Origin of the sequence: Brevibacterium sanguinis (assembly GCF_039528855.1) — a bacterium.
Lineage (GTDB): Bacteria > Actinomycetota > Actinomycetes > Actinomycetales > Brevibacteriaceae > Brevibacterium > Brevibacterium sanguinis.
In genome coordinates, this window is sequence record NZ_BAAAMB010000006.1 from 272,206 (window position 1) to 329,876 (window position 57,671).

General features: G+C 69.0%; 49 protein-coding genes and 1 pseudogene (1 of these 50 running past the window's edge). 31 read left to right on the forward strand and 19 right to left on the reverse strand.

Annotated features, from left to right (window positions below):
- Positions 1-13: 13 nt before the first annotated feature.
- From ABD154_RS07970 to ABD154_RS07995, 6 genes are all read left to right on the forward strand, one after another.
- On the forward strand, positions 14-970 hold the full coding sequence (locus ABD154_RS07970; protein ID WP_198500452.1) for a class C sortase: 957 nt from the start codon (positions 14-16) through the stop codon (positions 968-970).
- A 51-nt stretch (positions 971-1,021) separates the two neighbouring features.
- Positions 1,022-2,101, forward strand: a complete 1,080-nt coding sequence (locus ABD154_RS07975) for a glycosyltransferase family 2 protein (protein WP_198500453.1) — start codon at positions 1,022-1,024, stop codon at positions 2,099-2,101.
- Positions 2,098-3,018, forward strand: a complete 921-nt coding sequence (locus ABD154_RS07980) for a hypothetical protein (RefSeq protein WP_232623826.1) — start codon at positions 2,098-2,100, stop codon at positions 3,016-3,018. Before ABD154_RS07975 ends, ABD154_RS07980 begins: the two co-directional genes overlap by 4 nt.
- Before the next feature lie 103 nt (positions 3,019-3,121).
- Positions 3,122-3,583: a DUF3151 domain-containing protein gene (locus ABD154_RS07985; protein ID WP_198500454.1), complete on the forward strand. Its 462-nt coding sequence runs from the start codon at positions 3,122-3,124 to the stop codon at positions 3,581-3,583.
- Positions 3,584-3,872: 289 nt separating this feature from the next.
- On the forward strand, positions 3,873-4,544 hold the full coding sequence (locus ABD154_RS07990) for a DUF998 domain-containing protein (RefSeq protein ID WP_198500455.1): 672 nt from the start codon (positions 3,873-3,875) through the stop codon (positions 4,542-4,544).
- 66 nt (positions 4,545-4,610) lie between these two features.
- On the forward strand, positions 4,611-5,186 hold the full coding sequence (locus ABD154_RS07995; protein WP_198500456.1) for a MarR family winged helix-turn-helix transcriptional regulator: 576 nt from the start codon (positions 4,611-4,613) through the stop codon (positions 5,184-5,186).
- A gap of 71 nt (positions 5,187-5,257) precedes the next feature.
- Here ABD154_RS07995 and ABD154_RS08000 read toward each other — a convergent pair whose 3' ends face one another.
- The 6 genes from ABD154_RS08000 to ABD154_RS08025 form a co-directional block, all read right to left on the reverse strand.
- Positions 5,258-7,492 carry an MMPL family transporter gene (locus tag ABD154_RS08000; RefSeq protein ID WP_198500457.1) on the reverse strand — a complete coding sequence of 745 codons (2,235 nt, stop codon included), beginning with the start codon at positions 7,490-7,492 and terminating at the stop codon, positions 5,258-5,260.
- Positions 7,493-7,716: 224 nt separating this feature from the next.
- A complete protein-coding gene (locus ABD154_RS08005; RefSeq protein ID WP_198500458.1) occupies positions 7,717-9,198 on the reverse strand; it encodes a catalase in 1,482 nt (493 codons plus the stop codon).
- A 262-nt stretch (positions 9,199-9,460) separates the two neighbouring features.
- Positions 9,461-9,838 (reverse strand): fluoride efflux transporter CrcB, encoded by a 378-nt coding sequence (gene crcB, locus ABD154_RS08010; RefSeq protein ID WP_198500459.1) that lies wholly within the window; start codon positions 9,836-9,838, stop codon positions 9,461-9,463.
- On the reverse strand, positions 9,835-10,332 hold the full coding sequence (locus tag ABD154_RS08015; protein WP_198500460.1) for a fluoride efflux transporter FluC: 498 nt from the start codon (positions 10,330-10,332) through the stop codon (positions 9,835-9,837). Before ABD154_RS08015 ends, crcB begins: the two co-directional genes overlap by 4 nt.
- Positions 10,333-10,730: 398 nt before the next feature.
- Positions 10,731-11,060, reverse strand: a complete 330-nt coding sequence (locus ABD154_RS08020; protein ID WP_198500878.1) for a nuclear transport factor 2 family protein — start codon at positions 11,058-11,060, stop codon at positions 10,731-10,733.
- 138 nt (positions 11,061-11,198) lie between these two features.
- Positions 11,199-11,954: an SDR family oxidoreductase gene (locus ABD154_RS08025; RefSeq protein ID WP_198500461.1), complete on the reverse strand. Its 756-nt coding sequence runs from the start codon at positions 11,952-11,954 to the stop codon at positions 11,199-11,201.
- Positions 11,955-12,067: 113 nt separating this feature from the next.
- On the opposite strand from ABD154_RS08025, the gene ABD154_RS08030 reads away from it, so the two are divergent.
- The 5 genes from ABD154_RS08030 to crtI all read left to right on the forward strand — a co-directional run bounded on the left by ABD154_RS08030 (position 12,068) and on the right by crtI (position 18,206).
- Positions 12,068-12,769, forward strand: a complete 702-nt coding sequence (locus ABD154_RS08030; RefSeq protein WP_198500462.1) for a TetR/AcrR family transcriptional regulator — start codon at positions 12,068-12,070, stop codon at positions 12,767-12,769.
- A 207-nt stretch (positions 12,770-12,976) separates the two neighbouring features.
- The gene (locus tag ABD154_RS08035) at positions 12,977-14,500 is read left to right on the forward strand and encodes an SDR family oxidoreductase (protein WP_198500463.1); all 1,524 of its coding nucleotides are present in this window, start codon (positions 12,977-12,979) and stop codon (positions 14,498-14,500) included.
- Positions 14,501-14,537: 37 nt separating this feature from the next.
- Complete coding sequence (locus ABD154_RS08040; protein WP_198500464.1) at positions 14,538-15,662, forward strand: polyprenyl synthetase family protein; 1,125 nt, start codon at positions 14,538-14,540, stop codon at positions 15,660-15,662.
- Positions 15,659-16,546 carry a phytoene/squalene synthase family protein gene (locus ABD154_RS08045; RefSeq protein WP_198500465.1) on the forward strand — a complete coding sequence of 296 codons (888 nt, stop codon included), beginning with the start codon at positions 15,659-15,661 and terminating at the stop codon, positions 16,544-16,546. The genes ABD154_RS08040 and ABD154_RS08045 overlap by 4 nt, the downstream gene beginning before the upstream one ends.
- Before the next feature lie 70 nt (positions 16,547-16,616).
- Positions 16,617-18,206, forward strand: a complete 1,590-nt coding sequence (gene crtI / locus ABD154_RS08050) for a phytoene desaturase family protein (protein ID WP_198500466.1) — start codon at positions 16,617-16,619, stop codon at positions 18,204-18,206.
- A 190-nt stretch (positions 18,207-18,396) separates the two neighbouring features.
- On the opposite strand, the gene ABD154_RS08055 is transcribed toward crtI, so the two are convergent.
- From ABD154_RS08055 to idi, 6 genes are read right to left on the reverse strand one after another with little or no spacing between them, the layout of a single operon-like run.
- On the reverse strand, positions 18,397-19,887 hold the full coding sequence (locus ABD154_RS08055) for a cryptochrome/photolyase family protein (RefSeq protein ID WP_198500467.1): 1,491 nt from the start codon (positions 19,885-19,887) through the stop codon (positions 18,397-18,399).
- Positions 19,884-21,587, reverse strand: a complete 1,704-nt coding sequence (locus tag ABD154_RS08060) for an FAD-dependent oxidoreductase (RefSeq protein WP_198500468.1) — start codon at positions 21,585-21,587, stop codon at positions 19,884-19,886. Before ABD154_RS08060 ends, ABD154_RS08055 begins: the two co-directional genes overlap by 4 nt.
- Positions 21,584-21,922 (reverse strand): lycopene cyclase domain-containing protein, encoded by a 339-nt coding sequence (locus ABD154_RS08065; protein WP_198500469.1) that lies wholly within the window; start codon positions 21,920-21,922, stop codon positions 21,584-21,586. Before ABD154_RS08065 ends, ABD154_RS08060 begins: the two co-directional genes overlap by 4 nt.
- Positions 21,919-22,386: a lycopene cyclase domain-containing protein gene (locus tag ABD154_RS08070; protein ID WP_198500470.1), complete on the reverse strand. Its 468-nt coding sequence runs from the start codon at positions 22,384-22,386 to the stop codon at positions 21,919-21,921. Before ABD154_RS08070 ends, ABD154_RS08065 begins: the two co-directional genes overlap by 4 nt.
- Positions 22,386-23,612 (reverse strand): cytochrome P450, encoded by a 1,227-nt coding sequence (locus ABD154_RS08075; RefSeq protein WP_198500471.1) that lies wholly within the window; start codon positions 23,610-23,612, stop codon positions 22,386-22,388. The genes ABD154_RS08070 and ABD154_RS08075 overlap by 1 nt, the downstream gene beginning before the upstream one ends.
- Complete coding sequence (gene idi / locus ABD154_RS08080) at positions 23,609-24,154, reverse strand: isopentenyl-diphosphate Delta-isomerase (protein WP_198500472.1); 546 nt, start codon at positions 24,152-24,154, stop codon at positions 23,609-23,611. The genes ABD154_RS08075 and idi overlap by 4 nt, the downstream gene beginning before the upstream one ends.
- Positions 24,155-24,282: 128 nt before the next feature.
- On the opposite strand from idi, the gene ABD154_RS08085 reads away from it, so the two are divergent.
- The 11 genes and pseudogenes from ABD154_RS08085 to ABD154_RS08135 all read left to right on the forward strand — a co-directional run bounded on the left by ABD154_RS08085 (position 24,283) and on the right by ABD154_RS08135 (position 36,868).
- On the forward strand, positions 24,283-25,569 hold the full coding sequence (locus ABD154_RS08085) for an adenylosuccinate synthase (RefSeq protein ID WP_137824795.1): 1,287 nt from the start codon (positions 24,283-24,285) through the stop codon (positions 25,567-25,569).
- A 431-nt stretch (positions 25,570-26,000) separates the two neighbouring features.
- Positions 26,001-26,657, forward strand: coding sequence for a hydrolase (locus ABD154_RS08090; RefSeq protein WP_198500473.1), 657 nt, complete (start codon positions 26,001-26,003; stop codon positions 26,655-26,657).
- A 169-nt stretch (positions 26,658-26,826) separates the two neighbouring features.
- The gene (locus ABD154_RS08095) at positions 26,827-27,630 is read left to right on the forward strand and encodes an SDR family oxidoreductase (protein WP_137824797.1); all 804 of its coding nucleotides are present in this window, start codon (positions 26,827-26,829) and stop codon (positions 27,628-27,630) included.
- A 1-nt stretch (position 27,631) separates the two neighbouring features.
- Positions 27,632-28,012: pseudogene (locus ABD154_RS08100) on the forward strand (Na+/H+ antiporter NhaA); the annotation flags it as partial.
- Positions 27,910-29,547 (forward strand): Na+/H+ antiporter NhaA, encoded by a 1,638-nt coding sequence (locus ABD154_RS08105; protein ID WP_269780032.1) that lies wholly within the window; start codon positions 27,910-27,912, stop codon positions 29,545-29,547. The pseudogene ABD154_RS08100 and the gene ABD154_RS08105, both read left to right, overlap by 103 nt.
- Positions 29,544-30,263, forward strand: a complete 720-nt coding sequence (locus ABD154_RS08110) for an SDR family oxidoreductase (protein ID WP_198500474.1) — start codon at positions 29,544-29,546, stop codon at positions 30,261-30,263. Before ABD154_RS08105 ends, ABD154_RS08110 begins: the two co-directional genes overlap by 4 nt.
- Positions 30,264-30,291: 28 nt before the next feature.
- Complete coding sequence (locus ABD154_RS08115; RefSeq protein WP_198500475.1) at positions 30,292-31,776, forward strand: cytochrome ubiquinol oxidase subunit I; 1,485 nt, start codon at positions 30,292-30,294, stop codon at positions 31,774-31,776.
- Positions 31,773-32,891 carry a cytochrome d ubiquinol oxidase subunit II gene (locus tag ABD154_RS08120; protein ID WP_198500476.1) on the forward strand — a complete coding sequence of 373 codons (1,119 nt, stop codon included), beginning with the start codon at positions 31,773-31,775 and terminating at the stop codon, positions 32,889-32,891. The genes ABD154_RS08115 and ABD154_RS08120 overlap by 4 nt, the downstream gene beginning before the upstream one ends.
- A complete protein-coding gene (locus ABD154_RS08125; RefSeq protein ID WP_198500477.1) occupies positions 32,888-33,226 on the forward strand; it encodes a hypothetical protein in 339 nt (112 codons plus the stop codon). The genes ABD154_RS08120 and ABD154_RS08125 overlap by 4 nt, the downstream gene beginning before the upstream one ends.
- Positions 33,216-35,315: an ATP-binding cassette domain-containing protein gene (locus tag ABD154_RS08130; protein ID WP_198500478.1), complete on the forward strand. Its 2,100-nt coding sequence runs from the start codon at positions 33,216-33,218 to the stop codon at positions 35,313-35,315. Before ABD154_RS08125 ends, ABD154_RS08130 begins: the two co-directional genes overlap by 11 nt.
- A complete protein-coding gene (locus ABD154_RS08135) occupies positions 35,312-36,868 on the forward strand; it encodes an ATP-binding cassette domain-containing protein (RefSeq protein ID WP_198500479.1) in 1,557 nt (518 codons plus the stop codon). Before ABD154_RS08130 ends, ABD154_RS08135 begins: the two co-directional genes overlap by 4 nt.
- Before the next feature lie 53 nt (positions 36,869-36,921).
- On the opposite strand, the gene ABD154_RS08140 is transcribed toward ABD154_RS08135, so the two are convergent.
- Complete coding sequence (locus ABD154_RS08140) at positions 36,922-37,443, reverse strand: TetR/AcrR family transcriptional regulator (protein ID WP_198500480.1); 522 nt, start codon at positions 37,441-37,443, stop codon at positions 36,922-36,924.
- 106 nt (positions 37,444-37,549) lie between these two features.
- Between ABD154_RS08140 and ABD154_RS08145 the strand changes: the two genes are divergently transcribed.
- Positions 37,550-39,103, forward strand: coding sequence for an MFS transporter (locus tag ABD154_RS08145; protein ID WP_344251030.1), 1,554 nt, complete (start codon positions 37,550-37,552; stop codon positions 39,101-39,103).
- Positions 39,104-39,187: 84 nt separating this feature from the next.
- Here ABD154_RS08145 and ABD154_RS08150 read toward each other — a convergent pair whose 3' ends face one another.
- From ABD154_RS08150 to ABD154_RS08160, 3 genes are read right to left on the reverse strand one after another with little or no spacing between them, the layout of a single operon-like run.
- Positions 39,188-40,726: a tripartite tricarboxylate transporter permease gene (locus ABD154_RS08150; protein ID WP_344251031.1), complete on the reverse strand. Its 1,539-nt coding sequence runs from the start codon at positions 40,724-40,726 to the stop codon at positions 39,188-39,190.
- Position 40,727: 1 nt separating this feature from the next.
- A complete protein-coding gene (locus ABD154_RS08155; protein ID WP_198500483.1) occupies positions 40,728-41,414 on the reverse strand; it encodes a tripartite tricarboxylate transporter TctB family protein in 687 nt (228 codons plus the stop codon).
- A complete protein-coding gene (locus ABD154_RS08160; protein ID WP_232623828.1) occupies positions 41,411-42,493 on the reverse strand; it encodes a Bug family tripartite tricarboxylate transporter substrate binding protein in 1,083 nt (360 codons plus the stop codon). The genes ABD154_RS08155 and ABD154_RS08160 overlap by 4 nt, the downstream gene beginning before the upstream one ends.
- A 239-nt stretch (positions 42,494-42,732) precedes the next feature.
- Between ABD154_RS08160 and ABD154_RS08165 the strand changes: the two genes are divergently transcribed.
- From ABD154_RS08165 to ABD154_RS08185, 5 genes are all read left to right on the forward strand, one after another.
- Positions 42,733-45,039, forward strand: a complete 2,307-nt coding sequence (locus ABD154_RS08165; RefSeq protein ID WP_344251032.1) for a prolyl oligopeptidase family serine peptidase — start codon at positions 42,733-42,735, stop codon at positions 45,037-45,039.
- A gap of 257 nt (positions 45,040-45,296) precedes the next feature.
- The gene (locus ABD154_RS08170) at positions 45,297-46,280 is read left to right on the forward strand and encodes an ABC transporter substrate-binding protein (RefSeq protein ID WP_198500485.1); all 984 of its coding nucleotides are present in this window, start codon (positions 45,297-45,299) and stop codon (positions 46,278-46,280) included.
- A 168-nt stretch (positions 46,281-46,448) separates the two neighbouring features.
- Positions 46,449-47,444: an ABC transporter permease gene (locus ABD154_RS08175; protein WP_198500486.1), complete on the forward strand. Its 996-nt coding sequence runs from the start codon at positions 46,449-46,451 to the stop codon at positions 47,442-47,444.
- A 3-nt stretch (positions 47,445-47,447) separates the two neighbouring features.
- Positions 47,448-48,239: an ABC transporter ATP-binding protein gene (locus ABD154_RS08180; protein ID WP_198500487.1), complete on the forward strand. Its 792-nt coding sequence runs from the start codon at positions 47,448-47,450 to the stop codon at positions 48,237-48,239.
- 880 nt (positions 48,240-49,119) lie between these two features.
- The gene (locus tag ABD154_RS08185) at positions 49,120-51,219 is read left to right on the forward strand and encodes a BCCT family transporter (protein ID WP_344251049.1); all 2,100 of its coding nucleotides are present in this window, start codon (positions 49,120-49,122) and stop codon (positions 51,217-51,219) included.
- A 64-nt stretch (positions 51,220-51,283) separates the two neighbouring features.
- Here ABD154_RS08185 and ABD154_RS08190 read toward each other — a convergent pair whose 3' ends face one another.
- The 3 genes from ABD154_RS08190 to ABD154_RS08200 form a co-directional block, all read right to left on the reverse strand.
- On the reverse strand, positions 51,284-51,721 hold the full coding sequence (locus ABD154_RS08190; RefSeq protein WP_344251033.1) for a MarR family winged helix-turn-helix transcriptional regulator: 438 nt from the start codon (positions 51,719-51,721) through the stop codon (positions 51,284-51,286).
- Positions 51,718-52,143, reverse strand: coding sequence for a hypothetical protein (locus ABD154_RS08195; protein ID WP_344251034.1), 426 nt, complete (start codon positions 52,141-52,143; stop codon positions 51,718-51,720). Before ABD154_RS08195 ends, ABD154_RS08190 begins: the two co-directional genes overlap by 4 nt.
- Positions 52,144-52,262: 119 nt before the next feature.
- On the reverse strand, positions 52,263-53,294 hold the full coding sequence (locus tag ABD154_RS08200) for an SUMF1/EgtB/PvdO family nonheme iron enzyme (RefSeq protein ID WP_344251035.1): 1,032 nt from the start codon (positions 53,292-53,294) through the stop codon (positions 52,263-52,265).
- A gap of 164 nt (positions 53,295-53,458) precedes the next feature.
- Between ABD154_RS08200 and betC the strand changes: the two genes are divergently transcribed.
- The 3 genes from betC to ABD154_RS08215 all read left to right on the forward strand — a co-directional run.
- On the forward strand, positions 53,459-55,090 hold the full coding sequence (gene betC, locus ABD154_RS08205) for a choline-sulfatase (RefSeq protein ID WP_344251036.1): 1,632 nt from the start codon (positions 53,459-53,461) through the stop codon (positions 55,088-55,090).
- A gap of 136 nt (positions 55,091-55,226) precedes the next feature.
- Entirely contained in the window at positions 55,227-56,627 is a 1,401-nt protein-coding gene (locus ABD154_RS08210; RefSeq protein WP_344251037.1) for a TIGR01777 family oxidoreductase, read from the forward strand.
- 53 nt (positions 56,628-56,680) lie between these two features.
- Positions 56,681-57,671, forward strand: partial view of a hypothetical protein gene (locus tag ABD154_RS08215; RefSeq protein WP_344251038.1) — the 5' portion only. 353 nt of this gene lie beyond the right edge of the window; the window shows 991 of its 1,344 coding nt (coding positions 1-991); the start codon lies at positions 56,681-56,683; its stop codon lies off the right edge, out of view.

Below are 57,671 nucleotides of genomic sequence, written 5' to 3' on the forward strand. Positions count from 1 at the left end.
GATACGTGGAGCCATGACCGCAACCCTCACCGAACCCGCACCCTCGGGCCCTCCGCCGCAGAAGCAGAAGTGGAAGCTGTCCGTCCCGGCAGCGATCATCGCTGTGCTCGGCCTCCTCGGCGCGTGCGTGTGGACCTATCCGATGATGGCGGCATGGATCACCCAGCTCGACCAGTCCGAGGTCATTCAGAACGCGACGACGACCGAAGACCCCAACGCTCCGCACAACGCGAAGCAGCTCAAGCTCGCCGAGGAGTACAACGCGAAGCTCGAAGCCGGCGGCGCCTCCGTGCAGGCCAATGAGCGCATTCCTCAGTGGCAGGGTGATGACGGCATCACCGATCTCAACTACAACGAGATCCTCACGAGCCCGAAGACGGATGTGATGTCGCGCATCCAGATTCCCAAGATCGACCTCGACCTGCCGATCTACCACGGCACCTCCGATGAGACGCTGCTGCGCGGCATCGGCCACCTCGAGGGCACCGCACTGCCGGTGGGCGGAGTCGGCAACAACTCGGTCGTCACCGGGCACCGTGGGCTCGCAGAAGCGGAGATGTTCACGAACCTCAACAAGATCGACAAGGGCGACTACTTCACGTTCAACACCTTCGGTCGGATCATCACCTACAAGGTCATCGAGACCAAGATCGTCGATCCTGACCAGACGGAGACCCTCGACGCGATCCCCGGCAAGGACCTGGCCACCCTCGTCACCTGCACCCCGTTGGGCATCAATACGCAGCGGATCCTCGTCATCGGCGAACGTGTCATCCCGACACCACCCGACGCCCTCGAAGACGCCCAGAACCCGCCCGACATCCCCGGCTTCCCGTGGTGGGCGGTCATCATGGGCGGAGCGGCTGTCGCCGCCGGTGGCTACATCTGGTTCGCAGGACGCCCCGTCAAGCCGCGCAAGGGACCGACCGACACCGACGCCGAACCGGACTTCGCCGGCCCCAAGCACTGATCCTCAACCGTCTGAGCGCCGTTGGCACGCGCATATGGGAGGATTGAGGGCGTGGCAAAAGTTCTCCAGATCCTCACCCCCGACGGCCTTCCTCCCCTCGCAGACCAGCCCGGTGTCTCGTTCATCATGCCGGTGCTCAACGAGGCCGAACACATCGAACAGGCGATCACGACGATCCTCTCCCAGGACTACGACGGGCAGAAGGAGATCGTCCTGGCGCTTGGCCCCTCGACGGATGAGACGAACGCGATAATCACGCGCATGGCCGCCACCGACCCGCGCATCCAGACCGTCGACAACCCCGATGCCGCCACCCCCCTCGGTCTCAACCGGGCCTTCGCCCACACGCGGCACCCAGTGATCATCCGCGTCGACGCACATTCGGGACTCGAGCCCGATTACACGCGACAGGCGATCGAGACCCTGCGGGCGACACGCGCCGCGAACTGCGGCGGTCTCATGCGCGCCCGCGGGAAGACGGCCTTCCAGAAGGCCGTGGCCCGCGCCTACATGTCGCCCATCGGCCTCGGCGGACCGGCCTACCACTCCGGGGACGAGGCCGGTGAGGCGGAGTCGGCCTACCTCGGCGTCTATCGACGAGAGGTCTTCGAAGCACTCGGCGGCTTCGACGAGGACATCAAACGCGGACAGGACTGGGAGCTCAACCTCCGCATCCGCTCGGCCGGGGGCCGGATCTGGTTCAACCCCGATATGGAGGTCACGTACTGGCCGCGCGGATCGTGGTCGAAGATCGCCCGCCAGTTCTGGGCCACGGGCATCTGGCGGGCCGAACTCATCCGCCGCTACGGGTCGAAGAACTCGCTGCGCTACTTCGCGCCGCCGCTGCTCGTCCTCGGCATGACCGCGAGCGTCATCGAGGCCCTCCTGCAGCTGAGCGGCCGGACGAAGACGTGGCCGAAGTTCCTGCGCCGCTTCACCTCCCTCGTCCACGTCCCGAGCTTCACCTATGTCGCGGGCATCATCGCAGCCGCGGGTGCGGCGAAGGACTGCGGGATTCGGGAGCGCTTCTGGTTCGGCATCGTCCTGCCCACCATGCACCTGAGCTGGGGGGCGGGCTTCCTCCGCGGCCTCGTCACCGGTGCCGGAGCGACGAAGGACGGCAGCCGATGAGCCGTCGGAAGCGGAGCAACTCGGCCGATCACGGGAAGGACAAGGATAACCTCGCGGAGGGCCGCCTCGGCGAGGATGACATGAGCAACGATCGCATCCCGATGCCCGAGCGGCCGGAGCCGAGGACATTCAACGCTCCGCTGTGGGCCGGTGCCGTGGTCGTCATCGCTGTCGTCGCCGTTCTCCTCGTCAACGTCTTCGGACACAAGGAGACGCTCACCGTCGACGCCCTCAACCCGCCCGCGGTCGCCGCACTCGACGGCGGTTCCGAGGTCTACCCCGCGAACTCCGAGCTCGCATTCACGGAGAACGTCAAGTTCGGGTACCTGCCCGCGCCCACGCTCGCCGTCCTCGGTGACGGCACCGTCGTCGCCGCCGACCCGGAGACCGCGGCCGAGACGATGGGCCTGAGCAACGGACTCGAGGGGCTGACGTCCGCGCAGTTCCTCGACCGCACGATCACGCCGCCGCGAGAGGACACCGAACTGGGCATACCGGTGACGTGGGACAAGCTCGTCGGCGACGTCGCCGGCAGCACCGTCATCCTCCCGCTCATCTCCGACTCCGCCACCGCGGGTCCGGCGCTGGAGACGATCGCCGAGGCGGATATGGCGGCCTCGGCGATCGTGCGCACCGCCGATCCGACCGTGGCGCGCGCGGCCGCGGATGCCGGGATCGACGCGATGTTCGTCGGGGACACGTCGACGGCGAACCCGGAGGACCTCACCGCTGCGGGGTACACGATGATCGCTGTGCCGAGCGACGCCGTGGTGAGGTGGAACGAGTCCGACCTCACGGTGTGGGCCACCGACATCGCCGACAAGCAGCAGCTCGACGCGCTCGCCGACCAGGGGATCCTCGGGGCGCTGAGCACGAACCCGTATGCGATCCAACCTTCGGCGGTGAAGACGGACTGACCGACGACCAGACTGAGGACACACTGATCTGACCGCGCACCGATCCGACACCGCACTGATCTGACACTGACACCGACCATCCGATCGACGACCAGGAGAGACCATGACGCAGCCCATCGGCAACCCCTCGCACATCGGCAACCTCAACGCCGGACAGCTCGGCCCGCAGCCGACGTTCCTGCCCGATGACCACCCCGACGTCGAGGCGAAGCGCCGTCTCGACGCCGGTGAGGAGGCCCTCGACATCGTCGCCGACCTGCCCGCCTCGTCGCTGGCCTGGGCCGTGCTCGCCGACGAAGCTCGCGGCGAGGGCCGCATGGTCGACTCCTACGCCTACGCCCGCGTCGGCTACCACCGCGGACTCGACGCTCTGCGCTCCGCCGGCTGGCGCGGCGCCGGACCGATTCCGTGGTCGCACGAGGTCAACCGCGGATTCCTCCGCGCGCTCTACGCCCTCGGTCGCGCCTCGGCCGGCATCGGGGAGAGCGAAGAGGCCGCACGCATCGAGGAGTTCCTCCGCTCCTCCGACCCGACGGCGATCGACGCGATCACCGCGGGGAAGTGAGCTGGGGTTTCGCGCGAGGGTGGGGCGCGATCACTGCGGGAGTGAGGCGAGGCGTTCCCGCCGACGCCCGTGGCCGCCGAATCGTGGCCGCCGAGCATTGCCCGCGCCCCCACCTGCTCCATCCGCGCGGGGTCACCGTCGTCTGCCTCCTGCGCACCGTCATCCGGGGGGTGACCGGCTTCACGCTTGAGCGCTGTGGCGCCCGGTTGCGCGCGTCCCATGACCTCATCGGATCCAAGGGCTCGTTCATCGCTCACCCGACCTGGCACATCTTTCAGGTGCGGAAGCGGTGACCGGGGTCGACGAGAACCGAGGGTGGTCGCTGCTGCCGACAGGGGTCCTCTGGATCATCGCCCCTCTGTGGTACCTCCTGTGCGAGGCGATCACCGCACGTGCCTTCCCCGGATACAGCTACGCCACGTTCTACATCAGCGACCTCGGGGTTCCGGGCAGAGCGACTTTCCAAGGACGCGAACTCGCCTCGCAGATTCCGCAGGTGATGGACGCCGGGTTCATTGGCCAGGGTCTGCTCTTCTTCCTGGGCCTTGTTCTCGCGATGCCTGCGCTGAGACCCGGGATCGGGCGAATCGCCTTCGTCGTCGTCGGATGCCTCCATGCTGCGGGCATCGTGCTCGTCGGCCTCGTGCCGGGTTCGCCGGAGAACGTCGCGAACGGTCTCATCGTCGTCCACGTCCTCGGTGCGGTCGCTGCGATCCTCGGTGGCAACTGTGCAGCGATCCTTTCGGTCGGGCCGCTGCGGGATCTGGGGCGGGTGCGCTGGAGCGGTCCGGGGCTCGGGGCACTGGGCATCCTCAGCGGGCTTCTGCTCACGGCCCTTGTGCTCATGCCCGACGGAGTATGGGAGCGCGGGTCGGTGTATGCGTTCCTCGCCTGGGAGCTCATCATCGGGTCGGTGATCTGTCTGTCGTCGCCGCGCTTGCGCAGGGGCCGTGAGCGATGAGGCGATAGGATTGTCCGGTATACGCAGGGTTCGGCAGAGAGCCGAGGCAAGTGTGAGAGGCAGGCGATGGAAAGCGACGCCGTGGAGCGGTCGGCCGTCTACGACGTCGACGCGAGCGATCCGCAGGCCAGGCTCGTCGATCGAGCAGGGATGGAGCCGGTCGACATCGAGCAGATCACTGAACTCATGACCGCATTCGGCGAACTCCGCGACGCCGAACAGGCGCTCTCGGAAGCCTCGCGCCGCTACATGCACCTCAACGCTACGGACATGAGGGCCCTCCACTACCTCATCATCTGCCGACACCGTGATGTTCTCGGCACCCCGCGCGGCATCGCCGACCATCTGGCGATCACGCCGGCGGCAACGACAAAGCTGCTCGACCGGCTTGAGCGGGGAGGCCACATCACCCGCGCCCCGCATCCGCACGACCGCCGCGCCCAGGCGATCTCGATCACCCTGGAGACCTACACCTCGGCGATGGAGACCGTGGGCCGTGCCCAGTCGCAGCGATTCCACGCCGCCGCCCGGCTCTCCCGAGACGAACGAGAGACCGTCATCCGCTTCCTCCGCGACACGAAGGACGAGATCACCTCCGCCGGCGAGTCGTGGACTGCCGAGGCGGACGACTCCGCGACCTGAGATCGCCACGGCGAGAGCGACGGTATCCTGCGGCGGCCCGGGACGTCGCTGCCGGACAGCTGCGGCGAGTCTCAATGCTGTGTCAGCAGCCTCGTCGCTGACCTCTGCGAGACGCGGCGCGGACTGAAAGACGGGTCGTCGGTGTCGGAGGGCCGACCGCGATGGAACCGCCCGGCCAAGCGTGAGGGCCACCAGATGCAGTCGCCGATCCAGATCGCCAGGGCGGGAACAAGGAGCGTGCGCACGATGAGCGCATCGAGGAGCACGCCGAGGGAGACGATGATCGCCAGTTGCAGGAGGAACTGGATCGGGATGACGATGAGAGCGGCGAACGTCGCGGCCAGGACGACCCCGGCGCTCGTGATCACTCCGCCTGTCACCGACAGTCCTCGCAGCGTGCCCTGCCTGGTGCCGTGTTCCAGGGACTCCTCACGCACCCGGGTCATGAGGAAGATGGTGTAGTCGATGCCGAGCGCGACGAGGAAGACGAACGCGTAGAGCGGTACCGAGGGATCCGACTGCGGCTGCCCGATGAACTGGAAGATCACCGCGCTCAGCCCCAACGCCGTGCCGAAGCTGAGCACCGTGGTGGCCAGCAGCACGACCGGAGCGACGAGCGAGCGCAGCAGGAGTGCGAGCATGATCGTGATGACGACAAGGACGATCGGGATGATCACCGCCCGGTCGCGCACCGAGGTGTCGTTGGTGTCGAGGTCGACCGCGGTGCTGCCGCCGACGAGCGCATCTGAGGACTCGAGGCCCTCGCGCATATCGCGGATCGTCTGTTCGGCCTCGAGCGAGTCAGCGGGGTCGGACAGGGTGACGGAGAACATCAGCTGCCCGTCGATCTCGGTCGGCTCGGCGGCATCTGAACCGCGAGGGCCTTCGGCGGAGACCTCACCGGTCTCGTCGACGGGGATCGTCCCGGCCGGCGAGTCCTGGGCGACGAGGGCGAGACTGTCGACGCCCTCGGTGCCGGCGATGGCGGCGGCCACTTCGGCGCGCTCATCCGCCTCGGCGAGGACGTAGGCCGGGGTGCCCGACCCGCCGGAGAAGTGACGGTCGATGACCTCCTGGCCGTCGCGGGCCTGGGAGGATCCGAGGACGAACTCGTTCTGCGGAACCCCTTGTGCGTCGAGGAGGAGCAGACCCCCGCAGCCGAGGATGAGCACGACGGTGACCCCGGCGGCCATCCGTTTCGGAGCGCCCGCAACGGTGCGGCCCATGCGCGCCCAGATCCCGGTCGCCTCGGCGCCGGTGAGGATCGGATGAGCCGACCCGAACTTCGGGGCCCTGGGCCAGAACGCCACCCGGCCGGCGGCGATGAGGAGGGCGGGCAGGAACGTCAGCGAGGTCAGGACCGCGCAGACGATGCCGACGGCGGCGACGGGCCCGAGCGCCGAGTTCGATCCCAGGTCGGAGAGCAGCAGGCAGAGCAGGCCGACGATGACGGTGCCCCCGGAGGCCGCGATCGGCTCACACACTCCGCGCACGGCGCGGACGGCGGCGTGGAACGGCAGCCGATTGTCACTCAGCTCTTCGCGGTAGCGGGCGATGCAGAGCAGCGAGTAGTCCGTGGCGGCGCCGATGACGAGGATGAAGAGAATGCCCTGCACCTGCCCGTTGAGAGTGACGAGGTCGGCACGGGCGAGGGCGACGTTGATGAGCACCGCGGCGCACAGCGCCGTCATCGAACTGAGGAGCACGAGGATCGGCAGCAGGGGAGAGCGGTAGACGATGATGAGGATGACGAAGACGACGGCGAGAGCGACGAGGAGGAGGATCCCGTCGATCCCACCGAACGCCTCCTGCAGGTCGGCGGTGAACCCCGCCGGTCCGGACACCCACACGCCGAGGTCGTCGGGCAGGATGTCGGCGGACTCGGCTTCCAGTGCGGTCACGGCATCACCGATCTCCGCATCGGCGGGCACCGCGACGACGAGCTGGGCGGCGTCCCCGTCGTCGGCGGGAATGACGGGGGAGGTGGAGGCGCCGTCAATGACGTTCTCGGCACGCTCGCCGAGGCGCTCGAGGGCTGTCAGGTCATCGTCGGTGAGGCCGCCGGTGCGTTCGGCGATGACGATCGCGGGGATGGCGTCGGACCCGGTGAAGGTGGTGATTTCGGCCTGCACCCGGGTCGATTCGGCGCTGTCGGGGAGGAAGCTCGAACGTTCGTCGGAAGCGACGTCGCTGATGTCGCCGAAGCTCATGCCGCCGACACCGAAGACGGCGAGCCAGATGAGAATGAGGACGGTGGGGATGAGGATCCGGAGGGCCCGTGGCGGTCGCGCGGCAGGTTCGAACATGCCGCCAGTATTTCACTAAGTTAACTAAATTGCCAAGCGTTTGTCGTGTCCGATCCGCCGCCGGTGCGAGCTGACGCCCGCGCGAACCGCGCCCATGCTGAACCGGGGACGGGCGAAGCGCCCGGCCACCCGCTGCCCCTGTGTGGGGAGAGGGCGACCGGACGCTTGTCGTCGAGGCGTGGGCGACGCGGGTCGTCAGCGTGAGACCAGGACGCGGTCAGGTCTCACTGACCGCGGTACTTGGCCTCGATGGCCTGGCCGACCTCGTCGTCGATGTTCTTCCAGTAGGCGAACACGTTGGAGAGCACCGGCTCTTCGACGTCGGCTCGCAGCATGTCGACGACCGTGTCGACGAGGTCGGCACGCTCCTGCTCGGTGTAGACCTCGCGGACAAGGGTATGAGCCTGTCCGAAGTCATCGTCGTCGCGGTGGAGCGTGTAAGCGCTGCGGACGAGTTCGCCATCGGCCTCCCAGCCGTTGTCGACGACGCCCTGCGTGTCCTGATACGCGCGACCATACGAGTTGGGGGCGTACACGGGGGCAGCGCCGGTGTGGTGATACTGCATGTGCCCTTCCTTGTCGTAGTTGTTCGTCTTCACGACGGGTGCGTTGACCGGCAGCTGGTTGAAGTTCGTGCCGATCCGGTTGCGCTGGGCATCCGGATAGGAGAAGACGCGACTGAGCAGCATCTTGTCCGGTGAGACACCAGTGCCCGGCACCGAGTTCGACGGGCTGAAGGCCGCCTGCTCGATCTGCGCGAAGTGGTTGATCGGGTTCTGGTTGAGGGTGAAGCGACCGACCTCGTGGAGCGGGTAGTCCTTCTTCGACCAGATCTTCGTGAGATCGAACGGGTTGAAGCGGTAGTCCTTCGCCTCGGCGTAGGGCATGATCTGGACGGAGAGCGTCCACGACGGGAAGTCCCCGCGCTCGATGGATTCGAAGAGGTCGCGGCGGTGGATGTCGGCATCCTCGCCCGCGAGCTTCGCGGCTTCCTCGTTGCTCATGTTCTCCACGCCCTGGTCGGTGTGGAAGTGGTACTGGACCCAGAAGCGCTCGCCGGCCTCGTTGACCCACATGTACGTATGCGAGGAGTAGCCGTTCATGTTCCGCCAGGTCTTGGGCAGACCGCGCGGTCCCATGAGGTAGGCAACCTGGTGGGCCGACTCCGGGGAGAGCGACCAGAAGTCCCACTGCATGTTCGGGCTGCGCAGACCTGAATCGGGCAGGCGCTTCTGAGAGTGGATGAAGTCGGGGAACTTCATCGGGTCGCGGACGAAGAAGACCGGCGTGTTGTTGCCGACCATGTCGAAATTGCCGTCCTCGGTGTAGAACTTCAGGGAGAAGCCCCGGACGTCGCGCCACGAGTCGGGGGAACCGAGCTCACCGGCGACGGTGGAGAAGCGGGCGAGCATCGGAGTCGTCGTACCCGGCTGGAGGAACGCCGCCTTCGTGTACTGCGAGACATCCTGGGTGACGACGAACTCGCCGAAGGCACCGGAACCCTTCGCGTGCGGGCTGCGCTCGGGGACGCGTTCGCGGTCGAAGCGGGCGAGTTTCTCGACCAACGCCACGTCATGGAGCAGCAGGGGCCCGTCGGGCCCCACGCTCAGCGAGTGGGCATCCGACTGCCGCTCGGCACCCTCCTCCGTGGTGGACGGCTTCTTCGGATCGAACCAGGCATCGACTTGTTCTTCAGGCGTGGGCATATCTGCTCTCCATTCACATCGCTGTTGACGAGGACCGATCGACGCGTGAAGAGACTTCACGCAGCCACCTCTGACTCCACTCTAGGACCGGGTCGGCTCACCGGCCAACACGGATTGAGGGGACTCTCAGTCTGGGCAGCGAACCGGCACTGGCCGCGTGATACCTGGTCGACTGCGAGGATTTAGGCAACACGTGTCTTGTCGAAATGCGACGGTTTCGGCAGTGAGCGGGTTCGCCGCGTCGCAGACCCGGCCTCCGGCGTCAGGCGAGCCCGCCCAGCCACAGCCCCAATCCTGCCGCGGCGGTCGCGACCACGAGCGTGCCGAGGGCGCTGACGGCGCTGATCACCCACGTGCGCTCCTGGAGGAGGCGCACCGTTTCGAAGCTCGCCGTCGAGAAGGTCGTATACCCGCCGAGGAAGCCGGTGCCGATGACGAGGAACCATGCAGTGGGCAGGAGCTGCCCGGCCGCGAGCCCGGTGAGGTACCCGAGGACGAGTGACCCGGAGACATTGATCGCGATCGTCCCCCACGGCGTCGACCCGCGCAGACGCGCCTTGATCAGCCCGTCGAGAACCATCCGCGCCACCGCGCCGAGCCCACCGGCCACGGCGATCGTCGCGAACACGAGCGCCGTCATCGTGATCCTCCCTCGTCCCAGTTCGCCGAGGCGGTGCCGGGTCGTCCGGCGGAATCGTCGGCCGTCGTCTCCACCGCAGCAGGGTTGGGCCGGTGCGTGAGCGAGCCGATCGCGATGCCCGCCCACGTCGCAAGCCCGCCGAGGACCACCGTGCCCAGTCCGTAGGCGAGCCCGGTCCTCACCCCGCCGTCGCCGAGGAGGCCCGCGGTGTCCGCGGCCAGCGCGCTGTACGTCGTGAACCCGCCCATGAAGCCGGTGCCGAGAAGGATCCGCAGCATCCGGCGCCGCCCCTCATCGGGACCGCGGCGGGCGAGGGCATCGAGGAGCAGCCCGAGGAGGAACGCGCCGACGAGGTTGATTGCGACGATCGCGATCGGCATCCCGCCTGCTGCGGGGAGGAGCCGGCTGAGCCCCTCGCGGGCGGCGGTGCCGAGCGTACCGCCGATGAACGCAAGACCGAGGTGGGAGGCGCGGAGGTGCACGGGCCGGCTCATGCGCGCCCCGCGGTCCGCAGCGGCACGACGACGAGCGGGCGCTGCTGATGCTGGGCGAGCTGGATGGCGACCGAGTCTTCGAAGAACTCTTGGAGCGACCCTCGCAGCCCCGCCGACGACGATGCGCGCCCGCGGGGTACGGGAGTCGGGGGCTGGATGCGGGGTGGTGTCGGGTGCGGGACTCACGGATGTCCTACCTTTCGGGCATGCTGGTGCCGGTCAAGGTAGGGACTGTTGTCGGGCACCCCGGGTGAGGGTGCGGGTCCGAGGTTGGGTACGGCGAGCCCCACCGCCGTGACGCGCATGCGCCACTGCCATTGTGGCACACGCGCATGGGGCGGTGGGGCTCGGTTCGTGCGGCGGCTCGGACGGAAATGCCGTGGCCCGGGTTCCTGCGGTCAGCCCTCGCGGATCGTCATCGAGGTGATGAGGTGGCCATCGGTGATGAACGTGAAGGCGGAGCGACCGTTGGCGTGGTTCGAGCGCCAGTCGCCGATGACGGTGACGGCATTGCCGTCGACGCTGACCTCTTCGGGGGTGAGGGTGGGTTCGGAGCCGATGAACTCGGTGTCACTCCACGCTTTGATCTCGTCGCGGCCGGTGAAGGTCCGGCCCCAGTCGTCGACGGTGGCATCAGGGGCGAGAGCGTCGAGGAAGCCCTGGCCGTCGTGGGCATTGACGATCTCGATGAAGTCGGAGACGGGGTGGGGGATGGGCTGGTCGGTCATCATCTCTCCTCGGTTGTGTCGGTGCCGCGGTGTCGGTGTGCGGTCGGGATGCCTGTGATGGGTCGGTTCTCAGCGTAGGGGTGCGCAGGGTCGGTGGGAAAGGAACGCGCCCTTCGCTGTTCGCGCCGGTCTGCCGACTCAGCGGGTCGTGTAGCCGCCGTTGGCGAAGATCGTCTGCCCGGTGATCCACCAACCGTCGGTGGCGAGGAAGCGGACGATGGGGGCGATGTCCTCGATCTGCGTGAGCTGGCCGCCCATCGCCTGGGACTTGTGGAACTCGACGCGCTCGGGGGTCTCCTGCCCGTAGAAGAACGGGGTGTCCATCGGGCCGGGGGCGACCGCCGTGACCGAGATGCCGCGATCGGCAAACTCCTTCGCCGCGGCTCGAGTGAAGTGCTCGACAGGGCTCTTGCCGCCGGCGTAGGTCGAGTAGCCGTCGGTGAAGGCACCGAGCAACGCGGTGACAATCGTGATGATCGCACCGTCATCGACAAGGTGCCTGCCCGCCTCTTTGATGAAGAAGTATGCGGCCTTCGCGTTGATGTCGAACATGGAATCGTACTCGGCCTCGGTCGTCTCCACGATCGGCTTGCGCAGCACCTTCCCGACCGTGTTGACCGCGACGGCGATGGGACCCAGCGCCGAGGCGGCATCGGCGAACAGGGCCGCGACCGCCTCCGGGTGGGTGAGGTCACCGGTGAGGAGGACGCCCTTGGTGCCGGTGGCTTCGACGGCTGCGAGAGTCTCCTCGGCCTCGGGTCGGGAGGACTCGGAGTTGAAGTGGATGGCGACGTTGGCGCCCGCCTCGGCGGCCTGGCGGGCGATGAGTCCACCAAGATTCTTGCCGCCCCCGGCGATGAGGACGTTCCTGCCATTGAGGGTGCGTGCGGTCATGACTGCTCCTTGCATTTCGGTGATCGGTGTGGTGCTGCTCTTCGGTTGTGCAGTGCCGATTATGTACCATCGATACATAAAGCTATTGCAACAGTACACGATAAGATCGCGATGTGACAGAGGAGACTTCATCCGATACGCGGACCCGGCTGCTCAACGCCGCCGCGGACCTCATCGCGGCGGCGCCCGGCGAGGATTTCTCGCTGCGCGCGGTCTGTGACGCCGTCGGAGTGAAGATGCCGACGCTCTACCATTTCTTCGGCAGCAAACAGGGACTCATCGAGGCCGTCATCGACCGCGGCTTCGAGATGTATCTTGCGACGAAGTCCGCTTCCGAGCCCGCTGCCGCTGATCCCATTCAGGCGCTGCGGCAGGGCTGGGACGCCCATGTCGCCTTCGGTCTGGACAATCCCGGGTTCTACACCCTCATGTACGGCAAGGTCCGGCCCGGCTATTCACCCGAGGCACAGTCGAAGCCGAGTGAAATGCTCCGCGCGCTGGCGAAGCGGGCCGAGGACGAGGGTCGCCTCGTCGTCGGGTACGAGCAGGCCGCAGCACATGTCCTTGCGACGAACATCGGCGTGACCCTGCGTCTGATCATCCTCGGCCGCGACGACCCGAAGCTCTCCGCCGACGTGCGCGAAGGCGTGCTCGCGGCGATCACCGGTACGGGACCAGGTCCGCGCGACGACGAGACGGCTGATTGCCGACTCGGGCACACGGTCATCGAACGGGCGGCTGCACACCCCGAGATCCTCGGCGAGACCGAGACTCAGCTGCTCATCCAATGGATCGGCCGCCTCGGCGCGGGATGAGCACCGGGAATGCGGGATGATTCCCGGGGATCCGAAACGATTCCCGGGGTCCGAAAGTCAGGGCACCCTGTGCTCAGCGTCCTCGCGGCGAGTGTAATGTGGGTCACCAGGGCTGTTGCACGATCTCGCGGCGATGGCAGCACACCCTGCCGTGAGAGCAGGCCGCGGTGACGGTGACCGTCACGTCGAATCGATTGTGGGGGCCGTATGAACGACGCAGACGAGTCGGTCGAGACGATTCCGGTCGCCGAAGTGCCGCGCACCGTTCTCGTGCTCGGTGCCACCGGGTACATCGGCGGCCGCCTCGTCCCCCGCCTCCTCCAGGCCGGGCATTCGGTGCGCGTCGGGGTTCGTTCACCTCAGAAGCTCAAGGCCGTCCCATGGACCGATGACGTGGAGATCGTCACCGTCGATCTCGACGACGGAACCGGCCTCTCCGAGGCGGTCGCCGGGATCGATGTCATCGAATACCTCGTCCATTCGATGGGGTCCGGCCGGGACTTCGAGACGAAGGAAGCCGAAGCCGCCCGCCGCCTCGCCGATGCGGCTGCTGCGGCCCACGTCGACCGCATCGTCTACCTCGGCGGGCTTCATCCGGACTCCGACCACCTGTCCGTGCACATGCGCTCCCGGGCCAAGGTCGGTGAGATCTTCCTCGACTCCCCGACCGCCGCCATCGTCTTCCAGGCCGGGATCATCATCGGCTCCGGCTCGGCGTCGTTCGAGATGATCCGCCACCTCGCAGAGACGCTGCGGTGGATGCCTGCCCCGGACTGGGTGGCCAACAAGGTCGAACCGATCTCCGTGCGCGACGCCCTGTACTACCTCGTCGCCGCCGCCTCGGTGCCGGGGAACATCAACCGCACTCTCGACATCGGGTCCCGAGATGTCCTCACCTATGCCGAGGTGATGAAGGAGTTCGCCCGGATCGCAGGCCTGCCATCCCGCCACGTCATCGCCCTGCCGCTGCCGGCGGCGAAGCTCTCCGGGATCTGGGTGGGCCTGGTCACCCCGCTCCCCTTCAGCCTCACTCTCCCGCTCGTCCAATCCCTGCAGGAGGATGCGGTGACGGACGATCACGACATCGACGAGGTCATTCCACCCCCGACCTCGGGTCTGAAGACCTACGAAGAGGCGGTGCGCCTGGCCCTGCGTCGCGAGACCGAGGGCGCGGTCGATACCAACTGGGACGCGGATTCCGGGGTGCTCGAACAGGCCGCGAAACCTCTGCCCAACGATGCGCAGTGGGCGGGGCGGCGCCGGTTCGAAGACGACCGCACTCGACTCATGCCGGGCCTCGACGTCGCCGACGTGTGGGCGGTCATCGTCGGCATCGGCGGGGCCAATGGCTGGTACTCGTGGCCACTGGCGTGGAGGATCCGCGGAGTGTGGGACAAGGTGGTCGGCGGTGCCGGACTCAACCGGGGACGCCGGCTGCCCGACTCCCTGCGTCTGGGTGATCCGCTCGACTGGTGGCGGGTCGCGCTCATCGAACCCGAATCACGACTCGTCCTCTCCGCGGAGATGAAGGTGTCGGGCAACGCGTGGCTCGAATTCGCCGTCCGCCAGGAGGGAACGGCCACGCGCTACCGGCAGCGGGCGATCTTCATCCCCTCGGGTCTGCGCGGGCGCCTCTACTGGGTATTCGTCTCCCCCTTCCACCGGTTCATCTTCCCCGCCATGGCCAAGAACATCGAGAAGGCCGCCCGGGCCCGGCCGAAGTCGCACTGACTCCCGTCCCATCTCCCCTTTGCGAAAGGCCGCCTGTATGGACACGACGACGGCAACGGCTGACACCCGGGCGCGGGACCGGATCAGTGCGGCACTGAGCGAGTTCTTCACCGCCCGCACCGAGCGCGCCCGCCTCTACGGCGACGATTTCGCCTCTCTCTGGGAGGTCGCCCGCGACCGAGTGACCGGCGGCAAACTGGTCCGGCCCCTGCTCTTCCTCGACATGCTGGGCGCGTTCGCCCCGATGACCTGTGACCACCCGCAGATCGTCGAGGACCCCTTCACCCGTGTGGCCCTGGCAGAGACGGACGACCCCGTCACCGCCGAGGCGGCAACCGCGGTGGCGCTGGCCTGTGAGCTCCTCCACTACGCCCTGCTCCTCCACGACGACGTCATCGACGGCGACCGGCAGCGACGCGGCCGACCCAACCTCATCGGCGCTCTGCAGGCCGGCCGCGACGCCCCCGGCGCCGGGCACTGGGCGAGCACCGGGGCGATCCTCATGGGCGATATGCTTCTGGCCGCCGTCCACCACATCATCGGCACCCTCGAGGTGACCGGGGACAAGCGCTCAGCCCTGTTCTCCCTGCTCGACCATGCGCTCATCGAATCCTCGGCCGGGGAGTTCCTCGACGTCGGCCTCGCCGACGGGGTCATCCCCGCCGCCCCGGACACGGTGCTCGCGATGAGCTCGTTCAAGACCTCCGCCTACTCCTTCACCTTCCCCATCGTCGCCGCCGCCATCCTCACCGACCGTCCCCCGCTCCTCCAGACCCAGCTGCGCCCGATCGGCGCCCACCTGGGCTTGGGGTTCCAACTCCACGACGACCTGCTCTCGGCCTTCGGCACGCCTGAGTCCCACGGCAAGGACGCCTACTCCGACTTTCGGGAGGGCAAGATCACCGCGCTCGTCGCCCACGCCCAGGGCACCGAGGCGTGGGGGAGGGTTGCTGGGATCTTCGGGGACCCGCAGCTCACCCATGCCGGGGCCCGCGACATCCAACAGGCGCTCGCCGACTCCGGGGCCCTGGCCGAGGTCGAATCCCTCATCGCCGCCCAACGCCGCAGCTTCGCCGAGGCCATCGACTGCAGCGACCTGCCGGGCCACGCCACCGCCGTGCTCACTGACATCGCCGCCCGCCTGGACGGACGCACCGTATGACGGCGCTCGACACGTACACCCGTGCCTCCCAGCGGGCGGCGAAGGCCGTCATCGCCGGCTACTCGACGTCGTTCGGCACCGCGACGACCCTGCTCGGGCCCAGCCACCGCGCCCACATCCGCAACGTCTATGCGCTCGTTCGCATCGCCGATGAGATCGTCGACGGCCTGCCCGCCGAAGCGGGGCTGAGCCCCGAGGACGAGTCCGCGATGCTCGAGGGCTTCATCGCCGAGACCCACCGCGCCCTGGCCCGGGGGCTGAGCTCTGACCTCGTCATCCACGCCTTCGCCCACACCGCGCGGATCACCGGCATCGACCGCGACCTGGTCGACCCGTTCTTCGCCTCGATGCGCACGGATCTGCAGGCCAACGCGGACCGCTCGGTGCGGCGGTTCACCTGCCAGGAACATGCGGAGTACGTCTACGGATCCGCCGAGGTGGTCGGCCTGATGTGCCTGCGCGTCTTCCTCCACGACAACCCCCGCACCCCGGATCAGACGGTGCTGCTCGAACGCGGGGCCCGCAGCCTCGGTGCAGCGTTTCAGAACATCAACTTCCTCCGGGACCTCGCCGACGATCACGCCCGCTTGGGCCGCAGCTACCTGGCGTCCGACGGTGCACTCGACGCGGTCGGGCGCGATGAGTGGGTGGACACGATCCGCCGCCAACTCGCCGAGGCCAGGGAAGCGATCCCGCTCCTGCCGCTCGACGCCCGGGTGGCCGTCGACGCCGCCACCGCCCTGTTCACCGCGCTCAACGACGAGATCGCCGTGTCCCCGGTCGACCGACTCTACCGCGAGCGCGTGCGCATCTCCGACCCGGCCAAGGCCCGGCTGCTCGTCCGCTCGGCCCTGACAACCGTGGGCAAGGGGCGGCGACGATGAGGGTGAGCGCAGTGGCGCGCGGATCGCGTGTGCCCGCGGTGGGGCGTGTGCCCTCGCCGAGGTGGCTGCGGTGAGTCGGGTCAGCGTGATCGGGGCGGGCGTGGCCGGGTTGGCCACCGCGTGCCTGCTCGCCCGTGACGGTCACCAGGTCACGGTGTTGGAGAAGAACGCCGAAGTGGGCGGCCGGGTGGGTCGCATCGAACGCAGCGGGTTCCGCTTCGACACCGGACCGTCCTGGTATCTCATGCCCGAGGTCTTCGACCACTTCTTCGCCCTCATGGGCACGAGTGCCTCCGCCGAGCTCGACCTCACGCTTCTCGACCCGGCCTACACGGTCTTCACCGACCCGAGCGCTACCTCGGGCAGCGATCCGGTGACGATCCCGGCCGGACGGGAGCGGGTTCTCGACGTCCTCGAGTCGTTGGAGACTGGGGCGAGGCAGCGCCTGGAGGCCTATCTCGCCTCGGCCGCCGACGCGAAGACGATGGCGGAGCGGTTCTTCCTCTACAACCCGTTCACCGCGCCGAGCTCGGTCCTCGAACGGTCGGTCCTCATCGCGCTGCCGCGGCTCGTCCGCCTGCTCACCGAGAGCCTCGCCCACCGCGCCGAGGCGACTGTGGTCCATCCGCGGATCCGACAGATCCTGCAGTACCCGGCGATCTTCCTCGGCACCGATCCGCGGGCCGCACCGGCGATCTATCACCTCATGAGCACGCTCGACCTCGATGAAGGCGTGCAGTATCCGAAGGGCGGGTTCCGCACGATCATCGACGCGCTCGAGCGGTTGGCGCGGGCATCTGGGGTCGACATCCGCACCTCGGCGACGGTCGAATCGATCGATACGGATGCGGCCGGCGATGATTCGACCCGTCGCCGGGCTCGCCCCACGGTGACCGGCCTGACCTGGACAGACGCCGCCGGCAAGCGGCGCTCGGACGATGCGGACATCGTCGTCTCCGCCGCCGATCTCCACCACACGGAGACCGCCCTCCTCGCCGCGGACGAGCGCACTTACCCGGAACCGTGGTGGGACACGGTGACGAGCGGGCCGGGGGCGGTGCTCGTCCTCCTCGGCGTCGACGGGCAGCTGCCCGAGCTCGCTCACCATTCGCTGTTCTTCACCCCCGACTGGGAAGTCAACTTCGACGACATCTTCGGGTCCCGGCCGCGCCTGCCGCACCCGGCCTCGCTCTACGTGTGCCGGCCGTCCGCGACCGATGTCACCGTCGCACCCGACGGCCAGGAGAACCTCTTCGTCCTCGTTCCCGTTCCGGCCGATCCCGGGCTCGGCGAGGGTGGGCCTGAGGGCACCGGCGACCCGCTCATCGAGCGCACCGCCGATCGCGCGATCGACCAGATCGCTCGGTGGGCGGGCATCCCCGACCTGCGCGAGCGCATCGTGGTCCGCCACACGATCGGCCCGACGGATTTCGCCGCCGACTACAATTCGTGGCTCGGCGGCATGCTCGGACCCGCGCACACACTGCGGCAGAGCGCGATGTTCCGCCCCCAGAACCGGTCTCGCACCGTCGACGGACTCTACTACGCCGGCGGCACCACCGCGCCGGGTGTGGGGGTGCCGATGTGCTTGATCAGCGCCGAGGTGGTGCTCAAGCACATCCGCGGCGACCAGACCCCCGGGCCGCTGCCCGAGGAGTGAGCGCGCGAGCCATCGCCGCGTGCGGATCCGTCCCGCTGCCGAAGGAGTGAGTCAGCGCGCAGGTACTCCTCGACGGCCGCAGGTCAGCCCTCCCGGCAGCTGGGGAACTCCAATTGCCCGAGAACGTCGGCGAAGCGTGTCCCGTCGAGGCGGTTGCCGCCTGGCTCCTCCCCGGTCTCCGGCGATCCGCTCATCGAGTCGTCTCGTTCTTCATCCTGTCGTAGGCGGCCAATGCTGCCTCCCGGGATTCCTTGAGGTCGACGATCGGCGAGAGATCCGCCCCCGCCTCGGCGCTGGGATCATCCTTCCGCGGGTCCCCGCCGGGCCCGCGGCCGAGCCACTGGGCGACGTACTCACCGTGGGGGTCGAAGCGCTCGGCCTGGCGTTCGGGATTGAAGATGCGGAAGTACGGGGCGGCGTCGGCCCCGCACCCGGCGACCCACTGCCAGGACACCGGATTGTTCGCCTCATCCGCGTCGACGAGCGTGTCCCAGAACCACTGCTCCCCGTCCCACCAGGGCTGGAGCAGGTTCTTCGTGAGCAGGCTGGCGGTGACCATGCGCACCCGGTTGTGCATCCAGCCCATCTGCCACAGCTGCGCCACCCCCGCATCGACGAGGTCGATCCCCGTCGTCCCCGCCTGCCAATGGTCCAGCGCCTCCGGATCGTCCTCGTAGGGGAAGCGCGCGAACTCCTCGCGGATCGGCTCGGTCGCGATGTTCCGGTGATGGTAGGCCAGATGCCAGGAGAACTCGCGCCAGTAGAGCTGCCGGATCCAGGCCTGCTTGTCCGCCTCGGCGACCGAGGCCGATTCCGCGGCGTGGAGCAGCTGTCGCGGCGAGAGCTCCCCGTGCCGCAGCCGTGGCGACATGCGCGACGTGCTGTCGGGATCGCCCGGGACGTCGTGGGCGGAGGTGTAGCCGTCGATGCCTCGACTCAGCTCGCCGAGGTGGTCCTCCGCCGCCCGACATCCCGGGGCGTGCGGCCCGGTCCAGTGCTCGGCGATCGTGCCCTGCCACCACTGCGGCGTCCGGGCGGCGGCGAACTCCCCGGTCCCGGTGTCCGTGCCGTCGAGGAGGCCGAGGCCGTCGAGGTCGGTGACCGCCTGGCGTTTCCTCGCGGGGTCGAGGCGGGCGGCGGAGAATCCCTGCTGCTTCTCCGGGGCGGGGAGGACGTCGTCGATGTGGCGGTCGCGCACGGCCTTCCAGTACGGGGTGAAGACCTTGTAGTGGTCGCTGCTCTCCGGGGCGATGGTCCACGGTTCGACGAGGAGGGCCCCGGGATGGGAGTGGACGCTCAGACCGTGGTCGTCGAGGTCGGCCTTGATCCGGGCGTCGAGGTCGCGGGAGGCCGGGGCATAGCGGCGTGACCAGCGCACGGCGTCGACCTCGAGGTCGGCGGCCATCCGCGGCAGGATGGTCGCGGCCTCACCGGCGGCGAAGAGCAGCGGGATGCCGAGGGCCTCGAGCTCTGCTTCCAGGACGGCCAGTGATTCGTGGGCCCACCAGCGCGCGGCCCCGCCGAGCGGCCGAGGTCCGAGCCCGTCGGCGTCCCGCTTCTCCCGGATCCAGACCCCGATCACCCGGCCGTCCGAGCGGGCGGCGGACAGCGCCTCGTGGTCGCCGACCCGCAGGTCGTCGCGGAACCACACGAGCGTGACATGGTCGGAGGCTGCTGTCATCGGCCGGTCCCTTCAGTGGGGGTGGGGGTGTGCGCGGCGAGGCCCGTGACAGGCGCGGTCGCTCGCCGCGGCGGCGCGCCGTCGCGGTGGTCGGTGCGGTGCGGTTGTGGTGGGTTTGCCTGCGGGGTCGCGGGCCGAGGTGCTGGCGGGGTGGCGCGCAGTTTCCCGAGCAGACCACGGCGCAGCAGGCCTTTCGTCGGTGGCGACCAGATGTCGGTCCCGGCTGTCCGCCAGCCGGCGAGCAGATGGTTCGCAGCGAGATAGCCGGTTGTTGTCGCGCGTTCCATGAGCGCGACCGGCGTCTCACAGCGCACCCAGTCGCCGGCGAGCACGAGACCGGGCAGCGGTGTGACGACGCCGGGGCGCTCACCCCACGGCCGGATGTCGACGAGCCCGCAGTCGTCGTCGATGAGCAGCTCCTGGGCGAGGATCGGCAGGTGCGCGGTCTCCGGGTAGATCTCGTGGAGGTCGGCGAGGAGTCGCTCGCCGAGGCGGTGTTCGTCCTCGGTGTCGTCGGCGGAGAGGGCGTAGGCGTGGAGTTCGACGACGGATCCGCCGTGCTCCCTCGCCCAGTCGGCGGCCCCGGCTTCGAAGCGGTCGAGCACGGAGACGTTGTCAAGGAGGGCGAACCCGCTGGTGCCGAGGAAGGCCGGACGCGTCGGATCGACCGCCTTGGCGAACCAGAGCCGGAGCACCGCGAATGCCGGAGCGTTGCGTTCGGCCGCGACCCGGGAGAACCAGGCGGAGCGAGACGCAGCGGAGGCCGACTCGGCGTCGGCGCTGATGCCAGCCGCCGCCTCGGCGGTGGCGATGAGCGCCCGTGCGCTCGCCGGATCCGCGGCGAGGACGACGGCATCGGAGACCAGTTCGTCGCCGTCCTCGGCCCTCACCGTCCACCCGTCGCCGTCCGGTCGCAGCGCCGTCGCTCTGCACCCGGTCACGATGCGCACGCCCAGTCCGCGCAGGTACTGACCGAGCGGCGCCCACAGGGCGGTGTCGTAGTCGTCGTCGGGCACATCGAAGAGCAGGCCCTCGGCCGAGCCGGCGAAGTACGTGTGGAACATCGCGACCAGCTCGCCGGCGGAGAAGTCCTCAGGGTCGGCGAAGAACGAGCGGGCGAAGACCTCGAGGGCCAGGTGCCTGGCCTCGGTGGGGAAGCGCAGTCGGTCGAGGAACGCCGCCGCCGACTCGCCGTCGTAGCGGTGGAAGGAGGCGGGGAAGTCGACGTCGATGAGCTCGCATGCGCTCGTGACGTCGATCTCACCCAGCGCAGTCAGCGGGAAGGTCGGGCTGGTGAGGACGAACCCGGCGAGGTTGAACGGCGGGGTGCGGGGGATGCCGGCGAAGGAGTCGGTGGCACCGCTTCGGCGGGTGAGCGGATAGTCCGCGATCGGGCGCAGTCGGGACAGCTCCGGGGCGGTGCGGCTGAGCAGGTCGCGCAGGTTGTAGTACTGGCGGAAGAACGCGTGGAATCCGCGGCTCATCGTCCGCCCGTCCTCGAGCGGCCAGGCGCTGACTCGACCACCGAGGCGCTGGCAGGCCTCGAGGAGCGTCACCGTGACACCGCGTTCGGCAAGGATCGTCGCGGCCGCGAGCCCCGCGATGCCCCCGCCGATGACGGTGACCGACTTCGGGCGCAGCACCCGAGCCCGACCGGGTGGGGCGGGCACGAACTCGGCACGGGGATCGCTCGGGATCACGGGGTCGCCTCGGCGTCGTCATTCGACGGTCTGCGGTCGAGCCTGCGCTGCCAGAGCATGAGGACTGCGGTGATCATCGCGAACCCGAACCCGAAGTCCTCGATCGGGATGTCGAAGGGAAAGCGGATGCCTGAGAACATCTCCGGGTTGTAGATGACGATCGGGTTCGACAGCTTCGTCAGCCACCCGTCGACGAGGCACTGGAAGGCCAGGCAGATCGCGAGTGCCCCCCAATACCGTCCGCGACGGAAGATGCCTGAGCGGACGATGAAGAGTTCGAGGACGATGACGACGATCATGCCGAGACCGGTCATCACCGTGTATTCGGGGATCACGACTCGTCCCCTTTCGGTCGGCGGTCTGCGCGGTTCGCTCGGCGCTGCACGGCGGTGGTCCCCGCTGCGGCGTCGGTTGTGCCCGCGACCGCGTCCGCCGAGGTGGTGCCCGGGTCGCGCGTGGGAGTGCCCGCGCCACCCCGCCGCCGTGCGACGACGTCGATGACGGTGCCCACGGCTTCGTAGCTGAGCAGCGCGCAGAACGGGATGACGACGAAGAAGACGAGCTCCTCCAGCGGCAGGGTGCCGAACTCGATGCCGGTGACGAACCGCGGGTTGTACGTCCAGTGGTCGCGGGCGATAGCGACGACGTCCCAGATCGCGAAGACGATGACGACCGGGATGAGCGCAGCGAGAAGCACCCGCCACCGGCGGTAGACGCGGGCGGCGAAGACGAATTCGAGCGGCAGGGTGATGAGAACACATGCGCCCATGAGCGCGAGGTACTCCCAGGGGCCGGCCATCAGTGCCTCCGCGGACGGGCGGGGACGGAGAAGCCGAGCTCGAGTCCGCGGAGATGACAGCCGGCGATGACGGAGTCGTGGCCGACGGTGGGTGCGGTGAGCAGTCTCGGCTCGCAGGCCAGGAGCCGGTGGAGGAGGGCATCGGTCTCGATGAGCGCGAGCGGCTGCCCCGGGCAGCGGTGTGCTCCGTCGCTGAAGCTCAGGCCTGCCGACAGCGGGACGCTGGGGGCGCGCTCGTCAGCGGTGCCCGGCCGGGAGACGTGCCGGCGCTGGGTGCGGAAAGGACAGACCGTCTCGGCGTCGGGACCGAACGTCGAGGAATCGACATTGGCCTGTGTCACGTCGATGTCGATGAGATCGCCGGCCGGAATCGTCGTCGCGTGGCCGTCGACGTCAAGCGTGAGGTCGTCGGTAACGCGCCGGAAGAGATGACCGACGATGGGGTCGAGTCGGATGAGCTCTGCGAGCAGGGCGAGCCGGGTCGCACGGTCAGCGGGGAGATAGCGCTGTCGCAGGTCGTCGTCGGTGAGCAGCCGCCACGCGGCGACAGTGATGAACTCCCTGGTCGTCACCATCCCTGCGGTGCCGTAGGTGACGCATTCGACGAGGATGTCGGCCGTGCTGCTGCCGGAGTCGAGGAGGTGGGAGATGATGTCGTCGCGGTGGTCGCGGCGATGCGCACGGATGGCGGGAAGGACATCGGCGACGAAGAACTTCGTCAACGGAAGGAGTCCGTTGATCGCGGCCTGGAGCCACTGGCGGTTGGTTCGGCCCCAGTTCGGCGCGGACAGGTCGACCGGCGGCTGGCGGAAGAAGGCGACGAGGCGGCCTGCCAGCGCCTCCACCGGTGCCTCGGTGAGTCCGACGATCCGGGCGGTGACGTCGACCGTGTAATGCAGTGCGGCGCGATCGAGCCGGCAGCGTCCGGTGACGACTGCGTCATCGACGATGGCTTGGGCGCAGGCGTCGATGTCAGCCGCATACCGATCGTCGATGACGGCGGGGGCGAAGAAGCGAGCAAGCTCGCGACGCTGGGCGTCATGAGCAGGACCGTCGGCGATGAGGATCGGGCGGTGGGTGAACCAGCCCTGCGGGATCCGCTCGGCGGTGAACCCCGCTTGGGTCGTGGCGTGGCGAGCGCGCAGGATCGCTCTGGCCGCGTCGTAGGACCGGATGCGCCAGTAGCCTGGGGTGCCTGGATGATGGTCGATCGCGGCAGCGCTCATACTCGCAGCTTCCCCGCGATCTCGCCGCTCAGCTGCTCGACCATCCACGGGCTGAAGGCGAATGGAGTCGCAGCAACGGCGGCACGCAGGTCGGCCAGCGATGTCCAGTGGCAGTCGGCCACCTCGGCGGGGGAGGGGCGCAGCGGTGCGGCGATCCGGGCGACGTAGACGGGGCACGCCTCGTTTTCGACGACGCCGCCGGCATCGACGGCGCGGTAGCGGAAGTCGCGGTCGACGAGGCGAAGGGCGGTGACGGCCGTGCCGAGTTCCTGGTCCGCCCGGCGGGCGATCGCGTCCTCGATGCTCTCGTCCGGGCCGGGATGCCCGCAGAAGCTGTTCGTCCATACCCCCGGCCATGTGGCTTTCGACAGTGCTCGACGGGTGAGGAGGATGCGGTCGTCATCGTCGATCAGATAGCACGAGAACGCGAGGTGAAGCGGCGTCTCCGTCGTATGAACCTCGGACTTGAGCATCGTCCCGGCAGGGTGCCCTGCCTCATCGAGGAGGACGACCCGTTCGGCAGCGGTGGTGGGATGAGCCATCTGTCATCTGCTCCTTCGAACACAGGCCGGTTTGCTCCAATGCTACCGGTGCGGCGGTCGTGTCGGTGCCTGCCAGTAGACTGTGGTGGTAACGACTCCCCTTCTTTCACTTGAGGTGACATCAACTCATGCCAGCAATCGTTGTCGTCGGCGCTCAGTGGGGCGACGAAGGTAAGGGCAAGACCACCGACATCCTCGGCACCAGCGTCGACTACGTCGTCAAGCCCAACGGTGGGAACAACGCAGGTCACACGGTTGTCGTCGGCGGTGAGAAGTACGAGCTCAAGCTGCTGCCGGCGGGAATCCTCTCGCCGAACGTCACCCCGGTCATCGGCAACGGCGTCGTCGTCAACCTCGAGGCCCTCTTCGAGGAGATCGACGCCCTCGAGTCCCGTGGAGCCGACACCTCGAAGCTGCGGATCTCGGCGAACGCGCACGTCGTCGCGCCCTACCATCAGACGCTTGACAAGGTGACCGAGCGGTTCCTCGGCAAGCGGGCGATCGGGACGACCGGGCGCGGCATCGGACCGGCGTACATGGACAAGATCGGGCGGCTCGGCATCCGCATCCAGGACATCTTCGACGAGTCGATCCTGCGGCAGAAGATCGAGGGGTCGCTGCACCAGAAGAACGAGCTCCTCGTCAAGGTCTACAACCGTCGCGCCGTGAGCGTCGACGAGGTCGTCGACTACTTCCTGCCGTTCGTCGAGCGGCTGCGCCCCTACGTCGCCGAGACCGAGCTCATGCTCAACGACGCCCTCGACCGCGACGAGGTCATCGTCATGGAGGGCGGACAGGCGACGATGCTCGACGTCGACCACGGCACGTACCCGTTCGTCACCTCGTCGAACCCGACCGCGGGAGGATCGTGCGTGGGCTCGGGCATCGGGCCGACCCGCATCAACCGCGTCGTCGGCATCGTCAAGGCCTACACGACGCGGGTGGGCGCCGGACCGTTCCCCACCGAGCTCTTCGATGAGATGGGGGAGTACCTGCAGAAGGCCGGCGGCGAGTTCGGCGTCAACACCGGACGCCCCCGCCGCTGCGGCTGGTACGACGCGGTCATCGCGCGCTACTCCGCGCGGGTCAACGGCTTCACCGACTACGTGCTGACGAAGCTCGACGTCCTCACCGGCATCGAGCAGATCCCCGTCGCCGTCGCCTACGACGTCGACGGTGAGCGCTTCGACGAGATGCCGATGACGCAGACCGACTTCCACCACGCCACCCCGATCTACGAGTACTTCGACGGCTGGACCGAGGACATCTCGACGGCACGGACCTTCGAGGACCTGCCGATCAACGCGCAGAAGTACGTCCTCGCGCTCGAGGAGATGTCCGGATCGCGGATCTCCGTCATCGGCGTCGGCCCCGACCGCGAACAGTCGATCGTCCGCCACGACCTGCTCGACTGACGGTCGTGTTCGGGGATATGCCCTCCCCGGCCGACGCTGATGTGCAGAGCAGAGACCTGCCCGACTGACCTTCACGTGCAGAGCGGTCAGCTGCACGCGAGCCGTCTGCAGAGTGCGCAGCGGTCTGTTCGTTCAGCGTGGTCTGCTCGCTCAACACTGAGCGTGATTGTCACCGCCTCGGCGGCTGCGCGGCCCTTCGCTCAACAGTTGGCGGGAAAAAGTCGTCTTCGGTGTCGACATTTTCACGCCAACTGTTGATTGAGCCGAGCCGCGGGCCCCTTCCAGCGACCAGCGCCACCGGGAATCATTCGGTTTTTAACAACAAGTGCCATCGCGGCTCTCATCAGGCATACTTGAGGCCAAAGTTGTTGAAGGTGATACGTTTGCCTCCCGCGCGAACGCCGCCGACCTCATCCCCCTAGGAGGACGCAATGGCCAAGACCCAACCGGAGCCGGTTCGCGATCCGGACATCGATCACCTGCTCACCCCGAGCAACTGCGCCATCGCGCTCATCGACTACCAGCCCGGCCAGTTCGCGACCGTGAGCTCGACGTCGAAGGACGAGATCATCCTCGGCGTCGTCACCCTCGCCAAGCTCGCCCGGGCCTACGAGATCCCCACCGTGCTCTCGACCGTCGGCGTCGACCTCGGCGTCAACACCGGCACGATCACTGAGATCACCGACGAGCTGCCCGGAGTCGAGGAGATCGACCGCACGGGCGTCAACTCGTGGGAGGACGCGGACTTCCGCGCCGCGATCGAAGCGACGGGCCGCCGGAAGATCGTCATCGCCGGGCTGTGGACCGAGGTCTGCCTCGCGTTCCCCACCCTCGACCTCCTCGAGGAGGGCTACGACGTCTACCCCGTCATCGACGCAGTCGGCGGTGTCTCGACGGTCACTCACGACCAGGCGATCAACCGCATGGTCTCGGCCGGGGCCCACCCGATCACGTCCCTGGCCTTCGGCGCCGAGCTCATGCGCAACTGGGCGCGCCCGGACTCCGACCTCTACCGCACGATCATCAACGACTACTTCGCCCGCAAACGGGCGATCGGCGACGCGACCGGGGACGTCTTCAGCAGCTGAGGCACCACCTCGGCGCCGGACCGACCACCCGGTCACGGTCGGTGCCACCGCACCACAGCACCACCGCACCACCGCACCACCGCACCACCGCACCACCGCACCACCCACAACTGAACACTCCGGAGCTCGCGCAGCAGCTCCGGGGACGAGCACGAGGAGACACCACCTCATGACCGAGGACGCGCAGCCGGCGCCCGACGCGCAGGCCGAATCCCCGCAGCAGACCGCGTCTGGGGCGCGGGTGGCCCTCGTCACCGGCGCGACCGGAGCGATCGGCGCCGCCGTCAGCCGCACCCTCGCCGAGCAGGGCATCCGGGTGGCCATGCTCGCCCGCAACCGCCGCCGCCTCGAGCGCCTCGCACAGCAGATCGACCGACCCGACCAGACGCTCGTCGTCCGCGCCGACGTCACCGAGCCCTTCGACCTCGTCGAGGCCAGGGACGCGATCCGTGACCGCTTCGGCACCGACCCCGACCTCGTCATGGTCAGCGCCGGGGTGATGCGGGCGGCGAACTTCGAACAGTCCGTGCCCTCGGAGTGGAAGGCGATGATCTCGACGAACGTCGAAGGCGCCCTCTACACCGCGCAGACCTTCGCCGAAGGCCTGCTGAAGATCGGTGAGACGAGTCGCCCGGCCGACCTCATCTTCGTCGGCTCCGCCCCCGCCCAGCAGCGGACGAAGTCGTACGCGGTGTTCTCGGCGATGGCCGCCTCGGTCGAACAGCTCGCCAAGCACCTGCGCGCCGAATACGGCGATCGCGGAGTCCGCGTCCACCACATCGCCCCGTTCTACGTCACCTCCGAACTCGGAGCCGACATGAGCGACACCGAGCACTACCGGCGGTTCCAGGAACGCGCCGACGAATTCGAATCCATCGACCCCGACCGTGTCGCGAGGCTCGTCTGCTTCATGACGCAGATGCCGGCGCGCGCCAACCTCGCCGCCGCGACGGTCCGACCGGTGAGGAGCTGACATGGCCAATCGCCTGACCGCGGGGCTCACCGCGTTCTTCCGCACGGAGAGCGCCGGCGCCGTCGTTCTGCTCGCCGCCACCGCCATCGCCCTCCTGTGGGCCAACCTGTCCCCGGACAGCTACAACGCCGTCATCCACACGGAGTTCGGGCTCGTCGCCGGCACCGCCGAACTCGAGATGTCCCTTCAGCACTGGATCAACGACGCAGTGATGATGCTGTTCTTCTTCCTCGTCACCCTCGAGGTGAAGAAGGACGTCGTCCTCGGCGAACTGCGCTCGTGGAAGCGCGCGGCACTGCCGATCGTCGGTGCCGTCGCCGGACTCGTCGTTCCCGCGCTCATCTTCGTCGCCATCACCCGGGGCACCCCCGAGGTGGGGGCCTGGGGTGTCGTCATCTCCACCGACACCGCGTTCGTCGTCGGCATCCTCGCCGCGTTCGGCTCCCCCGCATCCCCGCGCAGCTGCGCGTCTTCATCCTCGCCCTCGCCGTCGTCGATGACATCGGGGCACTCGCCGTCATCGCCTTCTTCTACACCGAGGACATCAACCTCCTCTGGCTCGGGATCGCCGCGGCCCTGGCCGCCGTCACCTGGTTCGTCCAGAAGATGCAGGCGTGGCGCGGCCTCGTCTACGCCATCCTCGGCGTCTTCCTCTGGTTCGCCGTCCTCCAGTCCGGAGTCCACGCGACGATCGCCGGTGTCATCCTCGGCCTGCTCCTGCCGGTGTTCCCGCCGAAGCATCAGCTCGTCGACGAGGCGGAGGATCTCACGGCGAGCTTCCGCCGCAGCCCGAACGCCGAACGCGGCATGTCCGCGGCTGAGGGCATCCTTCGCTCGGTGTCGATCAACGACCGCTTCCAGCTCTCCCTGCGCCGCGTCGTCAGCCTCGTCATCGTCCCCGTCTTCGCGCTCGTCAACGCCGGTGTCCTCATCACGAGCGAGTCCCTGTCCCACGCCTTCGGTTCGGCCCTGACGTGGGGTGTCATCGCCGGCCTCGTCGTCGGCAAGTTCGTCGGCATCTTCGGGGCGACGATGCTCGGACGCCGTCTGCACATCGGCGAGCTCTCCGAGGCCCTGCGAGCCCGACACATCGCGTCGGGTGCCATGCTCACCGGCATCGGCTTCACGATCTCTCTCTTCATCGTCGACCTCGCGATCACCGACCCGGTCGCCCAGTCCGATGCGCGCATCGGCATCCTTACCGGGTCCGGTCTGGCCGCGCTCATCGGCGTCGTCAGCCTCCAGCTCACCGCCCGCTACGACCGCCAGCACGCCCCCGCGAGAGTGCAGCTCAACCGGCCGATCGACCTGTCCCGCGACCACATCTTCGGTCCCCCCGATGCGAAGAACTCGCTCACCGTCTACGGGTCGTTCGGCGGACTCGACGATGCCAACACCGAGGAGATCCTCGACCAGGTCATCGACCACTACGAAGGCGACCTCGCGTTCGTCTTCCGCCACATCCGCCCGACCGCCGACGGCGCACCCGAGCAGACGGGCGAAGCGCTCGAAGCTGTGGCATCCCAGCAGAAGAAGCTGTTCTGGCCGATGCGCCACGAACTCAACGAGATCAGTGAGGACCGCAGCTTGGACAACCGCGAACTCCTGCGCGCCAGCGTCAACGTCGGCGCCAACCTCAACCGCGTCGAGGACGACCTGCGTCGCGACGTCCATGTCTCCCGCGTCGACGAGGACTTCCTCGATGCGGAGAACATGGGCCTCCACTCCGGTCCCGTCCTCTTCGTCAACGGCCTCCTCTACGACGGGGACATGGAGCCGAATTCGATCATCGCCGACATCGACGCGACGAGTGCCGCCGAACCCGACGTCAGCGCCCGCCCCGATCACACGCTGACCTCCGACTGCGCCGTCCAGATCGGCCAGGCGCCGCGCGCGACCGCGGGAGGTCAGCGATGAGTGGGCCCCACGTCATCTCCGGCGGGGCCAACGGCATCGGGCTGCTCACCGCGCAGCGCCTGCTTGCCGCCGGTGAGTCCGTCGTCATCATCGACCGCGATGAGCTCCCCGCCGAGCTGGTCGACCAGCCGAATGTCACGTTCTTCCAGCAGGATGTCTGTGATCTCGTCGCGATGGCCGAGCTCGGCGTTGAGATCCGCGACCGCTGGCCGCAGTGCACCTCGGTGATCGCGAGCGCGGGCATCAACTACGTCGGGCCGTTCGCGGAGCTGCCGTTCTTGCAGTGGAACGAGGTGCTGACAACGAACGTCGTCGGTGCCCTTCACCTCATCCATGAGGTCCTGCCCTCCCTCCTTGGCACAGCCGAGGCGGGGGAGCGGGCCGACGTCATCACCATCGGGTCGATCGCCGACCAGAGCTACTTCCACGACGCCGCCGTCTACGGCGTGGCCTCGGCGGCACTGAAGACCTTCGCCGCTCAGCTGCGCATCGAACTGCGCGAGCGGGGAGTACGGGTGTCGAACATCGCGCCCGGTTATATCAGGTCGACGTTCGCCGAACGCCTCGAGGGCCTCGCCCACGAATACGACTGGCTCGGCGAGGGTCTGCTCACCTCCGACGACGTCGCTGACGTCATCGGGTTCGTCCTCAATCAGCCCGTCGGGGTCGCCCTCGGAGACCTCGACGTCGTCGCGACGAAGCAGGGGTGGGCATGAAACCCCATCCTCTGGAGGAGTGGTCGTCATGACCCTCGAGGACCTCTCGCGGCTGCAGTTCGCGCTCACCGCGATGTTCCACATCATGTTCCCTGCGATGACGGTGGGGCTGTCGGTGTTCCTCACCGTCGTCTACGGCATGTACTGGAAGACGAAGAAACCCGTCTTCCTCCAGATGTTCCGGTTCTGGCGGCGCATCTTCGGGGTCGGATTCGCCCTCGGCGTCGTCGCCGGTGCCGTCCTCACCTTCGAGTTCGGACTCAACTGGGGCGTCTTCGCCCGCGAGACCGGACCGATCATCGGCCCGATCATCGCGATGGAGGTCGTCACCGCGTTCTTCGTCGAAGCCGGGTTCATCGGGGTCCTCCTCTACGGCGACGGCCGGGTCAAGGAGCGGACGATGTTCATCGCCTGCCTCCTCGTCGCCATCGGCACCCTGCTCTCGACGACGTGGATCCTCGTCGCGAACTCGTGGATGCAGACGCCGGCCGGGTTCGAGCGCGCCCCCGACGGGACGTTCTTGCCGACGAACTGGTGGGAGATCATCTTCAACCCGTCGTTCCCGCTGCGCTTCACGCACATGTTCTTAGCGGTCCTCATCTCCGCCTCGGTCGTCATCGCCGGCATCGCCGCGTGGTACCTCATCAAGGGCCGGTCGCTCGCGTTCGCGAAGCGCTCGTTCTCGATCTCCCTCGGCGTCCTCGCAGTCCTCCTGCCCATCCAGATCTCCGTCGGCGACGACGTCGCCCTCGAGGTCGTCGTCGAACACCAGCTGCCGAAGTTCGCCGCGATCGAAGGGCACTGGCAGACGAACAGCTCCGGCTACTACCTCTTCATCGTCACCGATCAGCCGAACCAGGAGAACGCCGCGTCCGTCGAGGTGCCGCTGCTCGGGTCGTTCATCGGGCAGGATCTCTCCGGGCAGCTGCAGACCCCGGGGGTCTCCGACGTCGAACCTGACCCGGCCGAGCAGCCGCCGGTGTGGATGGTCTTCTGGGGCTTCCGGATCATGTTCTACGGCTCGATCATCCTCTTCGCCATCGCGATGTCGAGTGTCGTGCTGCGTCTGCGCGGCCGCCTCTACGACTCCCCGCGCTTCCACCGCGTGTGCCTGTGGGCGGCTCCCGTGGGGATCCTCGCGATCCTCGGCGGCTGGGTGACCGCGGAGACCGGCCGCCAGCCGTGGGTTGTCTACGGACACCTGCGCACCGAGGATGCCGTGTCCGATCTGGCGCCGGCCCACCTCGTGTTCTCCGTCATCGGCTTCATCGTCGTCTACGCGATCATGCTCGCCGCCTACATCGGCTACATCGTCTGGGCCGTCAAACGCGGTCCCGAGCACGACCTGCCCGGGGCCGAGACCCACGACGACCTCGACGACGACCTCGAATTCGCAAGCGTCGATGCCGGCCGGGCCCCCGCCGGCAAGGGCGGCGACGCCTCTCACGCGGGTGAGAGCCCGCCGGGGGACGAGCGCGGGGACCGCCTCGGCGAGGAGGGGAGGCCATCATGATGCAGGAGATCTGGCTCATCGTCCCCGTCCTCTGCCTCGTCATGTACATCATCCTCGACGGGTACGACCTCGGGGTGGGGATCCTCCTCCTCGGCGAACGGGATCGCCGCCGGCGCCGCGAGGGCGTCGAGGTCGTCGCGCAGACGTGGGACATCAACGAGTCGTGGCTCATCCTCCTCGGCGTCTCACTGTGGGCGGGCTTCCCCGCGGTCTACGGGGCAGCGCTGCCGCACGTCTACATCCCCGTCATCGTCATGCTGCTGTGCCTCATCGTCCGCGGCTTCGCGACCGAGCTCATCTCCCATCGCCACGACACCCGTGAGGCGTGGGTGCGGGCCTTCAGCCTCGGGTCGCTCGGGGCCGCGATCGCCCAGGGATTCGCCTTGGCGGGTCTGACCAGGCAGATCACGGTCGATTCGAACGGGGACTTCGTCGGTGAGCCGGGAATCTGGGATGCCGCCTCGGTGGGGATGACCCTGCTCATCGTCATCGGCACCGTCGTCGTCTACATGACGCTCGGGGCCGCGTTCCTCCGCCGCAAGGTCGACTCCCCGCTCGCCGTGGCCGCGGGACGAACGCTGCTCATCGGCGCCGTCGTCGTCCTCGCACTCATCGTCGGGTTCCTCGGCACGACCGATGTGCCGCTGACCTGGAGCGGCGCTCAGGGAATCCTCGTCGGCGTCCTGCTCCTCGTCGCCCTCGTCAGCGCGGTGCTCGCGTGGCGCACGCTCGCCCCCGATGCTCCGCCTCACAGCGCGTACCGGTGGACGGCGCTGCTCGTCGTCGCGTGCCTGCTCGCGGTCGTCGTCGGACGCTATCCCGTCATCCTCGCCTCCGACCTCACCGTCGCCGAGGCGGGCGCCCCCGACATCACGATGATCGTCCTGCTCATCGGGGTGGGGATCAACATCTTCCTCATCTCCTTCTACACGATCTTCGCCCACCGCGTGTTCTCCGGTCCGCTCGACGCGGGAGCGGGCAACGATGGGGGATTCACTCACAACGGTGGACTCCGCCCCGACGGAGGTTCGGACTCCGACGTGGGACCGGATTCCGACGGAGGTTCGGATTCCGACGGGGGATCGGCAGCGGATCGAAAGGCGGCCCAGTCATGAGCGAGAAGCGCAACGACGTCCCGGGCCGCGTCCCGCACGACAGCCAGCCGCACGACAGTGCTGCGGGCGGTGCCCCCCGCGACGGTCGGCCGGGCGGTCGCGAGTCGGGCGGTCGTGCCCGCGTCGTCCTCCGGCGCATCGGGCTCTTCCTGCTCGGCATCATCCTCTACACGATCAGCATGAACATGTACTCGGGCTATCCGTCGATCGGATCGCAGTGGATCAACCGCGCGGCGATCCTCGCGATCGTCGTCTTCGCCGCGGTCGTCTTCATCCGCGACGAACGCCGCCGCGCCCGCGAGGACGAGGACGACCCGCACGCCGATGTCGGCTGACACGGCCGCCGCCTCGGCGAGTGCCGACTCCTCAGGGTCGGGCGACCTGATCTCGAGCGGCTCGCTGACGGGCACTTCCGCGTCGACGGGGCCGACCTCGGCGGCCGGGGGTCCCGCTCCGGGGCAGGCCGCGTCCGCGGTCGGCACCGACACCGCCGTCGCCTGGATCAATGCGCACGCCGGTCCCGGACGTGTCCTCTTCCGCGTATCGGCCCTCGCCGAGGTGGCCGCGACGTGTGCGCTCATCGCCGGATGGGCGCTGCTCGGGGCCGGCATCTCCGCGTGGATGGCATCGGGTTCGGGTGCCGCGGGGACGGAAGTTTTCGGGAGCGGGCCGGGTGCGGCGCTGTGGTTCTTCGTCGGCGCCGCGATCGCGGCGCCGGTGCGGCTCGTCCTCCGGGTTCTCGCTGCCCGCTTCGCCGCGGCCGGCCGGGACCGGGTGAGCGCGGCGATCCGCACGCAGCTCGTACCCGACCTTCTCGCAGTGTCCGGGACGACGAGCGCGAGTGATGCCGCCGACGCCCTCATCGATGATGCGCCCGTGGTCGCGAGATACCTCGCCGGATCGCGGCCGCTGCGGATCGCGGCGGCTCCGTCGACCCTGCTCATCCTCGCCGCGGTGGCCGTCGTCCACTGGCCGGTTGCGGTGCTCCTCGCGCTGTGCACCGCCCTGCTGCCCCTCAATCTGCGACTGGCGGGACAGGCCACGCTCACGGCGGGGGAACGGCAGCTCGCCGCGTCGCGCCGGCTCTCTGCGGTCGTCACCGAGAGCGTGCGGGGCCTGCCGACGCTGGTGAGTCTGCGCGCGCGCGAGCGGCGGCGCGACGTGCTCGGCCGGGCGTCGACGAGGCTGGAGAAGTCGACGCTGCGAGTGCTCACCTTTGCGTTCCTCTCCGGTGCGGTGATGGACGTCGCGGTGACGTTCGCGATCGCCGTGTCCGCGACGTACACGGGGCTCGTGCTCCTCGGGTTCCTCACCCTGCCGGGGGCACCGGCACTCGGACTCGGTGGGGCGCTCTTCGTGCTCCTCCTCTGCCCCGCCTACTTCGCTCCCGCACAGCGCGCGGCCCGCGGCTTCCACGACCGCGACGACGCCCTCGTCGCCACCCGCGCCATCCTCACGGCCAGCGCGGGGCCAGAGCGCGAGGCGGGTCTCGGCCCGGGGCGAACGGCATCTCGTGGCCGGGGCCCCACCGCCGAACAGGGCGCGGGCCGCACTGCGGGAGGAGAACCGGAGCGCGAGACGGGTCGCGAACCGGGCTCGACCGGTGGCGGTGCCGAGACGGCGCCAGAGGGCACGGAAGCAGTCTCCGTGGGCACGGACGTGGTCGACGCCCCGGCAACCGGCACCGCTGCGACCGGCACGAATCCCCTCACTGGGCCTGTGCCAGCAGCCCACCTGCGCGGTCCGCACCTCGAGCTCGACCACCTCGGCGTCGGAGTCGGATCCTCTCCCATCCTCACCGACATCACGATGACCCTCCCCGCGGGGGAGTGGACGGCGATCAGCGGGCCGTCGGGGTCGGGGAAGACGACGCTGCTCCAGGTCATCGCCGGTCGTCGGGTGCCGACGACGGGCACGATCCGCCGCAGCGGCGGACCCGGCGGACCCGGCGCGTCCGGGGAGTCGATCGCGCACGGGTGGCTCGGCTCGGACACCGTCATCCTCGGCACGACGTTCGCGGAGAACATCAGCCTCGGCGATGAGTCGATCACCGCCGCCGACGTCCGCGCCGCCGCCCACACCGCGGGCCTCGACGAGGTGCTCGCGAGCCTGCCCGACGGCATCGACACCGCGCTGGGCACCCTGGGTCGACAGCTGTCGGCGGGGGAGCGGCGCCGCGTCGCGATCGCCCGCCTCGTCGCCGCCGACCGGAGCCTCTGGATCCTCGACGAACCCACGGCCCACCTCGATCGGGCCACCGAAGCCGCGATCCTCCGCACCCTGCGCGCGGCGAGCACCGGTCGCACCGTCGTCATCGCGACGCACTCACCGGCCGTCATCGCCGTCGCCGACCACACCCACGAGCTGCGTGCCGGCTCGCTCACCAGCGGCGCCGCCGCCGACCTCACCGGGGGCGACGCATGAGCGCGCGCCGCCGTCTCCACCTCCTCCCGCTCGTCGTCGCGGTCATCGCGGAACTGTGCTCGCTCGCGCTGCTCGCGGTCTCTGGCTGGTACCTGGCCTCGTGCGCGCTGGCCGGCCTCGGACTCCTCGCGACCTTCTCCTACCCGACCCCGAGCGGCATCGTGAGGATGCTCGCCCTCGGCCGGATCGGGGCGGGGTACGGGCAGAACGTCCTCCTCCATCGGTCGGCGCTCGCCGACACGACCCGGGCCCGACTCGCGGTCTTCGACGACCTCGCCGCCACCGGCTCGGCCCCGGCCGACGACCGCGCAGTCGACCGACTGCTCACGGACGCCGCCGTCGAGGGCGAGCGGGTGCTGCGGGTGACCGCGCCGCTCGTCGTGACGATCTCCGCCGTCGTCACCGCGATCATCGTCGCCGCCGCAACGTTCCCCCTTGTCACCGCGCCGCTGCTGGTCGGAGCAGCGATCATGTTCGTCCTCGCGCTCGCACCGGCTCCCACGGATGACGGGCACGGTCGCCTCCGTGCCGAGGTGCTCGCGAGCATGGACGCCGCCCCCGAACTCGAGTCCCTCGGCGGAACTCCGCTGCTGCGGGCGCGCGTGCTCACGCAGCTCGACACCCTCACCGCCGCCGACCGCCGCCTCGAGGAGAAGCAGTCGCGGCGCCAGATCGTCGCCGCGCTCGCCGCCGGCCTCGCGTTCGGTGCGGTCCTCCTCGTGTGCGCCCTCGCGGCCGGGATGGTCGAGTCCGCTCTCCTGCCGATACCGCTCTTCGTCATGGTCGTCCTGCTCGCGTTCGGGGTCCTCGAACGCACTTTCGCCCTCGGTGAGATCGTGCCCCACCTGCAGAGACTGCGGAGCATCCGGGCACGCCGAGGCAGCGGCGGGTCTCCCGGGCACGTGTCCTCGATGGCGGTCGGCCTCGCCGAATCGGGCGCGCTCACTCTCGGTGGCGCTGTCGGCGGCGCGTCGCCGACAGGTGGTGACATCGTCATGCCCGCGGGAGCGACGGCAGCGATCATCGGCCCCTCGGGGACCGGGAAGTCGACCCTCCTCGCGCAGATCGCCGAGGCTGTCCGCGGCACTGCTGCTCCTACGGCCGACCCGCGTGGGACGTCAGCCGAGACTCGCACGGTCGCGGTCGTCACCGACGACGAGTTCCTCTTCACCGGCACTGTCGCCGGCAACCTCCGCCTCGGCGAGCCGGACCAGGCGCCGCTGAGTGCCGAGGACATCCGCGCGGTTCTCGAGGAGCTCGATCTCAGCGCCGATATCGGTGCTGAGACCCGCACGGGGATCGGTGGGCGGGCACTCTCACGCGGTGAGACCCGGCGCCTCGTCATCGCCCGGGCCGTGCTCTCCGCGCCCGACGTCCTCCTTGTCGACGAACCGGACCTCGGCCTCGATCCGCATACCTTCGCGACGGTGCTCGCGTTCGTCCGGACGCGCCTGCCGGAGGCGACGATCGTCTATGCCGCCCACAGCGCGCCACCCGGTATGGAGGTCACCGTCGACCTCGGTGCCGTGACGGATGAGGTGCGGCGCCGCTGACGCTCGTCGGTCGAGCTGCACCGCTGGTGACTTCGTGACGCCGCGTCCCGCTCCTAGAGGCCGAGGCGGGCGAGGACGTTCTTCACGTGGAGGAGCGCCTCCTCCTCGGAGAGGCCGAAGTTCTGGTTGAGGTACATCCCGTCGCCGATGAGCTGGATCGTCATCGCCAGGTGCGGATCGCCGAGGTGGTCGTTGAGCACCGCGAACCACTGCTCCCGGGTGTCCTTGAGGGCGATGCGGGCCTCCTCGTACTCCTGCGCGAGGCGACTGGCGGCGATGAGGCTGCGGTCGAGGGGAGTCCCGACCTCGGCGGAGGTCTCGAGGTAGTAGATGTGGGGTCCCTGGTCCGATGACCGCATCGTCTCGATGTCGGCATCGACATTGGCTCGCAATCGCTCGAGGCTGCCCTCGACGAGTTTCGCCTTCGACCCGAAGTGATAGAGCAGGCCGCCCTTGGACACTCCCGCCTCGGCGGCGACGGCGTCGAGCGTCGCACCCGCCGTGCCGTGCGCATCGAGCAGGGAGTCGAAGGCGTCGAGGAGCCTCTCTCGGGTGTCGGAGGAATTGCGTGCCATGCGCACGAGCCTAGCGGACGGGAGGAGGCGCCTGCGACGAACATCACCGCCGTCGGGCCAGGGCGATCTCTTGATTACTGTACCGTCTGGCCGGTACAGTAAAGGCATGACTTCACCACAGACACTCCACGTGCGCGCCGGCCGGCGTGAATGGCTCGGCCTGGCTGTGCTGATGATCCCTGTCCTCCTCATCTCCATCGACAACACGGTCCTCGGCTTCGCCCTCCCGGCGATCAGCACGGGCCTCCACCCCACGGGCACGCAGCTGCTGTGGATCGTCGACATCTACGCCCTCATGCTCGCGGGTCTCCTCGTGGCGATGGGCAGCATCGGCGACCGCTTCGGCCGGCGGCTGCTCCTCCTCATCGGCGCGACCGGCTTCGGAGCCGCGTCCCTGGTCGCTGCGTTCTCGACGACGCCCGAGATGCTCATCCTCGCCCGCGCCCTCCTCGGCGTCTTCGGGGCCACGCTCATGCCCTCGACGCTCTCCCTCATCCGCAACATCTTCCTCGACCCCCGCGACCGCCGCATCGCGATCGCGACCTGGGCCGCGCTCTTCGGCGGCGGTGCCGCCCTCGGCCCCGTCGTCGGCGGTCTCCTCCTCGAGCACTTCCACTGGAGCTCGATCTTCTTCATCAACCTCCCCCTCATCGCGCTCTTCATCCCGGCCGCGCTCCTTCTCCTGCCGGAATCGCGCGACCCGAACCCCGGCCCCATCGATCCCCTCTCGATCGTGCTCTCGATGCTCACGCTCACCCCGCTCGTCTTCGCCATCAAGCACGGGATGTCCGAGGGCCTCGACTGGCTCCTCGTCGCAACGGTCATCGTCTCGCTCATCGCCGGGTTCCTCTTCGTCCGCCGGCAGCTGGCGTCCGCCAACCCGATGCTCGACGTCCGGCTCTTCGCCAATGCGGTGTTCACCTCGGCGGTGGTGGCGAACCTGCTCAGCCTCATGGGCCTCGCCGGCTTCCTCTACTTCGGCACGCAGGTCCTCCAGCTCATCCTCGGCCTCTCCCCGGTGACCGCGGCACTCGCCCTCGTCCCCGGACTCGTCATGTCGATCGCGGCCGGCTACCTCGCCGTCCCCCTCGTCGCCCGCATCCGGCCCCGCGTCGTCGTCCCCGCCGCGCTCGCCCTCAACGCGGTCGGGCTCGCGTTCGTCGCGTTCACCCCGGAGCCGAGCGTGCCCGGCATGATCATCTCCTTCATCGTCCTCGGCGCCGGCATCGGCACCGCCGAGGTGATCACCAACGACCTCATCCTCACTGCGGTGCCCGCGAACAAGGCCGGAGCCGCCTCGGCGATCTCCGAGACCGCCTACGAGTTCGGCTCCGTCATGGGCACGGCCGTCCTCGGCGGCCTGACGACGATGGTCTTCGGCCGCCAGCTCGCCTCCCACCTCGGCGAGAAGGCCGACGATCCGGCGTTCGAGACGCTCGGATCCGCGCTCGAGCGCGCCGGTGAGATCGGCGGCCGCCTCGGCGATGAGCTCGCCGACACCGTTGTGCGCGCCTTCGACCTCGGCGTGCAGTGGGCGGCCGGGGGCGCGACCGTCGTCGTCCTCACCGCCGCCGTCCTCACGGCCTTCGGCCTCAAGGGCGCCGGCCGCGGACCGCAGACCGAGGCCGCTGAGGTGCGGGAGCCCGTGTCTGCGCACTGACGCTCCCACGATGAGAAGCGCCGAGGTGGGGAGGACCTGATCGTCTGCCCCACCTCGGCGCTTCGGTGCCTCACATCCCCGCGGTCAGCGAGCGGCGAGGGCCTCGGAGTCGTCGGCCCGTGCCCGCTGCCGCCGGCGGGCGAGGACCCGGCCGGTGCCCGTGTAGATGAGGGCGGCGATGAGGATGAGGTAGAGGACGATGCTCATCGGCGACGCGATGAGCACCGAGGCATCGTTGCCCGAGGACAGCAGCGCATCGCGCAGGCTCGTCTCGGCCAGGGGGCCGAGCACCATGCCGATGAGCAGCGGCGCCAGCGGCACCCCGTAGCGCTTGAGCACGAAGCTGATGATCGCGATGCCCAGCAGCACGAACAGCTCGAACGTCGACGCCGAGGTGGCATAGATGCCGAGCCCGCAGAAGACCGCGATGCCGCCGTAGAGGTACGGCTCGGGGATCTTGAGCAGCTTCGCCCACAGCGGCGCGAAGGGCAGGTTGATGAGGAGGAGGACGATCATCGCGATGAAGAAGCTCGCGATGAGGGCCCACACCAGCTCCGGTGCCCGATCGAAGAGCAGCGGTCCCGGCTGCAGACCGTACTGGCGGAAGGCCGCGAGCATGATCGCCGCGGTCGCCGAGATCGGCAGACCGAGCGCGAGCAGCGCTCCCATCGCGATGCCCGTCGTCGCGCTGCCGGCGGCCTCGGGCGCGGCGAGACCGCGGATCGCGCCCTTGCCGAACTGCGGGTCCTTGCGGCGCGAGTCGAGTTTGCGCTCGAGTCCGTACGCCATGAACGTCGGGACGTCGGCGCCGCCGACGGGGATGACGCCGAAGGGCAGGCCGATCGCCGTGCCGCGCAGCCACGCGGGGGCGGCCTCGCGGAACTCGCGGCCGGAGAGGAACGGCCGGCCCGAGGCGTTGATCGTGTTGTCCTTCGGTGCGCGCCGGATCCGGGAGGCGATGAAGAAGACCTCGCCGAGGGCGAGCATCGCGACGGTGACGGTGACGAGCGAGACGCCGTCGAAGAGCTCGGGCTCCCCGAAGGTGAAGCGCTCGGTGCCCGAGACCGAGTCGATGCCGATGACGGAGATCCCGATGCCGAGCACGAGCGCCATGAGGCCCTTGAGCACGGAGTCGGCGACGACCGAGGAGGTGGCGACGAACGCGAAGAGCGCGAGCGCGAAGTACTCCGCGGGTCCGAAGCTCGTCGAGAGGTCGGCGAGCAGCGGGGCGATGAAGACGACGAGGATGCACGAGATGATGCCGCCGATGAACGCGCCGATCGCCGCTGTCGCCAGGGCCTGCGGGGCGCGACCGGATCTCGCCATCTTGTGGCCCTCGAACGTCGAGGCGATCGCCGAGGACTGGCCCGGCGTGTTCATGAGGATCGCCATTGTCGAGTCGCCGAAGAGACCGCCGAAGTAGACGCCGGCGAACATGATGAACGCGCCGGTCGGGTCGAGGGCGAAGGTCATCGGCAGCAGCAGGGCCACGGCCATCGACGACCCGAGGCCCGGCAGCACGCCGACGGCGGTGCCGAGGAAGCAGCCGACGATGACCCAGAGCAGGTTCATCGGCGTGAATGCGTGGGTGAACCCTTCGAAGAGGGACTGGACGGCATCCATATCAGATTCCACCTCCGAGGATTCCCGAGGGCAGGTTGAGCCCGAGCAGGACGTCGAATGCGATGTAGACGAGCGAGGAGACCGTCAGTGCGAGCGTGAGGTCGAACAGCGGTCGGCGCGAGCCCATCGCGCGGGCCACGCACCAGAAGAGGAGCGCGGCGGCGATGATCCAGCCGGCGAACTCGAGGATCGCGGCGAAGGCGGCGAATCCGCCGACGGCCCAGCCGAGCGAGACGAAGTCCGAATGCGTGCGATGCGTCGTGTCCTCAGCGCGCGCCTCGGCGATGGCCCTGAGGTCCGAGGTCGGCTCGTCCTCCTCGTGCGGAGCCAGCCGGGAGGCCGCGACCGCCGAGGTCACCGGGGTCGAGAACGCCTTGTCCTCGACCGCCTCGGCGGGGGCGATCGCGTCAGCGTCGACGGGTTCGGGGTTGCGGATGATCGCGATCGCCAGGAGCACCGTGATGGCGTAGCCGGCGATCATGATGATCATCGGGAAGAACTGCGGCCCGGGCGGGTCGACGTCCTCGGCGACGTCCATCGTGAGGATCCCGATGAGCAGGTACGTCGAGAAGGCGCCGAGGATGAGCGGGACGAGGAGACCCGAGCGGCCGTGCCACCAGGTTCCCTCGCCGAGGTGGCCCGTGCGGGTCCGTGTGCGATTGCCTGATCTGTTCGCCGTCGTGGTCACAGTCCCAGCTCCTTCAGGAGGTCTTCGATGCGACGGGTGTCCTCGGCGATGAAGTCGGCGAACTCCTGGCCGGTCAGCCACACATCGGTCCACTTGTTGCGCTCGAGGGCGCCCTGCCACTCCGCGCTGTTGCGGGTGGCCTCGAGGATGTCGACGAGCTGCGCGGTCTCGTCCTCGGTGATGCCCGGGGCACCGAGCCAGCCGCGCCAGTTCGTCAGCGTGACCTCGAAGCCCTGCTCGCTCATCGTCGGGATGTTCTCGAAGCCGGCGAGGCGCTCGGGAGAGGCGACGCCGAGGGCTTTGACGCGTCCGGCCTCGATCTGGTCGGAGACCTCGTTGAAACCCGTCGAGGCGAAGTCCGTCGTCCCCGACAGCAGGGTCTGGATCGCCTCGCCACCGCCGGACTTCGGGATGTAGGTGATCGACGACGGCGGGATGTCGCCGAGGAGGGCGAGCTGCGCGATCGTCAGGTGGTCGACCGAACCGGCCGATCCGCCCGTCCACACGAAGCCCTCGGGGTCCTCCTGCCATGCCGACATGACGTCGCCGAGGGTGTTGTACGGCGAGTCGGCGGCGGCGATGAGGACGTCGTAGTCCTCGGCGACGCGGGCGAGCAGGGTGGTGTTGTCGAAGCCGACGGGGGAGTCGTTGAGGGCGATCCCGCCGACCATCGCGGTGCCGGTGGCCAGCAGCGTGTCGGCCTGGCCGTCCATCGTCGAGAACTTGCCGAGCCCGATCGTGCCGCCGGCGCCCGGGATGTTGACGACCTGGGCGTTGTTGGCGATGCGGGTCACGCGCATCGCCTGCTGGGTCTCGCGCGCGAATCCGTCCCAGCCGCCGCCCGCACCGGCGGGGGCGATGAGGGTGAGATTCGAGGAGAGATCCCCGGTCGCCGAGGCGGAGCGGATCGAATAGCCGGTCGCCGTGCCGATCGCCGCGACGGCGATGACGCCGTAGGCGACCTTGCCGAACAGGCGACGGGAGACGCCGCCGGATCTGTGTGGGTCCCCGGAATCGGGGGCGGTGCCGGAGTCGGGGCCGCCGGGCGGCCCTGCGCTGCCGGATGACTGCATCATCATTGAGCAGATGTCCCTTCTTCATCGTCGAAGAACGCCTTCACCTGCGAAGACGTACGTAATCCTCAGTCTAGTGTGGCGTGGGTCACCGTCCGAGGTTGAGTGCAATAAACCCGTTTGCCGCGTTCTGCGCCTTCTGCGCATTCTGCTCACGGCGGGGTGTGCTGGAGTGTGCTGCGGTGTGCCGGGGTCGGCGATCCCTCGCACCCGGGCCCCCTTGCACGGGTGGCTATGGTGGGCACATGACGTCTTCCGATTCCCCGCACCCCGATCCGACCCCCGCCGAGGCGATCGCCCCCGACGCGGGCACCCCGACCGCAGCTGAATCGGGCACCCCGGCCCCCGCCCCCACCTCGGCGCCGGTGGCGAAGAAGGTCCCGCACGAGCGCACCCACCACGGGCACACCTTCGTCGACGACTACGAATGGCTGCGGGACAAGGAATCTCCCGAGGTCATCGCCCACCTCGAAGCGGAGAACGCGTGGACCGAGGCGCAGACGTCCGACATCGCCGGGCTGCGGGAGGCGATCTTCACCGAGATCAGGACCCGCATCAAGGAGACCGACATGTCGGTGCCGACCCGGCGCGGCGGGTACTGGTACTTCACGCGGACCCGGGCCGGACTCGACTACGGCATCCACGTGCGCGTGCCGATCGCGGACGCGCAGGACTGGACGCCGCCGGAGGTCGGGGACGAACCGCTGCCCGGCGAGGAGGTCATCTTCGACTCGAACGAGGCGGCGCAGGGCTCGGACTTCTTCTCGCTCGGGACGTTCTCGCTCACCGACGACGGTGCCCGCCTCCTCTACGGCGTCGACACCGCCGGCGACGAGCGCTACGTCCTGCGCATCCGCGACCTCGCCACGGGCGAAGACCTGCCGGATGTCATCGAGAACACCTTCGCCGGGGCCTCGATCGACCCGACCGGCCGCTTCGTCTTCTACACCACCGTCGACGACGCGTGGCGCCCGGAGAAGGTGTGGCGCCACGCTGTGGGCTCCGACAGCGCCGACGACGTCTGCATCTTCCACGAACCCGACGAGCGCTTCTTCGTCGGCGCCGGCTTCTCCCGCTCCGGCCGCTACCTCTTCATCGTCACCGGGTCGAAGACGACGACCGGCTACTGGACGCTGCGGACGAGCGACCTCGAGGCGGCCCCGGCCGAGGTGTGGCCCCGCGTCGACGGCGTCGAGTACTCCGTCGAACACGCCCTCATCGACCACGAGGACCGCTTCCTCATCACACACAACCGCGACCGCGCCGACTTCGACATCATCGATGTGCCCGCCGCGAACCCGACCGGCGACGCCACGGAGACCGCGGACGCCGTCGACGCCCCCGCCGGCACGAGCCTCGACCCGACGACGACCGGCCGCCGCGTCCTCGTCGACGTCGACGGCCTGCGCATCGAGGAGGTCGACGCCTTCGTCGGCTACATCGTCATCAGCTATCGCCGAGGCGGCTTCGCCCGGGTCGGCATCGTCCCCCTCACCGGGGCGCCGAGCACCCCGTTCGGTCCGCTCGAGGAGCTGCCCTTCGACCGGGAGACCGGCACGCTCGGCCTCGGGCCGAACCCCGAGTTCGAACAGCCGGCGATCCGCCTGACGTTCACGTCGATGTCGACGCCCGCCGTCGTCTTCCAGCACGACATCGCCACCGGAGCCGACACCGTCCTCAAGCGCCAGCCCGTGCTCGGCAGCGTCGACCTCAACCAGTACGGCGAATCCCTCGTCTGGGCGCGGGCCGCGGACGGCACCGAGATCCCCGTCTCCCTCGTCTACCGCACCGACCTCGTCGATGTCGGACCCGACGGCCGCCTCGGCGCCCCGGCCCCGCTCGTCCTCTACGGCTACGGCTCGTACGAGATCAGCGTCGACCCGTACTTCTCCGTCGCCCGGCTCTCCCTCCTCGACCGCGGCGTCGTCTACGCGATCGCGCACGTGCGCGGCGGCGGCGAGATGGGCCGCCACTGGTACGACGAGGGCAAGACCACGGTGAAGACGAACACATTCACCGACTTCATCGCCGTCGCCCGCCACCTCATCGCCGAAGGCTGGACGACCCCGGAGAAGCTCGTCGCCACCGGAGGCTCGGCCGGCGGGCTCCTCATGGGGGCGGTGACGAACATGGCGCCCGAGCTCTTCGCGGGCATCAGCGCCCACGTGCCGTTCGTCGACGCGCTCACCTCTATCCTCATGCCCGAACTCCCGCTCACCGTCATCGAATGGGAGGAATGGGGCGATCCGCTCCACGATCCGGAGGTCTACGAGTACATGCGCTCGTACACCCCCTATGAGAACGTCGCCGAGGCGGCCCACCCGCAGATACTGGCCGTGACCTCCCTCAACGACACCCGGGTCCTCTACGTCGAACCCGCGAAATGGGTCGCCAGGCTGCGCGAGGTCGGCGCCGATGCGCTGCTGCGCACCGAGATGGCCGCCGGTCACGGCGGTGCCTCGGGACGCTACGACGCGTGGAAGGAGACGGCGTTCGACTTCGCGTGGATGCTCCGCGTCCTGGGACGATCGGACGTGCAGATCACCCCCTGAGCGGACGCGTGGCCGTGCAGATAACGATCTGCAGACGAAACGTCTCCCGATGTGTGATTTCGACTACTGGTGTCAGAGGCGCCGAATAGAGTTGATAGCATCACAGTCGTCCAGCACCGACCCGTCCTCGACGCCGAGGACACCCGGGGTCGGTCAACGGTTGGACTGATGCTCGACCGCCCCGAAGCGACGGGGCGGTCATCGGTTCGCCCCGGAGCCTTCAAGCCCCGGGCCGATATTTTTCAAAGGGGAGAAGTATGCGTCTCAAGCAACTGGCCGTGGCCCTCGTCGCCATCGGTTCGATGGCCGCGGTCTCGGCGTGTTCCGGCGGCGACAGCGGCGGAGGTGAGGGCGGCGGGGACTCCTACAGCATCGGCATCTCCCAGCTCGTCCAGCACCCGGCCCTCGACGCGGCGACCGCCGGGTTCAAGAAGTCCTTCGAGGACGCCGGAGTCGAGGTCGACTGGGACGAGCAGAACGCCAACGGCGAACAGGCCAACGCCACGTCGATCGCGCAGAACTTCGCGAGCTCCGACCTCGACCTCGTCCTCGCCGTCGCCACCCCGGCAGCGCAGGCCGCGGCCCAGGCGATCACCGACAAGCCCGTCCTCTTCACCGCCGTCACCGACGCGGTCGAGGCCGGCCTCGTCCAGTCGAACGAGGCGCCCGGCGGCAACGTCACCGGCACCTCCGACCTCAACCCGGTCGCCGATCAGCTGCAGCTCGTCAAGGACGTCAAGCCCGACGCGAAGACCGTCGGCATCGTCTACAGCTCCGGTGAGGTCAACTCGCAGGTCCAGGTCGACCTCGCGAAGGAGGCCGCCCAGGGCATGGGGCTCGAGATCAAGGAGGCGACGATCGCGAACTCGAGCGAGCTCGGCCAGGCCGTCGACTCCCTCGGCAAGGTCGACGCCTACTACGTGCCCACCGACAACAACGTCGTCTCCGCTGTGACGACGATGGTCCAGGCCGCTGAGAAGAACCAGGCGCTGCTCGTCGGCTCCGAGGCCGGACAGGTCGAACAGGGCGCGGCGATCACCCGCGGCATCGACTACACGAAGCTCGGCGAGCAGACCGGCGCGATGGCGCTGCAGATCCTCCAGGACGGGGCGAAGCCGGCGGACATGCCGGTCGAGACGAGCGAGACCCTCGAGCTCGTCGTCAACCCCGAAGCGGCGAAGAAGCAGGGCGTCGAGATCCCGCAGACCCTCATCGACGAAGCCGACAAAGTCATCGAATGACGCCGAGGCGGGTCTGCGGTGAGTGCTCACCGCAGACCCGCGTCGTGTTCCCTCCCACCAACCCTCTCACCAACCGCAGGCGGCGTGAGCCGCCTGCGCAGCGCCCGGGACGAGTCCCCGGGCGGCACGGCAACCAGGGCGATGCCCTGACGATCTGATCGGACAGCAATGTACGGAGCGCTGGAGCTCGGGCTCATCTACGCAGCCATGGCCTTGGGTGTCTACCTCACCTTCAAGGTCCTCAACTTCCCCGACCTCACCGTCGACGGAAGCTTCACCACGGGAGGCGCCACCGCGGCCTCCCTCATCATCGCCGGGGTCAACCCGTTCCTCGCGACGCTCGCCGCCGTCGGCGCCGGCCTCATCGCCGGGTTCATCACCGGCCTCCTCCACACGAAGGGCGGCATCGACGGACTGCTCGCCGGCATCCTCACGATGATCGGCCTGTGGTCGATCAACCTGCGGATCATGGGACAGGCCAACCTCTCCCTGCTGCGCGAGGACACCGTCTTCACCCCGCTGCGGGCGAACATGTGGCTGGGGACATGGGTGTCGATCGCGATCCTCATCGCCTTCGTCCTCGTGCTCAAGTTCCTCGTCGACTGGTTCCTCACCACCGACCTCGGACTCGCCATCCAGGCCACCGGCAACAACCGCGAGATGATCCGCAGCCTCGGCGTCAACACCGACAACACGACGATGCTCACGCTCGCGCTGTCGAACGGACTCGTCGCCCTCTGCGGCGCGCTCATCGCGCAGTACCAGGGGTTCGCCGACATCAGCATGGGCATCGGCCTCATCCTCGTCGGTCTCGCCTCGGTCATCCTCGGCCAGGCGATCTTCGGCAACCGGAACATCGTCATGGCCAGCCTCGGCGCGATCCTCGGGTCGGTCATCTACCGCATCATCATCTTCCTCGCGCTGCGCGCGGGCCTCAACACCGATGACATGAAGCTCACGACCGCACTGCTCGTCATCGTCGCGCTCCTGCTGCCGCGGTGGGGCTTCCTCAAGCGGATCCCGTCCCTGCGCTCGCGCGGCAACCGGGCTCCGGCGAAGCTGCCCGAGGGCACGACCGACGATCCGGCCGTCGTCCATGCCGCACAGGGCGGCGTCTCCGCGGGGACTGCCGGTCCGCGCTCCTCGACCGTGAAGGAAGGCTGAGCCATGCTGACGATCGACGCGATCTCGAAGACCTTCTTCCCCGGCACCGTCAATGAGCGCAAAGCGCTGCAGAACCTCTCGCTCACCCTCGCCGAATCCGATTTCGTCACCGTCATCGGGTCGAACGGGGCGGGCAAATCGACCCTGCTCAACACGATCTCCGGTCGACTGCCCATCGATTCCGGATCGATCACGATCGACAGCGCCGAGGTGGCGAAGAAGCCCGAATATCGCCGGGCCGCCTACCTCGGGCGCGTGTTCCAGGATCCGATGGCCGGGACCGCACCCGACCTGACGATCGAGCAGAACCTCTCGCTCGCGCTCAAGCGCGGACGGTCCCGTGGGTTGGGGCGGGGGACCACCTCGGCGCGGCGGGAGCGCTTCCGGACCGAACTCGCGACCCTCGAACTCGGGTTGGAGAACCGCCTGAAGACGAAGGTCGGGCTGCTCTCCGGTGGGCAGCGGCAGGCGCTCAGCCTCCTCATGGCTGGGTTCACGCAACCGCGGATCCTCCTCCTCGACGAGCACACCGCTGCCCTCGACCCGCAGCGGGCGGCGCTCGTGACGGAGCTGACGGAGAAGATCGTCGCCGCCGACGGGCTGACGACGCTCATGGTCACCCACAACATGGAGCAGGCGATCTCGCTCGGCAACCGGCTCATCATGATGCACGAGGGCCGCATCATCTACGAAGCCGACGCCGAGAAGAAGAAGACGCTGACGGTCGAGGCCCTGCTCGGGGAGTTCTCGAAGCTCAAGGGCGCCTCGCTCGGCGACCGCGCACTCCTCAACTGAGGTCCGGCGCGCTGCTCGACTGAGGTTCCGCGCGGCTGCTCGCCTGAGGTCCGGCGCGGCTGCTCGACCGAGGTTCCGCGCGCTCGATCGAGGTTCGACGCGGCGCTCGACTGAGATTCGACGTAGCGCTCGACTGACGCTGCGCTGACCAGCACGGTTTTCATCACCGACCGTGCCGGTCAGCGGAGCGCACTGCATTCAGGCAGGAGTGCGCGCTGCATTCCGGCAGGAGTGATTGCTGTTTCTCTGGATGACGGCGTCCCTTTGAGATGGTTCGCCGAAGCTGTTAACCTCCCACACCATGGGCAGTTCCAGGAGCTCGAGATCACACCGCCGTGGTCGAACGACCCCGGAAACGCCATCCTGGCAGCCGCCATCCCGGCAGCGGCATCGGCCGCATCGGCAACTCCCGCAACGGCATCGGCCGCATCGGCAACCCCCGCAACGGCAATCCCCGCAGCGGCGGGAGCCGGCAGGCATCAGTTCGAGCGGTGGAGACCCCTGACCGCCCGACACCGCCTCACGCAGACGAAGTGCGCCGGAGCGCCGTATTCCTCCCCGCCGGCCACGACTCCGCAGGCCGGCTTTGCCGTGCCCCTGAACGCCGCTGACCCGCCGATCTGAGCTGCCGAACGCGCTGCCGCAGAACAGCCCGCCACCGGATCACAGCCCGCCACCGGACCACAGCCCATCACCCGTCACCGAGACCGACCACTGAGAAAGGCCCATCGTCTTGTCCCGCGACTCGACCGACGACCGTCACACCACGCCCGACACCGCACCTGACCCTGAGGCCACGCCCGACACCACGCCCACCGACGCGGCGCCCGAGCACTCCCTGTCGCTGCGCACCCCGGCCCGCCGCGCCTCCCGCGACCGGATCAGAGCCGACGCCAAACGGGTCGGCCGCGACGCCAAGCGGGTGAGCCGGGATGCCGGCAAGGGCCTCGGCGCCCTCGACTACGCACGTCCCAAACCCGCAGGCGGAACCACCTCGGCGCCGGCGGACGGGGTGGATGAGGAGACGTCGACGCAGTACCCGCACGACATCCACCCGATCCTCGTGCCGGGCATCGCGATCGACGAACAGCGGCGCCGGTACTCGATCGACAAGGTGATCTTCGCGATCGCCGGCGGCCTCACCGTCGCGTTCGTCATCTGGGGCATCGCCGACCCCGGCAGCGTCTCCACCGTCGCGAAGGCCGCCTTCGACTGGTCGACGCTCAACGTCGGCTGGTTCTTCAACCTCGTCGCGATCGTCGTCCTCGTCGCCCTCCTCATCATCGCGTTCTCGCCGTACGGGCGGATCCCGTTGGGCAAGGACGGGGAGAAGGCGGAGTTCAGCACGTTCGCGTGGGTCGCGATGCTCTTCGCCGCCGGCATCGGCATCGGCGTCCTCTTCTTCGGCCCCTCCGAGCCGCTCACCTACTTCATCACCCCACCGCCGCTGACGAACGACCCGGAGACCATCGAGGCCCTCCACGGCTCGATGGCCCAGACCTACTACCACTGGGGCTTCCACGCGTGGGCGATGTACGCCCTCGTCGGCGGGGCGATCGCCTACGCCGCCTACCGCCGCGGCCGCTCTCTCCTCCTCTCCTCGATCTTCCGCAGCCTCTTCGGCAAGCGCCAGACCGAGGGCTTCGCCGGCCGCCTCGTCGACATCTTCGCGATCGTCGCCACCCTCTTCGGGACCGCGGCCGCACTCGGCATCGCCGCGATGCAGATCGGCACCGGTGTGACGATCGTGTCCGGGGCCGGTCCGATGACGAACACGATGCTCGTCATCATCATCTGCATCCTCACCGTGGGCTTCATCATCTCCGCGGTCTCCGGCGTCTCACGCGGCATCCGCTACCTCTCGTCGATCAACATCGTCCTCACGGTCGGCATCGTCGCGCTCGTCCTCTTCCTCGGCCCCACCCTCTTCCTCCTCAACCTGCTGCCCTCGGCGCTCATGGAGTACCTCGGCTCGTTCTTCGACCTCATGGGCCGGTCCCTGTCGTGGGGATCGGAGACGCAGGAGTTCCAGTCGGTGTGGACCGTCTACTACTGGGCGTGGTGGATCTCGTGGTCGCCGTTCGTCGGCACGTTCATCGCCCGGATCTCCCGCGGCCGCAGCATCCGCCAGTTCATCCTCGGCACGATCTTCATCCCCTCGACCCTCCTCTTCGTCGCGTACGGCATCATGGGCGGCACGTCGATCTGGATGTACCGGGAAGGTGCGGCCGGGTTCACCGAGACGATGGAGGCCCCCGAGGTGTTCTTCACCCTCATCGGCAACCTCCCGGGCATCGGCTGGCTGCCGGCTGTCGCGATCGTCGTCCTCGCGATCTTCTTCATCACCTCCGCCGACTCCGCGTCGGTGGTCATGGGCATGCTCACGAGCCGCGGCGACCAGACGCCGAAGAAGTGGGTCGTCGTGTTCTGGGGCCTCGTCATGTCGGGCATCGCCGTCGTCATGCTCCTCCTCGGCAACGCGAGCGCCCTCGAAGGCCTCCAGCAGCTCGTCATCGTCACCGCCGTGCCGTTCGCCCTCGTCATGATCCTCATCATCGTCGCGTGGGTGAAGGAGCTGCGCACCGACCCGATCGCGCTGCGCCGCAAGTACGCGCAGAACGCGGTCGACAACGCTGTCGTCGCCGGAGCGGAGACCTACGGCGACAACTTCGCCCTCCACGTCGTCCCGACCGAACCCGGGGACGGGGCCAACGGCGACATCGACTCCGAGCACGAGGACTACACCGACTGGTACCAGCGCACCGACGAGGACGGCGCACCCGTCGGCTACGACTACGAGACCGGCCAGTGGGCCGACGGGTGGACCCCGGAGTCCGCGGACTCACCGGACAGCGAGACGGACCTCCCCGCCGAGGCGGCCGCAGGGTCCGACTCCGACCCCACCGAGGCGACTGCCGGGTCCCGCCTCAGCGGTGCCGTGGAGACCGGGGGTGAGCAGGAATCCCGTCCGCGTGACTGAGGCGCCGGCGCTGCCGCGGCGGTCAGGGCGGGTGCCGTGACCACCGCGATCTCCTCAGGCAGCGTCAGAGTCCGAGGCGGTCTGCCGCGGCGACGATCTCGCCCAGGTCGGCGATGAAGCCTGCCCGGCGGTCATCGGGCCACCGCGCGGTGAGACGAGCGAGGATCTCATCCTGCCAGGCGAGCGCCTCGGCGAGCATCGACTCCCCAGCGGGCGTGAGGACCGAGGTGCGCCGTCGCCCGTCGGCGGAGGAGACTGCGGTGCGCACGATACCTGCCTCGGTCGCCGTTCTCAGCAGGCGCGAAGCCCCGGACTGATCGATTCCGAGGTGCGATGCCACCGCGTTGACCGTGGCATCGGCACCGCGGGACGTCAGGGCATCGACCGCCTCGGCGACGAGGGCGAGCCGGCCCTGCGCCGCCGTGGCGGTCTCATGGCCGGGCAGCTGGCCGAAGCGACGGACGAACGCGAACAGCGCCCGACCGGGATGGTCGGCGCTCATGCGAGCGGGTCGGGGGTGTGGTCGGTGGCCGCCATCTCCCGGCAGATGAAGGCAAGGTCGAGAGCTGACCGGAGACTCGGCTGACGGAGCGCCGCGGTGACGACGGGGGTCTGTGCGGCATCGCTGATGCGGAAGACGGTGGCCACCCGGGTCGGAGTCGGGTTCTGCGGCCACGTCGCCTCCTGCTCGACGACCATGAGGCGCTCGCTGATCGGGTGCCATGATCGCGGGGTCATCCGGATGCCCGACCGGTTCACCCAATCGGCGAACTCCGCCGGAGTGATCGGGCCGGCGCCCTTGGGGCCGAGGACGACGATGGGGTCTCCGACAGCTCGGACGCAGCGGGCGCGGTCACCCGAGTTCACCGCCGCGTGCCATTCGCTGATCGCGGCCTCGATGGCCGGCGTGTGCTGTGAGGTCATGCGGGCAATTATATGCACGGCGCATAGGAATTGTCGTCAACGGCATCGCCGCAGACGTCGACGACCGGCGCCGAGCCGGGTGGGCCGCCGGGTCCGGCCGCCCGCTCCGGGCGGATCGTTCAGAGAGTGAGGGCGAGTCGGAACCCCGTGTGCGCGAGTGACGTGTCGGGGGTGACCGCGGTGCGCGCCGAGGTGCGGTACCGGCGGCAGTAGGAGGCGTGGCACAGGTGGGAGCCTCCGCGCAGGACGGCGCGGTCGTCGTGAGGTGCGACGACCCCGCTCGTCCACTCCCAGACATTGCCGGTCATGTTGTGCAGCCCGAAGCCGTTGGGTGCGAAGGCATCGGCGGCGACGGTGCCGACCGGCTCGGTGGGACCGTCGGGGAAGGTGCCGACGAAGGTCTTCATCTGCGGGACGCCGCCCGGTTCGCGGACCGACCCCCACGGGTAGGGCTGCTGGTCGAGTCCGCCGCGGGCGGCGTACTCCCATTCGGCCTCGGTCGGCAGGCGGGCGCCGACCCAGGCGGCGTAGGCCTCGGCGTCACGTCGCGTCACATGCGTGACGGGATGGTCGGGGAGTGCGACGATGGGCCCATGACCCTCCACTCGTCCCACCGCGGCTGCTCCGCCGGTGCGCCAAGCGACACCGGACTCAGCGACACCGGACTCAGGGGCATCGGGTCCGGAAGCACCGGGACCTGCGGTACCGGGACCTGCCGGGTGCAGCCATGTGGCGCCTGCGACCTGACGCCACCACGGGGTCGCGGCCACGGCCGGGGACTGTGCGCGGACCGCCTCGGCGAGATGACCGGCGAAGACGAGCGAATCGCCGTGGACCTCCGCCTCCGTGCGGTGCCCGGTGGCGAGGACGAACGCGGCGAAGGAGGCGACGGTGACCGTGGTCGCGGCCATCGCGAACGGGTCGACGGCGACCGCACGCACGGGACCCTCACCGTCGGCGGGGTAGGCGAGGGCGTCCTCGCTGCCCATGCGGAACGTGCCGCCGGGCAGTCCGATGAGGCGCAGGTCCTCGGGAGCGGAGGCGGCGAGACTCGCGATGAGCGCCGCGTCGTCGATGAGCCCCGCGTGTTCGGTCGCATTCCGGCCCGGCACAGCCACCTCGGCGGGGGTTTCTTCTGCGCGAACGCCCACCTCGGGTGGGGTCTGCCGCGGCGCACCGGCAGCGGACGGCGATGTTCGCGACGGACCGCAGCATGAGCTCATCACGCACCCCTTTCACTCAGGCTTCACCGCCACCTTAGATCCGGCGCGCCCGCGGACGGTCGCGCCCTGACACACAAGGACGTGACCCCAGTATGCAACCGCCCAACATCGTCGTCATCCAGGCCGACCAGATGGCGGCCGACGCCCTCGGCGCCTACGGCAGCGATGCCGCCCGCACCCCCAACATCGATGCGCTCGCCGCTGCCGGCGCCGTCTTCGACCGCGCCTACTGCGCGACCCCGCTCTGCGCGCCGTCCCGGGCGGCGATGATGACCGGGCGCCTGCCCTCGGAGATCGACTGCCTCGACAACGGCGACGACTTCGCCGCCTCGGTGCCGACGTTCGCCCACCGGCTCCGCAAGCTCGGCTACCACACCGCGCTCATCGGCCGGATGCACTTCATCGGCCCCGACCAGCACCACGGCTTCGAGGAGCGGCTGACGACCGACGTCTACCCGGCCGACCTCGACATGGTCCCCGACTGGACCCGGCCGCTGGCAGACCGGCTCCAGTGGTACCACTCCGCCGATCCCGTGTTCACCGCCGGTGCGGCCACGGCGAACGTCCAGCAGGACTTCGACGACGAGGTGCTCTTCCGCACCCTGCGCCACCTCAGCGACCGGAAGCGGGCGAACCAGGCGGCGGGAGAGGACCGCCCGTTCCTCATGGTCACCTCGTTCATCCACCCGCACGACCCGTACGAGCCGCCGCGGGAGCACTGGGACCGCTTCGCCGAGGCGGCCATCCCCGACCCGGCCCACCTCGCCGTTCCCGACGCGGCCGCCGACCCGCACACCCACCGGCTGCGGACGATGTGCGGATTCGACGAGAGGGAGCCGACGCTCGAGGAGGTCCGACGGGCCCGGCGAGCGTACTTCGCCGCGGTGAGCTATGTCGATGACCACATCGGACGGATCACGACTCGGTTGGCGGAGCTGGGCCTGGCCGAGAACACCGTGGTCATCGTCGTCAGCGATCACGGGGACATGCTCGGGGAGAAGGGGCTGTGGTACAAGATGTCCCCGTACGAGCAGTCCGCCCGCGTCCCGCTCATCATCTCCGGGCCCGCCGAGGTGGTCGCCCCCGGACGGTACACGACGCCGGTCTCGCTCATCGACCTCGCCCCGACGCTGCTCGAGATCGCGCGCACCGGGGCGCTCGCCGGCGACCCGGCGGGGCGGGACCCCGGCGGCGAAGGGGCCGCGCAGTCCGCGGACGCCGACGACGTCGCGGCAGTGCCGCGGGTGCGGGTGAGCGACGTCGACGAGGGGCTGAGCGGGGTCTCCCTCCTCGAGACGGCGCGCCGGGAGACGGCGGGGGAGTCGGGGCCGGCGGAGCGCGACATCGTCATCGAGTACTTCGCCGAAGGCACCCGCCGACCGCAGGTGACGATCGTCCGCGGACCGCTCAAGCTCACCGTGTGCCCCGGCGACCCCGACCTGCTCTTCGACCTCGACGCCGACCCCGACGAACTCGACAGCCGGGCCGCCGATCCCGCCTACGCGGACGTCCACGCGCAGCTGCGGGCGGAGATCGCCGCGCGCTATGACCTCAGCCAGGTCGAAGAGCACGTGCTCGGCTCCCAGCGGAGCCGGCAGCTCGTCGCCGATGCGCTGCGGATCGGTCGGGTCCGGCACTGGGACTTCGACCCGGTGGTCGAGACCGGGTACGTGCGCGGTGACTTCTGGTCGGCGTTCCGCTACGGGAAGATCCCCGCCGAATGAGGCAGGGATGCGGCCGGTGATGGCGTCGCCGCGGCGGTGAGGTCGCCGGCCGCTTCCCATTCACTCACCATTCCGCGCGTTGTGGATCACACTTTGAGCTTGGGGTGGCATCATCGGAAGGAACAGGAGGGAAGCCATGACCAAGTTCGAGTGGACCTCGGAAGTCCCGCTCGCCGCCGAGACCACATACGACTGGCACGCACGACCCGGAGCGCTGACCCGCGTCTCACCGCACTGGGCGCAGGAGATCGTCGAGGAGGGCTATCCGCCGCTCGCGCCCGGGTCGGTCGCCCAGATCAAGGCGAGCCTGCCCGGCAGCTACGGACTCGTGCGGCGCCCGTTCACCGCGGTGCACTCCGAGGGGCCCTCGCGCTTCTCCTTCGTCGACGAGCTCATGAAGGGTCCGCTGAGCCAGTGGAAGCACACCCACGAGTTCACCTCGGAGGCCGGCGGCTCGCAGATCTCCGACACCATCGAGTTCTCGATGACGCCTCAGGGGTTCGAGACCATCGACCGCGCGATGAGCCACTATCTGCAGGCGACGTTCGAGGCCCGCCAGCGCAGGCTCCTCATGGACTTCGCGTTCCTCGAGCGGATGAACGCGCCGCTGCTGCGGTCGAGCACGCCCAAGCACATCCTCATCGGCGGCGGCAGCGGGCTCGTCGGTCGGCAGGTCGCCGCGCTGTTCTCGACCGCCGGCCACTTCGTCCGCCTCCTCGTCCGGCGGGCCCCGAAGTTCGAGTACGAGGTGCACTGGGATCCCGAGCTCGGGATCATCAACCCCCGCGACCTCGCGTGGGCCGATGCCGTCGTCCACCTCGGCGGGAAGTCGATCGCGACCCGGTTCACGAAGAAGGCCAAGGAGGAGATCCGCTCCTCCCGCCTCGATTCGACGATGCTGCTCGCGGAGACGATGAAGGCGCTGCCGGAGGCGAAGCGGCCGGAGGTGTTCGTCTGTGCGTCGGCCGTCGGGGCCTACGGCGCCGAGGCGCAGCGCCCGGTCGATGAGTCCGCGCCCTTCGGTGAGGGGTTCCTCGCCGAGCTGTGCCGGGACTGGGAGGCTGCGGCGGCGAGCGTCGAGGAGGCGGGCATCCGCTGGGTCTCGATCCGGTCGGGTATCGCGCTGACCACCCTCGGCGGGTTCCTCAGGGTGCAGGCGCCGCTCTATCTCGCCGGTGCCGGGGGTCGGCTGGGCAGCGGTGATCAGGGGCTGGCGTGGGTCTCGCTCGATGACCTTGCCCGGTCCTACGTCCATGCGGCGCTGACCGACTATGTGCGAGGTCCGGTCAACGCGGTGGCCCCGCACCTGGTCACGCAGAAGGAGTTCGCCGAGGCGCTCGCCGCCCACCTGCACCGGCCCGCGGTGATCCCGACGCCGGGATTCGTCACCGAACTCGTCCTCGGACGCGACGGCGCCAGGGAGCTTGCGCTCGCCGACCAGAAGGTCGTGCCGACGAAGCTCGAGGAGACCGGATACCAGTTCGCGCAGCCCACCCTCACCGACTGCCTCGACGAGGAGCTCGGCACCGGGGCCTAGAGTTTTCCGGAGATCTGCCGCCCCGGAACCCCATGTGCGCATAGAGTGGCCGCATGAGTGAGCAGTGGCCCGGCCCGATGCCGCCGGAGAACCGCGGTCAGCCGTATGTGCGCAACGCCGGAGTTCCCGGTCACGCGCCGGAGCATCAGCCCGGAACAGGTCCCGGCGACCAGTGGTCCCACGGCGGGCAGCGCCCGGCAGCGGCGTCGGCCGCCGTCGACCCCGGATGGCGCGCGCGGATCGTGTTCTGGGTGTCGATCCTCATCGACCGACTGCCGGCGATCATCATGCTGCCGTTCCTCTATTCGACGTCGATCGCCGACGGGCTCCCGGATCTTGCCGCGATCTATTCTGTGGTGGTGCTCATCGCCGGCATCTTCGCCTGCCTCGTCGGGGTTCTCGCTTTCCTTCTCGTGCGCAACACGAGTTGGGTGCGACGGATGATCGGCGGCGGCATCTATCTCGTCGCCGTCATCCTCGGCATGACAGTGCCGCCGGTGCTGTCGCGGCTGATCACGGAGTACGTCTATCGGATGAACATGGACTACTCGCTGTTCTCGTTCGTCTTCGCCGCCTTCTCGATGGTCGTGACCGCCGCTCTGCTCATCGCCTGGAACATCGTCCGCAACCGGTCGTGGTGGGTCCACCTCGTCGCCGTCGGTCTCGCTGTCGCCTCCGCCTTCGTCGTCGCCGTCACCCAGTACGTCATCACTCTCCAGGCGCCGGCCTTCGGTGTCACTGCAGTCGTCCCGCAGGTGCTCTCGCTTCTCCTGTTCTTCGCCGCGCTCGGTCTGCTCCACGTCTGCGGTCGCCTGCGCGGCGGGTCGGTGCCCGTCGTCGCTCAGCCGGCCCTCGGAGAGCGTCGACGGCAGCAGCCGGGGCCGGCGACGGGCGGTCAGTATTCGGGAGCGCAGTTCGTGGGAACGCAGTATCCGGGTGACCAGTTCTCGGGCGGACAGAATTCGGGTGCTCAGCACCCGGGAGCCCCGAACTACGGCGGACAGCATTCGGGTGGCCCGTACCCGGGCGCCCCGAACCAAAGCG

Excerpts from the sequence above, each read along its gene's own strand:
- ABD154_RS07970 (WP_198500452.1), top strand. The coding sequence starts at position 14 with ATGACCGCAACCCTCACCGAACCCGCACCCTCGGGCCCTCCGCCGCAG.
- ABD154_RS07980 (WP_232623826.1), top strand. The coding sequence starts at position 2,098 with ATGAGCCGTCGGAAGCGGAGCAACTCGGCCGATCACGGGAAGGACAAG.
- ABD154_RS07985 (WP_198500454.1), top strand. The coding sequence starts at position 3,122 with ATGACGCAGCCCATCGGCAACCCCTCGCACATCGGCAACCTCAACGCC.
- ABD154_RS07995 (WP_198500456.1), top strand. The coding sequence starts at position 4,611 with ATGGAAAGCGACGCCGTGGAGCGGTCGGCCGTCTACGACGTCGACGCG.
- ABD154_RS08000 (WP_198500457.1), bottom strand. The coding sequence starts at position 7,492 with ATGTTCGAACCTGCCGCGCGACCGCCACGGGCCCTCCGGATCCTCATC.
- ABD154_RS08005 (WP_198500458.1), bottom strand. The coding sequence starts at position 9,198 with ATGCCCACGCCTGAAGAACAAGTCGATGCCTGGTTCGATCCGAAGAAG.
- crcB (WP_198500459.1), bottom strand. The coding sequence starts at position 9,838 with ATGACGGCGCTCGTGTTCGCGACGATCGCCGTGGCCGGTGGGCTCGGC.
- ABD154_RS08015 (WP_198500460.1), bottom strand. The coding sequence starts at position 10,332 with ATGAGCCGGCCCGTGCACCTCCGCGCCTCCCACCTCGGTCTTGCGTTC.
- ABD154_RS08020 (WP_198500878.1), bottom strand. The coding sequence starts at position 11,060 with ATGACCGACCAGCCCATCCCCCACCCCGTCTCCGACTTCATCGAGATC.
- ABD154_RS08025 (WP_198500461.1), bottom strand. The coding sequence starts at position 11,954 with ATGACCGCACGCACCCTCAATGGCAGGAACGTCCTCATCGCCGGGGGC.
- ABD154_RS08035 (WP_198500463.1), top strand. The coding sequence starts at position 12,977 with ATGAACGACGCAGACGAGTCGGTCGAGACGATTCCGGTCGCCGAAGTG.
- ABD154_RS08040 (WP_198500464.1), top strand. The coding sequence starts at position 14,538 with ATGGACACGACGACGGCAACGGCTGACACCCGGGCGCGGGACCGGATC.
- ABD154_RS08045 (WP_198500465.1), top strand. The coding sequence starts at position 15,659 with ATGACGGCGCTCGACACGTACACCCGTGCCTCCCAGCGGGCGGCGAAG.
- ABD154_RS08055 (WP_198500467.1), bottom strand. The coding sequence starts at position 19,887 with ATGACAGCAGCCTCCGACCATGTCACGCTCGTGTGGTTCCGCGACGAC.
- ABD154_RS08070 (WP_198500470.1), bottom strand. The coding sequence starts at position 22,386 with ATGGCCGGCCCCTGGGAGTACCTCGCGCTCATGGGCGCATGTGTTCTC.
- ABD154_RS08075 (WP_198500471.1), bottom strand. The coding sequence starts at position 23,612 with ATGAGCGCTGCCGCGATCGACCATCATCCAGGCACCCCAGGCTACTGG.
- idi (WP_198500472.1), bottom strand. The coding sequence starts at position 24,154 with ATGGCTCATCCCACCACCGCTGCCGAACGGGTCGTCCTCCTCGATGAG.
- ABD154_RS08085 (WP_137824795.1), top strand. The coding sequence starts at position 24,283 with ATGCCAGCAATCGTTGTCGTCGGCGCTCAGTGGGGCGACGAAGGTAAG.
- ABD154_RS08090 (WP_198500473.1), top strand. The coding sequence starts at position 26,001 with ATGGCCAAGACCCAACCGGAGCCGGTTCGCGATCCGGACATCGATCAC.
- ABD154_RS08095 (WP_137824797.1), top strand. The coding sequence starts at position 26,827 with ATGACCGAGGACGCGCAGCCGGCGCCCGACGCGCAGGCCGAATCCCCG.
- ABD154_RS08110 (WP_198500474.1), top strand. The coding sequence starts at position 29,544 with ATGAGTGGGCCCCACGTCATCTCCGGCGGGGCCAACGGCATCGGGCTG.
- ABD154_RS08115 (WP_198500475.1), top strand. The coding sequence starts at position 30,292 with ATGACCCTCGAGGACCTCTCGCGGCTGCAGTTCGCGCTCACCGCGATG.
- ABD154_RS08120 (WP_198500476.1), top strand. The coding sequence starts at position 31,773 with ATGATGCAGGAGATCTGGCTCATCGTCCCCGTCCTCTGCCTCGTCATG.
- ABD154_RS08125 (WP_198500477.1), top strand. The coding sequence starts at position 32,888 with ATGAGCGAGAAGCGCAACGACGTCCCGGGCCGCGTCCCGCACGACAGC.
- ABD154_RS08130 (WP_198500478.1), top strand. The coding sequence starts at position 33,216 with ATGTCGGCTGACACGGCCGCCGCCTCGGCGAGTGCCGACTCCTCAGGG.
- ABD154_RS08135 (WP_198500479.1), top strand. The coding sequence starts at position 35,312 with ATGAGCGCGCGCCGCCGTCTCCACCTCCTCCCGCTCGTCGTCGCGGTC.
- ABD154_RS08140 (WP_198500480.1), bottom strand. The coding sequence starts at position 37,443 with ATGGCACGCAATTCCTCCGACACCCGAGAGAGGCTCCTCGACGCCTTC.
- ABD154_RS08145 (WP_344251030.1), top strand. The coding sequence starts at position 37,550 with ATGACTTCACCACAGACACTCCACGTGCGCGCCGGCCGGCGTGAATGG.
- ABD154_RS08150 (WP_344251031.1), bottom strand. The coding sequence starts at position 40,726 with ATGGATGCCGTCCAGTCCCTCTTCGAAGGGTTCACCCACGCATTCACG.
- ABD154_RS08160 (WP_232623828.1), bottom strand. The coding sequence starts at position 42,493 with ATGATGATGCAGTCATCCGGCAGCGCAGGGCCGCCCGGCGGCCCCGAC.
- ABD154_RS08165 (WP_344251032.1), top strand. The coding sequence starts at position 42,733 with ATGACGTCTTCCGATTCCCCGCACCCCGATCCGACCCCCGCCGAGGCG.
- ABD154_RS08170 (WP_198500485.1), top strand. The coding sequence starts at position 45,297 with ATGCGTCTCAAGCAACTGGCCGTGGCCCTCGTCGCCATCGGTTCGATG.
- ABD154_RS08175 (WP_198500486.1), top strand. The coding sequence starts at position 46,449 with ATGTACGGAGCGCTGGAGCTCGGGCTCATCTACGCAGCCATGGCCTTG.
- ABD154_RS08180 (WP_198500487.1), top strand. The coding sequence starts at position 47,448 with ATGCTGACGATCGACGCGATCTCGAAGACCTTCTTCCCCGGCACCGTC.
- ABD154_RS08190 (WP_344251033.1), bottom strand. The coding sequence starts at position 51,721 with ATGAGCGCCGACCATCCCGGTCGGGCGCTGTTCGCGTTCGTCCGTCGC.
- ABD154_RS08195 (WP_344251034.1), bottom strand. The coding sequence starts at position 52,143 with ATGACCTCACAGCACACGCCGGCCATCGAGGCCGCGATCAGCGAATGG.
- betC (WP_344251036.1), top strand. The coding sequence starts at position 53,459 with ATGCAACCGCCCAACATCGTCGTCATCCAGGCCGACCAGATGGCGGCC.
- ABD154_RS08210 (WP_344251037.1), top strand. The coding sequence starts at position 55,227 with ATGACCAAGTTCGAGTGGACCTCGGAAGTCCCGCTCGCCGCCGAGACC.